Origin of the sequence: Kitasatospora sp. NPDC048545, assembly GCF_040651155.1 — a bacterium.
In the GTDB taxonomy this organism is placed as follows: domain Bacteria; phylum Actinomycetota; class Actinomycetes; order Streptomycetales; family Streptomycetaceae; genus Kitasatospora.
This window is the reverse complement of the sequence record NZ_JBEZIQ010000074.1, coordinates 1-43,793: the sequence shown is the minus strand read 5'-3', so window position 1 is coordinate 43,793 and position 43,793 is coordinate 1. Positions and strand designations below refer to the sequence as shown.

44 protein-coding genes and 2 pseudogenes are annotated in these 43,793 nt (G+C 72.3%); 20 read left to right on the top strand and 26 right to left on the bottom strand.

Annotation, left to right across the window (positions count from 1 at the left end; genetic code table 11):
* Both AB0D10_RS41040 and AB0D10_RS41035 read right to left on the bottom strand, forming a co-directional pair.
* Window positions 1-134, bottom strand: a pseudogene (locus AB0D10_RS41040) (ABC transporter ATP-binding protein); the annotation flags it as partial.
* Between the two features lie 214 nt (window positions 135-348).
* A complete protein-coding gene (locus AB0D10_RS41035) occupies window positions 349-2,517 on the bottom strand; it encodes a restriction endonuclease (RefSeq protein ID WP_360266473.1) in 2,169 nt (722 codons plus the stop codon).
* 527 nt (window positions 2,518-3,044) lie between these two features.
* Between AB0D10_RS41035 and AB0D10_RS41030 the strand changes: the two genes are divergently transcribed.
* Complete coding sequence (locus AB0D10_RS41030; protein ID WP_360266471.1) at window positions 3,045-3,992, top strand: DUF2797 domain-containing protein; 948 nt, start codon at window positions 3,045-3,047, stop codon at window positions 3,990-3,992.
* 178 nt (window positions 3,993-4,170) lie between these two features.
* Here the strand turns inward: AB0D10_RS41030 and AB0D10_RS41025 are convergent, their stop codons facing one another.
* From AB0D10_RS41025 to AB0D10_RS41000, 6 genes are all read right to left on the bottom strand, one after another.
* Complete coding sequence (locus AB0D10_RS41025; protein ID WP_360266469.1) at window positions 4,171-4,533, bottom strand: hypothetical protein; 363 nt, start codon at window positions 4,531-4,533, stop codon at window positions 4,171-4,173.
* Window positions 4,530-5,051, bottom strand: coding sequence for a DUF6232 family protein (locus AB0D10_RS41020; RefSeq protein WP_360266467.1), 522 nt, complete (start codon window positions 5,049-5,051; stop codon window positions 4,530-4,532). The genes AB0D10_RS41025 and AB0D10_RS41020 overlap by 4 nt, the downstream gene beginning before the upstream one ends.
* A 315-nt stretch (window positions 5,052-5,366) precedes the next feature.
* Window positions 5,367-5,672: a hypothetical protein gene (locus AB0D10_RS41015; protein WP_360266465.1), complete on the bottom strand. Its 306-nt coding sequence runs from the start codon at window positions 5,670-5,672 to the stop codon at window positions 5,367-5,369.
* A gap of 354 nt (window positions 5,673-6,026) precedes the next feature.
* Window positions 6,027-6,764 (bottom strand): succinate dehydrogenase/fumarate reductase iron-sulfur subunit, encoded by a 738-nt coding sequence (locus AB0D10_RS41010; RefSeq protein WP_360266462.1) that lies wholly within the window; start codon window positions 6,762-6,764, stop codon window positions 6,027-6,029.
* The gene (locus tag AB0D10_RS41005; RefSeq protein WP_360266460.1) at window positions 6,761-8,704 is read right to left on the bottom strand and encodes a fumarate reductase/succinate dehydrogenase flavoprotein subunit; all 1,944 of its coding nucleotides are present in this window, start codon (window positions 8,702-8,704) and stop codon (window positions 6,761-6,763) included. The genes AB0D10_RS41010 and AB0D10_RS41005 overlap by 4 nt, the downstream gene beginning before the upstream one ends.
* A complete protein-coding gene (locus AB0D10_RS41000) occupies window positions 8,701-9,405 on the bottom strand; it encodes a succinate dehydrogenase cytochrome b subunit (protein WP_360266457.1) in 705 nt (234 codons plus the stop codon). The genes AB0D10_RS41005 and AB0D10_RS41000 overlap by 4 nt, the downstream gene beginning before the upstream one ends.
* A gap of 96 nt (window positions 9,406-9,501) precedes the next feature.
* On the opposite strand from AB0D10_RS41000, the gene AB0D10_RS40995 reads away from it, so the two are divergent.
* Complete coding sequence (locus tag AB0D10_RS40995) at window positions 9,502-10,422, top strand: LysR substrate-binding domain-containing protein (protein ID WP_360266454.1); 921 nt, start codon at window positions 9,502-9,504, stop codon at window positions 10,420-10,422.
* 69 nt (window positions 10,423-10,491) lie between these two features.
* Here AB0D10_RS40995 and AB0D10_RS40990 read toward each other — a convergent pair whose 3' ends face one another.
* The 4 genes from AB0D10_RS40990 to gcl all read right to left on the bottom strand — a co-directional run bounded on the left by AB0D10_RS40990 (window position 10,492) and on the right by gcl (window position 14,902).
* On the bottom strand, window positions 10,492-11,103 hold the full coding sequence (locus tag AB0D10_RS40990) for a hypothetical protein (RefSeq protein WP_360266451.1): 612 nt from the start codon (window positions 11,101-11,103) through the stop codon (window positions 10,492-10,494).
* 30 nt (window positions 11,104-11,133) lie between these two features.
* Window positions 11,134-12,195, bottom strand: coding sequence for a DUF4157 domain-containing protein (locus tag AB0D10_RS40985; protein WP_360266478.1), 1,062 nt, complete (start codon window positions 12,193-12,195; stop codon window positions 11,134-11,136).
* Window positions 12,196-12,487: 292 nt separating this feature from the next.
* Entirely contained in the window at window positions 12,488-12,976 is a 489-nt protein-coding gene (locus AB0D10_RS40980; RefSeq protein WP_360266448.1) for a glutathione peroxidase, read from the bottom strand.
* A gap of 144 nt (window positions 12,977-13,120) precedes the next feature.
* Window positions 13,121-14,902, bottom strand: a complete 1,782-nt coding sequence (gene gcl, locus AB0D10_RS40975; protein WP_360266446.1) for a glyoxylate carboligase — start codon at window positions 14,900-14,902, stop codon at window positions 13,121-13,123.
* 871 nt (window positions 14,903-15,773) lie between these two features.
* Here gcl and AB0D10_RS40970 point away from each other — a divergent pair.
* Window positions 15,774-17,255, top strand: a complete 1,482-nt coding sequence (locus AB0D10_RS40970; RefSeq protein WP_360266475.1) for a SulP family inorganic anion transporter — start codon at window positions 15,774-15,776, stop codon at window positions 17,253-17,255.
* Between the two features lie 89 nt (window positions 17,256-17,344).
* Window positions 17,345-17,641: an MTH1187 family thiamine-binding protein gene (locus AB0D10_RS40965; RefSeq protein ID WP_360266443.1), complete on the top strand. Its 297-nt coding sequence runs from the start codon at window positions 17,345-17,347 to the stop codon at window positions 17,639-17,641.
* A gap of 57 nt (window positions 17,642-17,698) precedes the next feature.
* Here AB0D10_RS40965 and AB0D10_RS40960 read toward each other — a convergent pair whose 3' ends face one another.
* Entirely contained in the window at window positions 17,699-18,172 is a 474-nt protein-coding gene (locus AB0D10_RS40960) for a DoxX family protein (RefSeq protein WP_360266440.1), read from the bottom strand.
* Between the two features lie 152 nt (window positions 18,173-18,324).
* Between AB0D10_RS40960 and AB0D10_RS40955 the strand changes: the two genes are divergently transcribed.
* The 3 genes from AB0D10_RS40955 to AB0D10_RS40945 all read left to right on the top strand — a co-directional run bounded on the left by AB0D10_RS40955 (window position 18,325) and on the right by AB0D10_RS40945 (window position 21,346).
* On the top strand, window positions 18,325-18,912 hold the full coding sequence (locus AB0D10_RS40955) for a TetR family transcriptional regulator (protein ID WP_360266438.1): 588 nt from the start codon (window positions 18,325-18,327) through the stop codon (window positions 18,910-18,912).
* Between the two features lie 92 nt (window positions 18,913-19,004).
* The gene (locus tag AB0D10_RS40950) at window positions 19,005-20,588 is read left to right on the top strand and encodes an MFS transporter (protein ID WP_360266435.1); all 1,584 of its coding nucleotides are present in this window, start codon (window positions 19,005-19,007) and stop codon (window positions 20,586-20,588) included.
* Window positions 20,585-21,346 (top strand): glucose 1-dehydrogenase, encoded by a 762-nt coding sequence (locus AB0D10_RS40945; RefSeq protein ID WP_360266432.1) that lies wholly within the window; start codon window positions 20,585-20,587, stop codon window positions 21,344-21,346. Before AB0D10_RS40950 ends, AB0D10_RS40945 begins: the two co-directional genes overlap by 4 nt.
* A 72-nt stretch (window positions 21,347-21,418) precedes the next feature.
* Here the strand turns inward: AB0D10_RS40945 and AB0D10_RS40940 are convergent, their stop codons facing one another.
* Window positions 21,419-22,198, bottom strand: coding sequence for an SMI1/KNR4 family protein (locus AB0D10_RS40940; RefSeq protein ID WP_360266429.1), 780 nt, complete (start codon window positions 22,196-22,198; stop codon window positions 21,419-21,421).
* Window positions 22,199-22,403: 205 nt separating this feature from the next.
* Here AB0D10_RS40940 and AB0D10_RS40935 point away from each other — a divergent pair, with 205 nt between their 5' ends.
* Genes AB0D10_RS40935 through AB0D10_RS40925 form a run of 3 tightly spaced genes read left to right on the top strand, consistent with a single transcriptional unit; the run spans window position 22,404 to window position 25,666 of the window.
* Window positions 22,404-23,324 carry a sugar ABC transporter permease gene (locus AB0D10_RS40935; RefSeq protein WP_360266427.1) on the top strand — a complete coding sequence of 307 codons (921 nt, stop codon included), beginning with the start codon at window positions 22,404-22,406 and terminating at the stop codon, window positions 23,322-23,324.
* Window positions 23,321-24,217 (top strand): carbohydrate ABC transporter permease, encoded by an 897-nt coding sequence (locus tag AB0D10_RS40930; protein WP_360266425.1) that lies wholly within the window; start codon window positions 23,321-23,323, stop codon window positions 24,215-24,217. Before AB0D10_RS40935 ends, AB0D10_RS40930 begins: the two co-directional genes overlap by 4 nt.
* A 54-nt stretch (window positions 24,218-24,271) precedes the next feature.
* Window positions 24,272-25,666: an ABC transporter substrate-binding protein gene (locus AB0D10_RS40925; RefSeq protein WP_360266424.1), complete on the top strand. Its 1,395-nt coding sequence runs from the start codon at window positions 24,272-24,274 to the stop codon at window positions 25,664-25,666.
* 81 nt (window positions 25,667-25,747) lie between these two features.
* Here the strand turns inward: AB0D10_RS40925 and AB0D10_RS40920 are convergent, their stop codons facing one another.
* Window positions 25,748-26,026, bottom strand: coding sequence for a helix-turn-helix transcriptional regulator (locus AB0D10_RS40920; RefSeq protein ID WP_360266421.1), 279 nt, complete (start codon window positions 26,024-26,026; stop codon window positions 25,748-25,750).
* 71 nt (window positions 26,027-26,097) lie between these two features.
* The gene (locus tag AB0D10_RS40915) at window positions 26,098-26,577 is read right to left on the bottom strand and encodes a hypothetical protein (RefSeq protein ID WP_360266418.1); all 480 of its coding nucleotides are present in this window, start codon (window positions 26,575-26,577) and stop codon (window positions 26,098-26,100) included.
* A gap of 212 nt (window positions 26,578-26,789) precedes the next feature.
* On the opposite strand from AB0D10_RS40915, the gene map reads away from it, so the two are divergent.
* From map to AB0D10_RS40885, 6 genes are all read left to right on the top strand, one after another.
* Window positions 26,790-27,557: a type I methionyl aminopeptidase gene (gene map / locus AB0D10_RS40910; protein WP_360266415.1), complete on the top strand. Its 768-nt coding sequence runs from the start codon at window positions 26,790-26,792 to the stop codon at window positions 27,555-27,557.
* Between the two features lie 95 nt (window positions 27,558-27,652).
* The gene (locus AB0D10_RS40905; RefSeq protein WP_360266413.1) at window positions 27,653-28,348 is read left to right on the top strand and encodes an HAD-IA family hydrolase; all 696 of its coding nucleotides are present in this window, start codon (window positions 27,653-27,655) and stop codon (window positions 28,346-28,348) included.
* A gap of 62 nt (window positions 28,349-28,410) precedes the next feature.
* Window positions 28,411-28,836: an acyl-CoA thioesterase gene (locus AB0D10_RS40900; protein ID WP_360266410.1), complete on the top strand. Its 426-nt coding sequence runs from the start codon at window positions 28,411-28,413 to the stop codon at window positions 28,834-28,836.
* A gap of 159 nt (window positions 28,837-28,995) precedes the next feature.
* A complete protein-coding gene (locus AB0D10_RS40895) occupies window positions 28,996-30,600 on the top strand; it encodes an alpha/beta hydrolase (protein ID WP_360266407.1) in 1,605 nt (534 codons plus the stop codon).
* A 237-nt stretch (window positions 30,601-30,837) separates the two neighbouring features.
* Complete coding sequence (locus AB0D10_RS40890; protein WP_360266405.1) at window positions 30,838-33,201, top strand: transglycosylase domain-containing protein; 2,364 nt, start codon at window positions 30,838-30,840, stop codon at window positions 33,199-33,201.
* A 105-nt stretch (window positions 33,202-33,306) separates the two neighbouring features.
* Window positions 33,307-33,603, top strand: coding sequence for a hypothetical protein (locus tag AB0D10_RS40885; RefSeq protein ID WP_360266402.1), 297 nt, complete (start codon window positions 33,307-33,309; stop codon window positions 33,601-33,603).
* A 77-nt stretch (window positions 33,604-33,680) separates the two neighbouring features.
* Here the strand turns inward: AB0D10_RS40885 and AB0D10_RS40880 are convergent, their stop codons facing one another.
* A complete protein-coding gene (locus tag AB0D10_RS40880; RefSeq protein WP_360266399.1) occupies window positions 33,681-34,280 on the bottom strand; it encodes a hypothetical protein in 600 nt (199 codons plus the stop codon).
* 19 nt (window positions 34,281-34,299) lie between these two features.
* On the bottom strand, window positions 34,300-34,845 hold the full coding sequence (locus AB0D10_RS40875; RefSeq protein ID WP_360266396.1) for an alpha/beta fold hydrolase: 546 nt from the start codon (window positions 34,843-34,845) through the stop codon (window positions 34,300-34,302).
* A gap of 265 nt (window positions 34,846-35,110) precedes the next feature.
* Here AB0D10_RS40875 and AB0D10_RS40870 point away from each other — a divergent pair, with 265 nt between their 5' ends.
* Both AB0D10_RS40870 and AB0D10_RS40865 read left to right on the top strand, forming a co-directional pair.
* Complete coding sequence (locus tag AB0D10_RS40870; protein ID WP_360266394.1) at window positions 35,111-35,677, top strand: DJ-1/PfpI family protein; 567 nt, start codon at window positions 35,111-35,113, stop codon at window positions 35,675-35,677.
* Window positions 35,678-35,964: 287 nt separating this feature from the next.
* Complete coding sequence (locus tag AB0D10_RS40865; RefSeq protein WP_360266391.1) at window positions 35,965-36,372, top strand: hypothetical protein; 408 nt, start codon at window positions 35,965-35,967, stop codon at window positions 36,370-36,372.
* 346 nt (window positions 36,373-36,718) lie between these two features.
* Here AB0D10_RS40865 and AB0D10_RS40860 read toward each other — a convergent pair whose 3' ends face one another.
* The 5 genes from AB0D10_RS40860 to AB0D10_RS40840 all read right to left on the bottom strand — a co-directional run bounded on the left by AB0D10_RS40860 (window position 36,719) and on the right by AB0D10_RS40840 (window position 40,657).
* Window positions 36,719-37,702, bottom strand: a complete 984-nt coding sequence (locus tag AB0D10_RS40860) for a hypothetical protein (protein WP_360266388.1) — start codon at window positions 37,700-37,702, stop codon at window positions 36,719-36,721.
* Window positions 37,703-37,904: 202 nt separating this feature from the next.
* Complete coding sequence (locus AB0D10_RS40855; protein WP_360266386.1) at window positions 37,905-38,657, bottom strand: hypothetical protein; 753 nt, start codon at window positions 38,655-38,657, stop codon at window positions 37,905-37,907.
* A gap of 303 nt (window positions 38,658-38,960) precedes the next feature.
* The gene (locus tag AB0D10_RS40850) at window positions 38,961-39,224 is read right to left on the bottom strand and encodes a hypothetical protein (protein WP_360266383.1); all 264 of its coding nucleotides are present in this window, start codon (window positions 39,222-39,224) and stop codon (window positions 38,961-38,963) included.
* Between the two features lie 3 nt (window positions 39,225-39,227).
* A complete protein-coding gene (locus AB0D10_RS40845) occupies window positions 39,228-40,058 on the bottom strand; it encodes an IS701 family transposase (protein ID WP_360266380.1) in 831 nt (276 codons plus the stop codon).
* 77 nt (window positions 40,059-40,135) lie between these two features.
* Window positions 40,136-40,657: a resolvase gene (locus tag AB0D10_RS40840; RefSeq protein ID WP_360266377.1), complete on the bottom strand. Its 522-nt coding sequence runs from the start codon at window positions 40,655-40,657 to the stop codon at window positions 40,136-40,138.
* Window positions 40,658-41,123: 466 nt separating this feature from the next.
* On the opposite strand from AB0D10_RS40840, the gene AB0D10_RS40835 reads away from it, so the two are divergent.
* Window positions 41,124-42,374, top strand: coding sequence for an MFS transporter (locus AB0D10_RS40835; RefSeq protein ID WP_360266375.1), 1,251 nt, complete (start codon window positions 41,124-41,126; stop codon window positions 42,372-42,374).
* 14 nt (window positions 42,375-42,388) lie between these two features.
* On the opposite strand, the gene AB0D10_RS40830 is transcribed toward AB0D10_RS40835, so the two are convergent.
* Window positions 42,389-42,616 carry a DUF4158 domain-containing protein gene (locus AB0D10_RS40830; RefSeq protein ID WP_360266372.1) on the bottom strand — a complete coding sequence of 76 codons (228 nt, stop codon included), beginning with the start codon at window positions 42,614-42,616 and terminating at the stop codon, window positions 42,389-42,391.
* A 116-nt stretch (window positions 42,617-42,732) separates the two neighbouring features.
* Between AB0D10_RS40830 and AB0D10_RS40825 the strand changes: the two are divergent.
* Window positions 42,733-42,993, top strand: a pseudogene (locus AB0D10_RS40825) (IS630 family transposase); the annotation flags it as partial.
* A gap of 30 nt (window positions 42,994-43,023) precedes the next feature.
* On the opposite strand, the gene AB0D10_RS40820 reads toward AB0D10_RS40825, so the two are convergent.
* Both AB0D10_RS40820 and AB0D10_RS40815 read right to left on the bottom strand, forming a co-directional pair.
* A complete protein-coding gene (locus AB0D10_RS40820) occupies window positions 43,024-43,347 on the bottom strand; it encodes a hypothetical protein (protein ID WP_360266369.1) in 324 nt (107 codons plus the stop codon).
* Window positions 43,348-43,511: 164 nt separating this feature from the next.
* Window positions 43,512-43,793, bottom strand: a 282-nt coding sequence (locus tag AB0D10_RS40815) for a transposase (RefSeq protein WP_360266366.1), incomplete at its 5' end; no start/stop codon positions are given.

Sequence of the window (43,793 nt, the reverse complement as noted above, 5' to 3'; positions counted from 1 at the left end):
TCGCCCTGGGGGAACTCGACGCTGACGTTGTCGAGGGCGACGACGCGGGTCTCCCCCTCCCCGTAGACCTTGTTCAGGCCGGTGGCGCGGGCGGCTGCCACACCGGAGCGGACGGCGGTTGCGGGGAACGTCACGTGGACTCACTCCTGGGGAGGGAAAAGCGGAAAATCTGACTCCAGTCCATCCTCCCAAGACGTTCTTGTGAGGTACGTATGCCGAGCGGACGGTCGGCCCCCGCCGACCCGGCGGGGTGGCGGGGGCGCTCTCCTCCTCAGGTATGACGCGGACCCCTGGGGGGCGGGGCGGCCGACCGGACACGGTCCGGTCCCGGGACGACCACCCCGCCCGCTACTCCACCGCGACCCCGAAGGCCGCCGCCAACCCGGCCAGACCGTTGGTCACCGCCCTGCCCGACGGGCTGAACTCCCAGCCGCCGCCGCCCCGTCGGAACGCGCCGAGCAGCATCGCGCTGTCCGGCACCCCGCCGGTGGTGCCCGCCCAGTCCGCCGGACCGGCCGCGCCCGGCCCGTACGCGGCGGCGACGGCCAGCCCGTGCACGTACCCGAGCGGCAGGGCCGGATGCTCCTCCTCCTCGGTGGAGACCGCGACCACCACCTCGTCGACCGCGGCCGACAGCCGGTGCAGCTCCAGGGTCAGCCGGGCCGCCCGGGTCGGCTCGCCCGGCACCGAGCGGGTCGGGTGCAGCCGGACGGCCCCGTCCGGGTCCTGCGGGCAGTTGAAGAACACGAAGTGCTCGTCGCTCAGCACCCGGCCCCCGGCGCACAGGAAGGCGGTCACGTCCAGCTCCACCGGGTCCCCGGCGGCCGTCCGGCTCTGCCAGCTCACCGTGAGGGCGCTCTCCCGCCCGGCTTCCCCGGCCGCCCCGGTGCCCCCGGTCGCTCCCGTTCCCCCGGCCGCCCCGGGCGTGCTGCCGGCGGTGCCCGCGGCCGCCGGGGTGCCGCCGCCGAGCCGGCCGCGCAGCCCCTGCTCGGCCAGCAGCCCGACCAGCTCCGGGCCGCTCACCAGGGTCAGCGGCTTGCCCTCGATGTAGCTGTACGAGCCGCGGCCGAAGCCCGCCGTGGTGACCAGGATCCCCTTGATCGCGCCGTGGTGGCGGACGGTGGACTCCAGATCGCGCACCGCCGTCGGCGGGACGGTCTTCTTGTAGCGCTTCGCCTGGATCACGATCTTGCCGCCGGTCACCGGGTCCAGGTCCTCGGCCACCACGTCCACCCCGACGTCGCCGCTGCGGGCCGTGGTCATCACCCGGAACCCGCGCAGCCGGAACAGCTCGGCGATCAGGTCCTCGAACTCCAGTGGATCCATCTCGAACAGGTCCGGCTCGTCCTCGCCGCCGTGCCCGGCCAGACTCCCGCCGACCGTCTGCGGCCGGCGGTCCGGACGCACCTCGTCCAGCCGCTCCGGGCGCGCCGACAACCGGCCGCCCAGACCCTGGAAGCACTCCACCGCATCCACCCGGTCCAGCGCCAGCCCGGCGAACCCGGCCCGGGCCGCGGTCAGCGTCGACACGAAGCGCTCCGCCTCCCGGCCCGTCGCCGGGTCGATGCCGAGGACGAAACCGTTCAGCACCACCGAGTCCAACAGCCCGTCCCGGTCCGCCCGGAACACCTCCGCCACCACCCGCAGCGCCGACTGCGCCAGGACCTGCCGGTACAGCGCCTTGCGCTCCGTCGCCGGGCGGGCCACCTCTGCCTCGCGGTCGTCCGACTTCACGTACCGCACCCGGGCCGCCGCCGGCACCACGTCCGGCCCCGGCAGCTCCCAGTCCACCACCAGCTGCCGGCCCGCCGCGTCGAAGGCCGCCACCAGCCGGTGCGGGAAGCCCTCCGGCCACGCCGCCGAGGCGTACAGGCCCGCCGTGAAGTACTCCTGCACCGCCTCCGGCTCACCCGCCCGCAGCCGCCGCAGCAACTCCTCGGTCCGGGCGCCCCGTTCCTCGTCCTGGAGCCGGAACCGCTCCGCCCACGCCAGGTACTCCCGGTGGTACGCGGCCAGCCGCTGCTGCCGGTTCGCCTCCCGTGCCTGCGCGGCGTACCAGTCCTGCTCGAACCGCGCCCGGGCCTGCGCGAGGTACTGCTCGTACTGACGCCGCACCCCCGGATTGCGGGCCTGCACGGGATCCGGCGGCGGCACGACGTACACGGCGGACGTCTGGTCCGGCATCCCCACCGGCTCACCCAGCGGCCCGGGGTCGAACGGCGGCACCGCGCTCGGCGCCAGCAACGCCTGCGGACCGAACGCCGGCGCGGCCATCCCGGCCGCCAGCAGACCTCTCAACTCCTCCACCCGGGAGTCCAGTTCACCCGTCCGCCGGGCCGCCTCCGCCTCCCGCGACTGCTGGTACGCCCGCTGCGCCTCCCGCTCGTTGCGGGCCGTGGCCCGCTGCGCCTCGCGCTGCTCCCGCTCCCGCCGACGCTCCTCCGCCGCCTCGGCGCGCCACCGAGCCTCCTCCCGGCGCTGCTGCTGCCGCTGCGCCTCCGCCCAGATCGCCAGCACCCCGCCGCTCCGCCGCCCCGACACCGTTCGTCCACCCCATTCACCTCGTGCCGACCCGGCCGGCCCCACGCCGCCACCCGGCCGCGCCGCCAACCGCGCCCGCCACAATAGAACGTGGACACCCCACCCGGCCAAGCGTCGCTGACCTGGGGGCCTTCCGGGCGCGACCGGGGCCGTGGCCGGCGCCCCACCGGCCCGCGGAGGGCTGCCGGGCGGGGCCGTCCCCGAGGACGTCCCGGGACCGCGGAGTGCCGCGTGACCTGCGGCGCTTGCCGAGTGCCGCACGAGCGCCGGACGAGCGCCGCACGAGCGCCGGACGGCCCGGCCGCCGCACGAGCGCCGGCACGCCGCCCGGGGCCGCTCGGGGCCTCGACGGCGAGCCGGAGGGCGAGGGCGAGGTCGTCCGGGGTGGGGTGTCGATCATGACCGGGACGCCGGCAACGCTTCGGGCCGACGGTGGCCGAATGACCGTTGTCGGTCCCGGCGGGTAGCCTCGCCTGGTCGAGTACCCCCAGGGAGGGACGCCCGTGACCATCCCCGCACCGCAGCACCGGGACCACCCCGGCGGCTGGATCTCCACCGGTCTGAGCTGGCAGGACGGCCGTGCCGTGCTCGGGGCCGTGCGGGGCTCCCGGGTGCACGAGCGCGCGGTGGCGCCGGGTGCGGAGGTCGGCTGGCTGCTCGGCGGCCCGCGCCGCTGCACCGGGGCCTGGCTGGTCGGGGCGACGGAGCGCACCCCGTGCCCGCACCACGCGGTGATCGACCCGGCCGGCGGCGCCACGCAGTGCCCGGCCTGCCAGAGCGTGGACCGCGGCCTGGCCCTGGCGCGGGACCAGATCCTCGACGACGGCCGCACCTACCTGCTGTACCTCGCCTGGTTCGGCGAGGGCCTGCTGAAGGTCGGCCTGACCGCCGAGCAGCGCGGTGACGCCCGTCTGCTCGAACAGGGCGCGCTGGCCTACGCGTTCACCGCCCGGGGCGGCCTGCCCGCCGTACGGCGCGCCGAACTCACGGTCGCCGCCTCGGGCCTGGCCCGTGAGCGGTACAAGTCCCGGCTCAAGGCCGACCACTGGTGGTTGCACGGCGACGCCCCGCACCGCCGGACGGTGCTCACCGAGGCGCGCGCCCGGGCGCACCGGCTGCTGGACGGCCACGCGGTGGAGCTCCTCGCGGACCGTGCGGACCGTCCGGTGGTGGACCACGTGGAGCGCTTCGGCCTCGCCGGCGGAGCCCCCGAGACCTACCGGGAGATCGCCGGGCTCGCCGACGGCGCGGTGATCGCGGGGCGGCTCCGTCCGCCGATCGGCAAGCACCTCTTCCTCGACCAGGCCGACGGCTCCGGCCCGCTGCTGCTGGACACCCGCCGCCTCACCGGCTGGACGCTCACCCCGGTGGCCGACCGCCCCTCCGAGGGGCTGATCCTGCAGGAGCGGGTCCGTCCGCCGGAGCCGGACACCCAGGAGGCGTTGTTCTGACCCCGGTCGCCCCCTGAGCCCTGAGCCCTGACCGAGGGCCCGGGCCCGCGCGAACGCACCCCTCGCACCGGATGACGTCGGCGGCCCGGTCGTGGGGTCGGCGCGACACCGGACGGCGCCACCGGGACCAGCCACTTCGAGACGCGGCGGACCGGACAGGCACCGGCCGGTCGACCGGTCAGCCGCTGATCAGGGCGAGCAGCTGGTTTGCCAGGCCCAGCGCGGGCGCGGCCGCTTCGCCGATGCTCTGCGTCACGCCGGCCAGCAGCAGGAGGGCGTTGCGCCGGCCGCGCTGTTCCTCGGAGGCCGGGTGGCGGAGCACGGGGAGGGTCTCGGTGAGGCTCTGCCGGTCCTGCTCGTGCACCCGCGAGTCGCGCGCCAACTCGGCCACCTCGGCGGCGAGCCGGGCGAACATCGCGGCGACCTCGGGGGGCAGGGCCTCGCCGGCCCGGCCGTTGTTGTGCTGGACGCCGATGTTGTGGTGGCCGCCGTGGATGGTGACGTTGTCACCCAGGTGGAACTGCGGTGTGTTGCCGCTCACTTGCTGACTCCCGTGTTGCCGTTGCCGCCGTAGATGTTGACGCTGTCGCCGAACTGGTAGTGCCGCAGGTCGACGATGATGCTGCTGACGAACTGCTGGAACTCGATCTGCGGGTTCTCGATCGCCCGTGCGACGGCGGCCTGCAGTTCGTAGGCGGGCCCCGGCGATTCCCAGGCCAGCAGCGCGGTCGGCGGTCCCGCCGTGTCGACGGTCAGCGCGTAGAGGCGGTTCTGTCGCAGGACCGGAAGGGTGACGAACACGAAGTAGAGCACCACGGCGACCAGCGCCAGCACCACGGGCCACCCCGAGTCGGAGCTCTGCTGGCCACCGCCCAGTGCGCCGGCGGCGGCGCCGTTGACGGCACTGAGCAGGAACGCGGCCGTGATGACCGTCCCCGCGAACTTGAAGAGACGTCCGATCGCGCCGAACTTGTCCGGCACGATGATCGTGATGCTCGCCCGGGCGACGGTCGCCAGCGGGTACGCCGCTTCCCCGACCCAGAGGATCCGCTTGGTCACGGCCACCCGGATGGTGCGCCGGGTGGGTGTGAACACCGGGGGTGGGACCGGCACGGCAGCCGGTGGCGGCGGTGGCGGCGGTGGCGGCGGTGGCGGCGGTGGCGGGATGAACGGAGTGGGGCCGGTGTGTCCGGCCCAGGTCGAGCCAGCCGGTTCGGTCGGCTGCATGGCGCCCCCCAAGGCTCTCGAACGAGGTACGTCAATAAACCAGCAGGTTTGAGCCATGCACAAGTCTGCTGCCGTGAACGAACTTTGACGGCTCGTCAGAAGATCGCGCGATGCCTCGTCCGACCGCCCGGCCGGGCCGCCCCCGGTTCAGCCCAGCTTGCTGCGCACTCCGCCCGGGCCCGAGCGGGCCCGGCGGGACAGCGGGGGCCGGGACGGGCGGACGTCGTGGCGCGGGGCCGGGTCGGCCGTCTCGGCGGCCTGCCGGGCGAGTGCGGCGCGGGCGGCGGCCAGCGCGACGCGGGCGAGCAGCGGGTCCTCGTGTTCACCGGCCTCGTGTTTGGTGCGCTGGCAGCCGGTGCACCAGACCGGCGAGGCCGGCCCGTCCGGGTACACCATGTTCTCGGGGGGCAGGTAGTGCCCACCGCACTCGACGCACTCGAAGACCAACCTCATCCGACGATCACCGTCCCGGATCCGTGGCACCGACCGCAGGGTGACCAGAATTCGTGGATCCTGGGCACCATGCTCCCTTTCTCGTCCAGTTCGACCGTTGCCTCGGTCTTCTGGGTCCCCCCGGACCCGCCGCAACCGGAACAGGACTGAACCTCGGGCATATGCCGTCCCTCCGTAGCGGAGCACCACCGTAGCGCGATTTTCCGCACGGGAGCACCGCTCGGGGCGATCCACCACCCGTTCGGGGAGCGCGAACTGCCCTTGCACGCCCCGTCGGACGGACGGCGGCCCCTCGCGCGAGCACCAGCGCGAGGGGCCGACGGTCGGTGGGCCCGACCGCATGGGGGAGGGGGGTCAGCCGCGGGCGGCCCGCAGGAACTCCCGGTTCATCGCCGCGATGCTGGGCAGCGGGATGCCCTTGGGGCAGGCGGTGGCGCACTCGCCGGTGTTGGTGCAGCCGCCGAAGCCCTCGGCGTCCATGGCCGTGACCATGTTCCGCACCCGGGCGGACCGTTCCGGTGCGCCCTGCGGCAGCACGTTGAGGTGGACGACCTTGGCGGAGGTGAACAGCATTGCCGAGCCGTTCGGGCAGGCCGCCACGCAGGCGCCGCAGCCGATGCACTCGGCGTGCTCGAAGGCGGTGTCGGCGGTCTCCTTGGGGACGGGCGTGGCGTGCGCCTCGGGGGCGCTGCCGGTGGGCGCGGTGATGTAGCCGCCGGATCCGATGATCCGGTCGAAGGCCGAGCGGTCCACCACCAGGTCCTTGACCACGGGGAAGGCCGCGGCCCGCCAGGGCTCGACGTCGATGGTGTCGCCGTCCCGGAAGTGGCGCATGTGCAGCTGGCAGGTGGTGGTCCGCTCGGGGCCGTGCGCCCGGCCGTTGATGACCATGCCGCAGGCGCCGCAGATGCCCTCGCGGCAGTCGTGGTCGAAGGCGACGGGCTGGTCGCCGCGGGTGATCAGTTCCTCGTTGAGGGTGTCGAGCATCTCCAGGAAGGACATGTCGGGGCTGATCCCGCTGACCTGGTAGGTGGTCATCGACCCGGGTGCGTCCGGGCCCGCCTGGCGCCAGATGCGCAGGGTGAGGTTCATGCGTAGCTCCGCTGGGTGGGGTGGACGTGGTCGAATCCGAGGGCCTCGCGGTGGAGGACCGGGGCGGTGCCGGTGCCGGTGAACTCCCAGGCGGCGGCGTAGCTGAACTCCTCGTCGCGCCGGGCGGCCTCGCCGTCGGGGGTCTGGCTCTCGGTGCGGAAGTGGCCGCCGCAGGATTCGGCGCGGTGCAGGGCGTCCAGGCACATCAGTTCGGCCAGTTCGAAGTAGTCGACGAGCCGGTTGGCCTTCTCCAGTGACTGGTTGAGCTCCTGCCCGGTGCCGGGCACCTTGATCCGGCGCCAGAACTCCTCGCGCAGCTGCGGGATCCGTTCCAGTGCCCGCTTCAGCCCGGTCTCGTCGCGGGCCATGCCGCACTCGTCCCAGAGCAGTTCGCCGAGTTCGCGGTGGAAGGAGTCCGGGGTGCGGTCGCCGTCCACGGCGAGGATCAGGTTGAGCCGGTCCTCGACCTCGGCCTCGGTCTCGGTGAGGACCGGGTGGTCGGCGGGCACGGCGGGCAGTGGGTGGCGGGCCAGGTAGTCGTTGAGCGTGGGCGGCAGCACGAAGTAGCCGTCGGCGAGGCCCTGCATCAGGGCGCTGGCGCCCAGCCGGTTGGCGCCGTGGTCGGAGAAGTTGGCCTCCCCGATCGCGAACAGGCCGGGGACGGTGGTCTGCAGGTCGTAGTCGACCCAGAGCCCGCCCATCGTGTAGTGGATCGCCGGGTAGATCCGCATCGGCGTCCGGTACGGGTCCTCGGCGGTGATCCGCTCGTACATCTCGAAGAGGTTGCCGTACTTGGCCTCGACGGCGTCCCGGCCCAGCCGGCGGATCGCGTCGGCGAAGTCCAGGTAGACGCCCTGGCCGCCGGGGCCGACGCCGCGGCCCTCGTCGCAGACGTTCTTGGCGGCGCGGGAGGCGATGTCGCGGGGCACCAGGTTGCCGAAGGAGGGGTAGATCCGCTCCAGGTAGTAGTCCCGCTCCTCCTCGGGGATGTCGGCCGGCGGCCGGGTGTCGCCCTGGGCCCTGGGCACCCAGATCCGGCCGTCGTTGCGCAGCGACTCGCTCATCAGGGTGAGCTTGGACTGGTGGTCGCCGGAGCGCGGGATGCAGGTCGGGTGGATCTGGGTGAAGCACGGGTTGGCGAAGTAGGCGCCGCGCCGGTGGGCCCGCCAGATCGCGGTGGCGTTGGAGTTCTTGGCGTTGGTGGAGAGGTAGAAGACGTTGCCGTAGCCGCCGGTGGCGAGGACGACGGCGTCCGCGGTGTACGTGCTGATCGCGCCGGTGACGAGGTCGCGGGCGACGATGCCGCGGGCCCGGCCGTCGACGACCAGCAGGTCCAGCATCTCGGTGCGCGGGTGGAGTTCCACGTTCCCGGCGGCGATCTGCCGGGAGAGCGCCTGGTAGGCGCCCAGCAGGAGCTGCTGGCCGGTCTGGCCGCGGGCGTAGAAGGTGCGGGAGACCTGGACGCCGCCGAAGGAGCGGGTGTCGAGCAGTCCGCCGTACTCGCGGGCGAAGGGCACGCCCTGGGCCACGCACTGGTCGATGATCTCCACGGACACCTGGGCGAGCCGGTGCACGTTGGACTCGCGGGCGCGGAAGTCGCCGCCCTTGACGGTGTCGTAGAAGAGGCGGCGGACCGAGTCGCCGTCGTTGCGGTAGTTCTTGGCCGCGTTGATGCCGCCCTGGGCGGCGATCGAGTGGGCCCGGCGAGGGGAGTCCTGGAAGCAGAACTGGACGACGTGGTAGCCCTGTTCGGCGAGGGTGGCGCCGGCCGCGCCGCCGGCCAGGCCGGTGCCGACGACGATCACGGTGTGCTTGCGCCGGTTGGCCGGGTTGACCAGCTTGGCGTCGAACCGCCGCTGGTCCCAGCGCTGTTCGATCGGTCCGTCGGGGGCCTTGGTGTCGACGACGGGTTCGCCGGCGGTGTAGTCCAGGTAGGTCACTTCACGACTCCGGTCATCACGGCCACGGGGACGGACAGGAAGCCGGCCGTCAGCACGAGTGCCAGGCCGTTCGCGGTCAGCTTGAGCGCCCGGTCCCGGCGGGCGTTGTTGGCACCGAGGGTCTGCGCGGCGCTCCAGAAGCCGTGCCGGACGTGCAGGCCGACGGCCAGCATCGCGACGACGTAGAACACGTCGACGTACCAGCGGCCGAACGAGGCGACGACGTTCTGGTACGGGTGCCCCTCCTCGGCGGCCGGGTTCACGGTCAGCGTGGTCAGGTCGAGGATGTGCCAGACGATGAACAGCGCCAGGATGACCCCGCCCCAGCGCATGGTCCGGGTCGCGTAGCTCGCCCGGCGCCGCTTGTGGACGTACCTGCTCGGCCGGGCGGCGAGGTCGCGGCGGCTGAGCTGGTACGCGCTGACGCCGTGCAGGACGACGGAGGCCAGCAGGCCGAGCCGGGCGATCCACAGGAACCACGCGTGGCCGAGGAACGGCTGGCCGATGGTGCGCAGCCACGCCGCGTAGCCGTTGATGTCGTCGGGGCCGAAGAACACCTTGAGGTTGCCCAGCATGTGCGCGACCAGGTACAGCAGCATGACCAGTCCGGTGACGGCCATGACCGCCTTCTTGCCGACGGTCGACCGCCACAGTGTCGCCAGGGTGGACGGATGCCGGCCCGTCCGAGTCGCGGTTGTCATGGCTGCAACGGTAGGGAGGGCGGCCAGGGTGCGTCCAAGACATGCTGCGGCTCACGACGATAGGCACTGGCTATCGATGCGGCCTATCCTGGTCGGGTGCAGCTCCAGCAACTCCGCTACTTCCTGGCCGTGGCCGAGACCCGCCACTTCACCCGGGCGGCCGAGGCCGCCCATGTGGCGCAGCCGTCCCTCTCGCAACAGATCCGCTCGCTGGAGCGGGAGTTGGGCGCCGAGCTGTTCCACCGCACCCGGGGCAACATCGCACTGACCGACGCCGGGGACGCCCTGCTGCCGTTGGCCCGGCGCATCCTCGCGGACACCGAGAGCGCCCGGCTGGCCGTCCAGGAGACGGTGCAGCTGCGCCGCGGCCGGGTCCGGCTGGGCGCGCCGCCGAGCCTGTGCACCAGCCTGGTGCCGGACGTGCTGCGGGTGTTCCGCGACCGCCATCCGGGCGTCGCGCTGGTGGTCCGCGAGGGTGGCTCGCGCGACCTGGTGCGCTGGCTGGCGGCGGGGGAGCTGGACCTCGCACTGATCATCACCCCGCCGAGCGGGGAGCAGGCGCCCGCCCTCGCCGTCACCGAGCTGCTGCACGAGGAGCTGGTGCTGGTCTCCGCCGGGCGGCGGGCCCGGCCCAGGGCGCGCGTGGCGGAGCTGCGGGAGCGGCCGCTGGTGATGTTCCGGGAGGGCTACGACGTGCGGGAGGCGACCCTGGCGGCCTGCCGGGCGGCCGGGTTCGAGCCGGAGTTCGCGGTGGAGGGCGGCGAGATGGACGCGGTGCTGGGCTTCGTCCGGGCCGGCCTCGGGCCCGCCGTCGTCCCCGGCATGGTGGCGGCTCGGTCGGGCCTGGTGGTCACCCCGTTCGCCGGGCCCGGGCTGGGCCGCACCATCGCCGTCGCGCACGGCCACGAGGTGCCGCCGACCCGCGCCGCGGAGGCGCTGCGCACGACCCTGCTGGCGCACCTGCACGACGCCGCGCGGGCGGGCGAACTCCCGCCGGGCACCCGGCTGCTGCTGTGACCCGGGCCCGGTGGCGGGTGGCCCGGGCCCTGCGTGGGCGCCCCCGGCTCAGCGCCGGGCGCTGCCGGCTCAGTGCGGCGCCGGCTGGAACAGTGCGTCGTCGTAGTCCGCGAAGAGCACCGGCATCGCGCGGCGGAACGCGGTGACCTCCGTGCTCTCCTGCAACTCCCGGCAGAGCGTCTGCGGCCAGTACCAGTAGCCGCGGGAGGCGAGCAGCCGGTCCAGGTAGGCGTCGAACGAGTACCCGGTGTCGTACAGCTCCTCGCCGAAGTAGTGGTAGTGGACGGAGTCGAGCGGGGGGAGCAGCGCCGCGCAGGCCTCGGGGACGAACATGTCGAAGGGCCTGACGCGGCGGTACTCCTGGTCCTCCGGCGAGTGCCAGGTGACGCCCCGCCAGTCGCCGAAGACCTCGCCCAGCGGAAGGAGATGGACGAGGCCCTGGTCCGAGAGGTCGCCGTGGAGGAGCTCGGGGACGGTGTGGCGCCACCGCAGGCGCACCGCTCCGACCTCGCGGTAGAAGGCCTCGACGCCGGCCGGGAGGCGGCCGTCGGCCAGCCGGACGGCGTGCTCGATCTCGGAGGGCGGGGTCGGTGGTGCGACGGTCGCCTCCAGGAGTTCCACGCGGGGGTTGCGTTCCAGGTCGGCGATCATCGCGTCCAGCCGGGTGCGGGCGGTGGTCACGTGCGTCTCCTTCGAGGCCGTCGGCGGGTGTCAGAGCCGGTTGTTCTCGATCTCCCACGCGGCGCCGTGCAGTTCCTTGCCGGTGGTGTCGTAGACGGTGTACTCGGCCTCGATCTTGCCGGCGAGCTTGGCGGAGTAGTTGGTGTCGATGTCGGTCTCCACCGCGCTCGCGAGCGGCGCGAAGTCCTTCCCGGCCGGGTGGGTGCTGTAGTCGGCCCGCACGGCGTACTCGACCACGTTGCCGTTGGTGAGCACCTGGGCCTTGACGTCCTTCTCGACCTTCGCGTGGTGGGCCGAGTTCGCCGACTTGCAGAGCGGAGTCAGGTTGCTCATCGTGTTGCCGGGGCCGCCGACCTGCTCGTTGAGCAGGTGTCCCTGCACCATGTACCTGCTGAACCAGTCGGCCGTCGCGCCGCTCCCGGTCGGCCACCAGGACGGCTGGACACTCGGCCTGGAGCCCTTGCCGAGCTGCCCGGGCCAGAGTTCGGCGTGCATCGAGGTGCCGAGGCCGTCCCCGTTGATCGCGCCGTAGGTGACGTACGGGGCGCCGGTGAAGGCGCGCTGCACGGCCACCTCCGGCTCGGGGGAGGGGGAGTGGGCCTGAGTGGCGACCCGCTGGACGGCCTGGGGCAGTGAACGGCCCAGCGCCCGGGCGGCGTTCGCCTCGGCGGCGCGCTCGAAGCGGTCGCCGGGGTCGCTGACGGACAGCCCCTCGCCGTGGTCGGTGCCCGCCACGGGGCCGGAGCGCTGCTGGATGACGTGGGTGAGCTCGTGGGCCAGCGTGCGCTTGTCGGTACCGCCCCGGCCGAGCACGACGTGCTCGCCGGAGGTGTAGGCGCGGGCGCTGATCTCGGCCGCCGAGCGGGCCGCCGCGGAGTCGTCGTGGATCCGCACACCGCTGAAGTCGGCGCCCAGCCGGGCCTCCATCTCCGCCCGCACGTCGTCGGCCATGGGACGGCCCGGTGACCGCAGCACCCGGTGGACGGTCGAGCGCTGTACGGGGGCCCCCGACTGCCGTCGCTCCCCGACGAGCCGGGCGACGGCCGCGTTGCCGATGGTGCGCTGCAAGGCCGGGATCGAGCGGGGGTGCAACGGCCCGGACTGCTGCCGGACGGGCGGCCGACCGTGTTCACGGTGCTCCGACGTGTCCCGCGTCTGCTGGTCGTGCGCGTGCACATCCACCTCCTGGACGGGCGGTTCGAGCCGTGGTCGCGGCCTGTCAGAGCCGGTCTACGGCGATCCGACGGGCGAGGGCAAGGACCGGAGGGGCAGTGTCGGGGGCAGACCTCCGTGGCCCGGGCGCCCGGGCGGGCGGAACCAGGCCGGGGCCGCCGAAGGCCCGGAGCGCGGGGGGTGCGCTCCGGGCCTTCGCCGGACGGTGGGGTCAGGCCGGGAGGACGGCCTCCAGGGCGGTGATCAGCTCGTCCGCCTCCGGCTCGACGCGGGGGCGGATCCGGGCGGCCACGGCGCCGTCGGGGGAGATCAGGAACTTCTCGAAGTTCCAGGAGACGTCCCCGGCCTCGCCCTCGGCGTCGGCGACCTGGGTCAGCTGCCGGTACAGCGGGTGGCGGTCGTCGCCGTTGACGTCGAGCTTCTCCAGGAGCGGGAAGGTCACGCCGTAGGTGGTGGAGCAGAAGGTCCGGATCTCCTCGGCGCTGCCCGGCTCCTGCCCGGCGAACTGGTTGCAGGGGACGCCCAGCACGGTGAACCCGCGCGGGGCGTAGCGCTCCTGCAGGCGCTCCAGGCCGGCGTACTGCGGGGTCAGGCCGCACTTGGAGGCGACGTTGACGATCAGCAGGGCCTTGCCCTTGTACTCGGCCAGCGAGGTCGGCTCGCCGGCGAGGGTGCGCAGCGGGATGTCGTACAGGCTCACGGTGGTGGTCCTTTCGGCAGGTCGGCGGCGGGTCGCCGCCCGGGCACACGGTAGCGGCCCCGGACGGGTCAACCGTGCCGGCGCCGCCGGTGTTCCGTACCTGCGGGGGCGTACGGAGCGGCTCGTACGCCCCCGCAGGGGTGGTCAGAGCGCGAGCGGCCTGATGGCCGTCGGCGCGTGCTCGGGGAGGGTGGCGAGTTCCTCGAACTCGTTGACCTTGTCGATGTCGTTGCCGCTCATCGCGATGTTGGTGACCCGCTCCAGGATCGCCTCGACGACGACCGGGACACGGAACTCGGCGGCCAGCTTCTTGGCCTCCTCGAAGGCGGGCAGCAGGCCCTCCGGCTCGGTCACCCGGATCGCCTTGCAGCCGAGGCCCTCGGCGACCTTGACGTGGTCCACGCCGTAGACGCCCAGTTCCGGCGCGTTGATGTTCTCGAACTCCAGGTTGACCTGGAAGTCGATGTCGAAGGTGCGCTGCGCCTGGCGGATCAGACCCAGGTAGGAGTTGTTGACCAGCACGTGGACGTACGGGATCCGGTGCTGGGCGCCGACCGCCAGCTCCTCGATCATGAACTGGAAGTCGTAGTCGCCGGAGAGCGCGACGATCCGGCCCTCGGGGTCGGCGGTGGCGACACCCAGCGCGGCCGGGATGGTCCAGCCGAGCGGTCCGGCCTGGCCGCAGTTGATCCAGTGGCGCGGCCTGTAGACGTGCAGCATCTGCGCGCCGGCGATCTGGGAGAGGCCGATCGTGGTGACGTAGCGGGTCTCCGGCCCGAAGGCCCGGTTCATCTCCTCGTAGACGCGCTGCGGCTTGAGCGGCACGTTGTCGAAGTGGGTGCGGCGCTGCAGGGTGGCCTTGCGCTCCTGGGTGGCGGCGGCCCACGCACTGAAGTCCTTGAGCTTCCCGGCGGCCTTGAGCTCCGCGGCGACCAGGACGAGCAGCTCCAGCGCGGCCTTGGCGTCGGAGGCGATGCCGAGGGCGGGGGCGAAGATCTTGCCGATCTGGGTGGGCTCGACGTCGACATGGACGAACGTGCGGCCCGCCGTGTAGACGTCCAGTCCGCCGGTGTGGCGGTTGGCCCAGCGGTTGCCGATGCCGAGGACGAAGTCGGAGGCGAGGAAGTTCTCGTTGCCGTAGCGGTGCGAGGTCTGCAGGCCGACCATGCCGGCGTTCAGCTCGTGGTCGTCGGGGACGATGCCCCAGCCCATCAGGGTCGGGACGACCGGGACGCCGGTCAGCTCGGCGAACTCCAGCAGCAGCTCGGAGGCGTCGGCGTTGATGACGCCGCCACCGGCCACGATCAGCGGGCGCTCCGACGCCTGGAGCAGCGCGATGGCCTTCTCGATCTGGACGCGGTTGGCGACCGGCTTGTAGACCGGGAGCGGCTGGTAGGCCTCGGGGTCGAAGTCGATCTCGGTCAGCTGGACGTCGATCGGCAGGTCGATCAGGACCGGGCCGGGGCGGCCGGAGCGCATCAGGTGGAAGGCCTGCTGGAACACGCCGGGGACCTGCGCGGCCTCCAGGACCGTGGTCGCGGCCTTGGTGACCGGCTTGGCGATCGAGGCGATGTCGACGGCCTGGAAGTCCTCCTTGTGCAGCCGGGCGACGGGCGCCTGGCCGGTGATGCACAGGATCGGGACGGAGTCGGCGATCGCCGAGTACAGGCCGGTGATCATGTCGGTGCCGGCCGGACCGGAGGTGCCGATGCAGACCCCGATGTTGCCGGCCTTGGCGCGGGTGTAGCCCTCGGCCATGTGGGAGGCGCCCTCGACGTGCCGGGCCAGCGTGTGCCGGATCCCGCCGGAGGCCTTGAGGGCGGCGTAGAACGGGTTGATGGCTGCGCCCGGCACGCCGAACGCGACCTCAGCGCCTTCGAGCTTGAGGATCTCCACGGCCGCGCGGGCGGCTGTCATACGAGGCATCGGGTCTCTCCTGCGTCGGCCCGCAGTGGCTCGGAGGGCTCATCTCCTGAATTCCACCATACGGAAGAGCGGTTTCTGTATGTGGAAACAAGGTAGGGCGGGGCTCGTCGGGGCGTCAAGGGGGGTTCAACAGAATGTGGAAGCCCTGGCGGCGTGACCGGGCAGCCGGCCGACCAGGTGGCCGGGCGGTCGGGATTCGTACGTCCGGGCGGCATCCGTGCTGGTGTACGTGGGGAAGCAGGCCTTCCGGGCCGGGAAGCGCACCCCGTGTGCAGCGCCGGTGAAGGGACCGTGTCCGAGGTGGGCCCGCCCCGCCGCCCTGGGTACCGTCGGTGGCACGCCGGGCCCGTGACATCCGACGGGGCCGTGGCAGGGGAGTCCGGGAACGCCGGGAGCGGGGGGAACTCCGTCGGCCGCCCCGTCCGGGGCCGGCGCGCCCCGGCCTGCCGCACCCGTCCCGCAGCGCCCTCGTTCGTCCCCTCCTCCGCTTCCTGCCCCGCGCCGAACGGCCGGCGCCGAAGGACCGGCGCCGTACGGCCCGCGCCGTACGGTCCGCACCCTCCGGCCGGCGCTGTACCCGCGTGCTTCCGAACCCCCTGGCTCCCGTGCCGCAACGGCGTGCACCGCCTGGCTCCCGCACCGCAGCCGCCTGGCTCCCGCACCCCGACGGCGTGCACCGGCCTTGCCCTCGCACCGCAACGGCGTGCCCGCAGCCGCGGGCACGCGGAAGGAGCGTCCCCATGCGCCGCTGTCCCCTTGCCCGCCCCCCGGTGGTGACCGGGTGAACCGCCCGCCGCACCGGAGCGAGGGACCGCCGGGCCGCCCCCGGAAGGACTCCCCGCCGGGCCGGACCCGGACCCCGGTCGCCGCGCTGCGCGCCGTGCCCTGGCGCCGCGACCTGCCCGCCTCGCTGGTGGTCTTCCTGGTCGCCCTCCCGCTCTGCGTCGGCGTGGCCGTCGCCTCCGGCGTCCCGGCCGAATCGGGCCTGGTCACCGGCATCGTCGGCGGCCTGGTGGTCGGCGCCCTGCCCGGCAGCAGCCTCCAGGTCAGCGGACCGGCCGCCGGGCTCACCGTCCTGGTCGCCGACGCCGTCCGCGAGTTCGGCGCCGGCGCGCTCGGTCTGCTGGTGCTCGGCACCGGCCTGCTGCAGCTGGCGATGGGCGCCCTGCGGCTCGGCCGCTGGTTCCGGGCGATGTCCGCCTCGGTGGTGCACGGCATGCTGGCCGGCATCGGACTGACGCTGGTGTTCGGCCAGCTCTACGCGCTCGCCGACCGCAGGGCCCCCGCCACCGGACCGGAGAAGATCACCGAACTGCCCGCCCTGCTGGGGGACGTCCTCACCACCGCGGCCGACCCCGGGGCGGTCGCCCTAGGCCTCGGCACCCTGCTCGTCCTGGTCGGCTGGAAGTACCTGCCGGAGCGCGCCGCCCGCGCCGTGCCCGCGCCGCTGGCCGCCGTCGGCCTGGCCGCCGCCGTCACCGCCGCGGCCGACCTGCCCGTCGCCCGGATCCGGGTGTCCGGCCTGCTCGACGTCGTCCGGCTGCCCGACCGTGCCTCGCTCGACGGCCTGGCCGGCACCGCCGGGATCGGCACGGTGGTCGCCTTCACCCTGATCGCCTCCGCGGAGACGCTGTTCAGCGCCGCCGCCGTCGACCGGATGCACCACGGCCCGCGCACCGACTACGACCGCGAACTCACCGCCCAGGGCGTCGGCAACACCGTCTGCGGACTGCTCGGCGCGCTGCCGATGACCGCGGTGATAGTCCGCAGCGCCACCAACGTCCAGGCCGGCGCGCGGACCAAGGCCTCCCGCTTCCTGCACGGGTTCTGGCTGCTGCTGTTCACCGCGCTGCTGCCCGGCGCGCTCGGGCTCGTCCCGCTCACCGCGCTGGCCGCCGTGCTGGTCCACGCCGGCGCCAAGCTCGTCCCGCTGCGCCGGATCGTCGCGCTCTGCCGCGGCCACCGGGGCGAGGCGCTGGTGCTCGTGGTGACGGCGGCCGCGATCATCGCCACCGACCTGTTCGAGGGGGTGCTGATCGGGGTCGGCCTGGCGGTCGCCAAGTCCGCCTGGCAGACCTCGCACCTGCAGATCGCGGTCGAGGAGACGGTGCTCCCGTCCGGGCGGCCGTTGCACCGCGTGCGGCTGAGCGGCAACGCCACCTTCCTGCGGCTGCCCCGGCTGCTGGACACCCTGGAACGGCTGCCGGACGACCGGCCGGTCGAACTGGACTGGTCCGGGCTGCGCCACCTGGACCACGCCTGCACGGTCGCCCTCGCCTCCTGGGCCGCCCAGCACCGGGCCCGCTCCACCGCGACGCTGGCCGTCGAACCGCCACTGCCTTCGGTGGCCTGACAGGGCGCCCGGACAAGCCCTAGCCTGGTCGCCGGTTCGGGAGGGCCCGAACCGGTGACCGGTGCCGTCGACCCGAGGAGTGCAGAGCCGTGATCGCAGCCTTTTCCGTCACCCCGCTGGGGATCGGCGAGGACGTGGGCGAGGCGGTCGCCGCCGCCGTCCGGGTGGTCCGCGCGAGCGGTCTCCCGAACCGTACGGACGCGATGTTCACCAGCATCGAGGGGGAGTGGGACGAGGTGATGCCGGTGATCCGGGCGGCGATCGAGGCGGTGAAGGCCCACAGCAACCGGGTCAGCACGGTCATCAAGATCGACGACCGGGCCGGGGTCACCGACGGCCTCACCGCCAAGGTCGCCTCGGTGGAGCGGCACCTCGCGGAGGACTGAACCGGCCCGCCCCGGTCCGCCCGTCCTGCCCGGCCCGCCCCGGTGGGTGCGCCGGGCTCAGCCCGTCCTGCTCGGCTGCGCGGCGGGCTCGGCCGCCGCGGCCACCGGCCGGCGGCCGAGCAACCGGTCCACGGCGTACGGGCCGGAGCCGAGCACGGCGATGGCCAGGAACGCCCAGCAGAACATCACCGAGGCCTCGCCGCCGTTCTGCAGCGGCAGCAGCGCGTGCTCCTGGTGGACGGTGAAGTAGGCGTAGGCCATCGAGCCGGAGCAGAGCAGGGCAGCCGCCCTGGTGCCGGCGCCGAGCAGGACGAGGATGCCGCCGACCAGTTGGATCAGTGCGGCCCACCATCCGGGCCACTGGCCGATCGGGACGGTGCCGCCGCCCTTGGTGCCGCCGAGGACGCCGAACAGCGAGGCGGCGCCGTGGCAGGCGAAGAGCAGGCCGATGACGATCCGAAAGGCCGTCAGCACCAGTGGCCGGGCGGCCTCGGCGGCCTGGCGGGGGGAGGTGGGGACGTGTGCGGACATGCGGAGACGCCTCCTGTGGGGGGAAGGAGGGATGAGGCGGTAAGGGTAGCCTTGGTCTAGTCCACTTGGCAATGCTCCGTCAGATTGTTCGACCGGGATCGGCTGTCGATTTTTCTTGACCGATCATTCCGGAAAGGGCTAGCGTGTGGGACATGGCGCGAACTAAGGAATTCGACCCGGACGCAGCACTGCAGGCAGCCCTGGAGCTCTTCTGGCAGCGCGGCTACGAGGCCACCTCGATGGCCGACCTGGTCGAGCGGCTCGGCATCGGCCGGGCCAGCGTCTACGCCACCTTCGGCAGCAAGCACGAGCTGTACCTGCGCGCGCTGGAGCGGTACGCCGAGCAGACCGACCCGGTGCTGCTGGCGGAGCTGTCCCAGCCCGGTCCGGTGCTGCCGGCGGTGCGGGCGATGGTGCGCCGGTACGCGGCGGAGTCGGCCGGGGCCGGGCGGGAGCGGGGCTGCTTCGTCACCAACACCGCCGTCGAACTCGCCCCGCACGACTCCTCCGCCGCCCGCCGGGTCAGTGCCAGCCTCGCCCACCTGGAGGCGGTGCTGACCGCCGCCCTGGTCCGGGCGCAGGCGCAGGGGGAGCTGTCCGCCGGGCGGGAGCCCCGGGCGCTCGCCCGGATGCTGATGGTGCTGATGCAGGGGATGCGGGTGATGGGCAAGACCGTCGACGGCGCGGCCCGGGTGGGGGACGCCGCGGAGCAGGCGCTGGCGCTGCTGGACGTCGACTGACGCCGGGCCGCATCGGCCCGAGGCTTTGGCTGTCGTGATTCTGGACCGAACGGTCTCTATAGGGGGGGCTCATGAGTGGCACAGGGGGGCGCATGAACGACACAGCGGCGGGCCGTTCCGGCTTCGCGCTGCTCGGCGCGGTGCAGGCGGTGCTGATCTTCACGATCATGATCCTCACCGTGCCGCTTCCGCTGGTCGCCCGCGAGTTCGCACTCGGCCCGTCCGGAGTGCTGCTGCTGAGCGCCGCGTACGGGCTCTCGTTCAGCTCCCTGCTGTTGCTCGGCGGGCGGTTGACCGACCGTCACGGCGGCCGCCCGGTGCTCCGGTGGGGTCTGCTGCTGCTCGCCGTCGCCTCCGTCGCCTGCGCCCTCGCGCCCGGCTACCCCGTCCTGCTGGCGAGCCGATTCGTCCAGGGCGCCGGTGCGGCCCTCACCGCCCCGGCGGCGGTCGCCGTGGTCCGGGCGCTGCACCCCGAACCCGCCGCCTACCGGCGGGCGATGGCCACCTGGGGCGGCCTCTCGGTGCTCGGAGCGACGGCCGGCAGCGTGGTGTCGGGCGCGGTCGCCGCCGCGGTCTCCTGGCGCTGGCTCCTCGCGGTGCCCGTCCTGGCCGCCCTGACCGGCCTCGCCCGCTCCGGCGCGCTGCCCGCCGCCTTACCCTCCGCCGTACCCGGTGCCGCATCCTGCACCGCCCCCGCATCGCCCGGTGCCGCATCCGGCAGCGCCCCCGCCGTACCCGGCACTGCCCCCGCCGGACCGGTCGCTTCCGCCGGGCGCCGCCCCGCCCTCGACCTGCGCGGCGCGGCCCTCGCCACCGCCGGTGTCTGCGCGGCGAGTTACGCCCTGGTGGCGTCCACCGAACACGGCTGGACCGACCCGGGCGTGTACGGGCCGCTGGCCGCCGGCCTCGCCCTGCTGCTCGCCTTCGCCGCCGCCGAACGCCGCACCGCCGACCCGCTGCTGCCGCCCGGCTTCCTGGCCGACCGGCGCCGCGGCACCGCCCTGGTCGCCGTCATGGCGACCGCCGCCGGCACCGCGCTGACCTTCGTCCTGCTCTCGCTCTACCTCCAGCAGCAACGCGGCTGGAGCGCCGCCGCGACCTCCGCCGCCTTCCTGCCGTACGCCGCCGTCCTGCTGGTGTCCGGCCGCCTGGCCGGCCGACTGACCCTCCGGCACGGGCCGGTGCCCGTCACCGCCGCCGGCCTGGCCGTGGCGGGCGCCGGGCTCGGCCTGCTCGCCGGGATCACCCCCGGCAGCGGGTACGCCACCGGGCTGCTGCCCGCACTGATCCTGGTGCCCGCCGGAGCCGCCGCCGCCTTCGCCGGAGCGGCCGTCCTCGCCACCGGCGGGGTGGCGCCCGGGCGCACCGGCCTGGCCGCCGGGGTGTTCAACACGGCCATGGAGCTCGGCCCCACCGCCGCACTGGCCGCCCTGATGGCGCTCGCCGCCACCCGCCCGAGCGTCGTCGGCGGCTACGCCACGGCCTTCGCGGCGGCCGCCGCCGGGCTGGCGCTCACCGCCGTCGCGGTCGCCGCCCTGCCCCGCACCACCACCCCGCCGGACGGCGGCAGCGCCGCACCGGAGCGCACCCCCAGTCCACCGGACGGCGCCGCCGCACCGGACCGCACCACCACCGCATCAGAACGCACCACCCGGATCGAGGAGTTCACATCATGACCACGCGTTTCGCCGACAAGTCCGTCCTGGTCACCGGCGGCGGCAGCGGCATCGGCCGGGCCATCGCCCTGGCCTTCGCCGAGGAGGGCGCCCGGGTCGCGGTCGTCGGCCGGAGCGCCGCTCCGCTCGCCGGGACCGTCGAACTGATCGAGCGGGCCGGCGGCAAGGCGGTGGCCCTCACCGGCGACGTGACGAACGGCGACGACGCCGCCCGGCTGGTCCGCGAGACCGTCGAGCAGTTCGGCGGGCTGGACGTCGCCGTCAACAACGCCGGGGTGCTCGGCGCGGTCGGCCCGGTGGCCGACATCGACGAGGCCGAGTGGCGGCGGGTGATCGACGTCAACCTCACCGGCACCATGCTCGCGATGAAGCACCAGATCGCCCACCTGCGGGCGCACGGCGGCGGCGCGATTGTCAACGTCTCGTCCAACCTCGGCGCCCACCGGCGGATCCCGAACCTCGCGGCCTACGCCGCCAGCAAGGCCGCCGTCACCGTGCTGACCCGCGCCGCCGCCCTCGATCACATCGCCGACGGCGTGCGGATCAACTCGGTGAGCCCGGGCGCGGTGGACACCCCCATGTCGGGCCGGCCCGGCGAGAGCGCCGCGGAGAAGGCCGAGCGGATGCGGGCCGACGTCCCGGTCGGCCGGGCCGGCGCGGTCGAGGAGATAGCCGCCGCGGTGCTGTACCTCGCCTCGGACGAGGCCGGCTACACCGTCGGCAGCGACCTGGTGCTCGACGGCGGCTCCAGCGCCTGACCGTCCACGGGCCCGCCCGACCGTCGACCGGTCCCCGCCCGACCGCGCGCGGGGGTCGCGGGCGGGCGGGGCTCACTCGCCCAGCCAGTCCCCGGGCACCGCCTCGTACAGCGCCTCCAGCGCCTCCGGGGTGCGTGCCCGGGCCGCCATCCACGCCTCCTCGACCACCGAGACCAGGACGCCCGGCCCCTGGTACCAGCGGCAGCCCCGGCCGAGTGCGGGCAGCTCCCGGAATCCGTCCGGGAGGTCGTCCTCCGACTCGATGAAGTCGGTCAGCTCGTGGTCCTCCAGCAGCTTCTCCGTCATGGCCATCACCGCGGCCGCCGTCGAGAAGTGCTCCTCCCAGGGCTCCCACCGTTCCTGGGACTTGTCGGCCAGGTCCGTCCGGATCACCGTCGGCGGATCCTCCCGGTCGACGCCCCCGCCGTCGATGCCGCCGCCGCCGTCGACGTCCCCGCGCTCGATGCCGCCGCCCTCGGCAGCCGAGTGGTCGGGCCCGACCGGTACCAGGCAGGCCGTCGGCACCGCCCAGTGCGCGCCGCCCTGGTTCTCCGCCCGGTAGACCAACGCGCCGTCCAGCACGAACAGTTCGTCCGGCGTCAGCAGCACGTCGTGGTTGCTGGTGAGGTCGGCCCGCCGGCCGAACAGCCGGTACGCCTCGCGCAGCGCCGCCGGCAGCCGCAGGCCGAGCCGCCGCTCGGCGGCGTCGAGGTCGGCGTCCGGGAAGCCGTCGTCCGGCCCGAGCGGCTCGCCCCAGTACGCGGCGAAGCCGCTGACGAGTGCCCAGGAGCCCGCGCGGCCGCGCAGACTTTCGGCCATTGCGGCCCGTATGTCGAATTCCGTTTCGTCCACCCGCGCACCGTACGGCACCCCTCCGACAACGCCGTGAACCGCTCAACAGCGGTGCGGGAGCCCGTCCGGGCACGACCGGCCGAAACCTGACGCGAACGCGTAATCCCGGTGACACCCGTTGATCACCACGGGGTTTCCGCCGCGTCGTGTGGGCAGGACACGGTTTCGGCCGGAACCGACATCACGAAAGGCGGACGCGCACCGCATGCCGACCGCACCGCACACCGCGCCCCGAGCGGGCCGTCGAAGCCGCTGGGGCGAACACGGGCTCGCCTGGGCCTTCCTGCTGCCCTCCCTGGTGGTCTTCGTCCTCTTCATCGGCTACCCGCTGGGCCGGACGGTCTACCTGAGCGGGCACGCCAACGACCTCTTCGGCGCGCCCTCCCGCTTCGTCGGGGCGAAGCACTACACCGACCTGCTGACCTCGGCGGACTTCCGCCGCACCCTCGTCACCACGGCGCTGTTCACCCTGCTCACCGTGGTGCCCGGGGTGCTCGGCGCGCTGGCGCTGGTGCTGCTCCTGGAGAACCGGATCCGCGGCGTGCGGTTGCTGCGCTCCGCCTTCGCGCTGCCCTTCGCCTTCTCGGTGGCGAGCGCGTCGGTGGTCTTCGCGGTGTTCTTCAACCCGGCCAGCGGGGTGCTCAACGGCCTGCTCTCGCACGTCGGCCTCGGCCCGGTGGGCTGGCTGACCGACTCCCGGTACGCGCTGGTCTCGGTGGCCGTGACCACGGTCTGGATGAACCTCGGCTACAACGTGCTGGTGCTCTCCGCCGGGATCGGCTCGATCCCGCAGGAGGTGGTGGAGGCGGCCCGGATCGACGGGGCGTCGGGCCTGCGGCTGGCCCGCTCGATCACCGTCCCGATGCTCGGCCCGAACCTGTTCTTCCTGACCGTCGTCTCCACCGTGCACGCGCTGCAGAGCTTCGGCCAGATCCACATCCTCACCAAGGGCGGGCCGGACGGCTCCACCCGGACCCTCGTCTACTCCGTCTACGAGAAGGCCTTCGCCTACGGCTCCAGCGACTTCGGCACCGCGAGTGCCCAGGCCGTGGTGCTGCTCGTGGTCGTCCTCGCCTGCACGGCCGTCCAGTTCGGCGTCCTGGAGCGGAAGGTGCACTACGCATGACCTCGATCGCCACCACCGACGTCGAGGCGCCCGAGGCGCCCCGCCCCCGCGCCCGCACCCTCGCCGGGCGCTCCCCGCGCGACCTGCTCGGCCGCGCCGCCGTCTACCTGCTGCTCGGCGTGGCCGTCGTCACCGTGGCCTTCCCGGTGTACTACGCGGTCGCCGGCGCCTTCATGGGCCCGTCGGAGCTCTCCTCCTACCCGCCCGCGCTGGTGCCGCACTCGGTCACCGGGCGGAACTTCTCGGGCGCCGTGGACGCGATCCCGCTGGCCCGCCAGTACGCCAACTCGGCGGTCGTGGCCACCGCCATCACCCTCGCCCAGCTGTTCACCTCGATCCTGGCCGCGTACGCCTTCGTCTTCCTGCCGCTGAAGGCGCGGGCGGCGGTGTTCGGGGTGTTCCTGGCGACGCTGATGGTCCCGTGGGAAGCCATCATCATCCCCAACTACCTGACGCTGTCGGGCTGGGGGCTCGGCAACACCTACTTCGGCCTGGTGCTGCCCTTCCTGGCGTCCGGCTTCGGCACCTTCATGCTGCGCCAGGCCTTCCGCCAGCTGCCCGGCGAACTGCGCGACGCCGCCCGGATCGACGGCGCCGGCCACTGGCGCTTCCTGTGGCGGATCGTGGTCCCGCTCAACAAGCCCGCGCTCGCGGCGCTGTCGATCTACGTCTTCCTGTCCGCCTGGAACCAGTACTTCTGGCCGCTGATCATCACGCGCACGGCGGAGATGCAGACCCTGCAGATCGGTCTCACCTCGCTGCGCGACTCCGAGATGGCCGATCCCGGGCTGATCCTGGCCGGCGTCGTGCTCTCCCTGCTGCCCACGCTCGCCCTGGTGGTCTTCGGCCAGCGCTTCATCGTCCGCGGCCTCACCGCGGGCGCGGTGCGCTGACCCGTGCCACGTCCGTCCCTCGCCAGTCCATCGCGTTCGAGAGAGAGAACCCTCGTGAAGAAGAGTGCACGCGCGCTCGCGGCCCTGCTGGTGGCCGGCCTGTCCCTGACCGCCTGCAGCTCCTCCGGTTCCGGGTCCGGTTCCGGCTCCGCCAACGACGCCGCGGCGCCCGGTGCCCAGGCGCTCGACCAGGCCTCCGGCGTCACGAACGTCGAGTTCTGGCACTCGATGACCGGCAAGAACGCCGAGGTGCTCACCGGGCTGGTCGACCGGTTCAACGCCGCGCACCAGGGCAAGGTCGCGGTCAAGGCGCAGTTCCAGGGCAAGTACGACGAGCTGGTCACCAAGTACAAGGCCGCGGTGCAGCAGAAGGGCACGCCCGCCCTGGTGCAGGTCTACGACATCGGCACCCGGTTCATGATCGACTCCAGGCAGACCGTCCCCGCCCAGGCCTTCGCGGACAAGGACGGCTACCCGCTGGGCGACCTGGACGCCAACATCCGCAACTACTACTCGGTCGGCGGCAAGCTCCAGTCGATGCCGTTCAACTCCTCGATGCCGCTGCTCTACCTCAACGACGACGCCTTCAAGGAGGCCGGCCTCGACCCGGCGCAGCCGCCCAAGGACCTCAACGAGCTGGGCGAGCTGGCGAAGAAGCTGACCAAGAAGGACGCCGACGGCAAGACCGTCCGGTACGGCTTCGGCGCCGCCATCTACGGCTGGTTCGTGGAGCAGCTGCTGGCCGAGTCCGGCGCCATGTACTGCGACAGCGACAACGGCCGCAGCAACAAGGCCGGCAAGGTCGTGTTCGACTCCGCGCAGGGCGCGCAGATCGTCCAGTGGTGGGCCGACCTGGTCAAGGGTGGTTACGCGGCCAACACCGGCCGCACCACCGACGACGCGCAGGCCGCGTTCAAGGCCGGCACGGTCGCGATGCACCTGGAGTCCACCGGCGTACTGCGCGGCTACACGGAGGCGGCGAAGTTCGCCGTCGGCACTGCGGCCTTCCCGAAGGTCACCGCCGCGGACCAGGGCGGCCCGGTGATCGGCGGTGCCTCGCTGTGGATCAGCGGCCCCGGCCACTCGGACGCCGAGAAGCGCGCCGCCTGGGAGTTCGAGAAGTTCGTGACGGCCCCCGAGCAGCAGGCCGTCTGGCACACCGGCACCGGGTACTTCCCGGTGAACACGAAGTCCCTGGACGACCCCAAGGACAAGGAGTGGGTGGCCAAGTACCCGCAGTTCCAGACCGCGATCGACCAGCTGAAGTCCACCAAGCCCACCCCGGCCACCGCCGGCTGCCTGCTCGGCGTCATGCCGCAGGCCCGCAAGGGCGTGGAGACCGCGATCGAGCAGACCGTCTCGGGCAGCAAGTCGGCCCAGCAGGCGCTGTCCGACGCCGCCAAGGAGCTGCAGCCGGCGATCGAGAGCTACAACAGCTCGGTGGGCTGAACCGCTGCCACCCGAACCGCCGTCACGGTCAGGCCGACGGCCCGCCCCGCGCACCGCGCGCCGGGACGGGCCGTCGCCCGTTCACGCCGTGAGCGCCGCGCCGTGCTCGCCGTCCTCGGACGGTGCGCAGGCGGAGGCGAGTTCGTCGAGGGACAGGCCGAGCGCGAAGGCCAGCGCCGCGATGGTGAAGAAGGACGGCGTCGGGGCGCGGCCCGTCTCGATCTTGCGCAGCGTCTCGGCGGAGACGCCGGCCACCGCCGCCACCTCGACCATGCTGCGCCCGCCACGCGCCTCGCGCAGCAGCGCTCCGAAGCGCTCCCCGCGCTCGCGCTCCCACGGGGTCAGCGGAGTCCTCACCATGGCGTCGAGCATAGTCCCGCACGGGCCCGCCCCGCAGTGCGGGCCCGTGCCGGGGTCCGTCCCGGACGCGCCTAGAGCGCGGGCCAGCTCGGGAGGTCGGCCGGGCCGCCCGGCCGGGCGGGGTTCAGGGCGAGGCAGAGGATGACGATGCTGCTCCGGCGCTCCTCGCTGTAGGAGCCGAAGACGTCGTCCGGCTCCGTGTCACAGGCGTGCTTGGCCTCGCCGTCGTGGACGACCTTGGTGACCTTGTAGTCCGCGGTGGGCTTGGAGCAGTCGACGAGCTCCATCTTCGGCTTGGTCCCGTTGCCGAGGTCGTGCACGCAGCTGCCGACCTGTGCCGCCTCCGGCTCGGACTTGCTCATCTGGCCGGCGATGAGCAGACCGCCACTGATCAGCGCGACCAGAAGGAGCGGTCCGCCCACCCGGCGGAGGTTGCGGCGCAGCCGCGAGGGCTGGTCCGGGGCCGGGACTCCGGCGCCCCAGGGCTCCTGGGCGGCCGGCTGGGCGGGCTGGGGGGTCTCGTCGACGGGGGCGGTCGGCGGGGTCGTCACGTGGGTTCCTCATGGTCAGATCATCGGATTGCGCCGCCGAACACTAGCGGATCACGCGCCGTCCCGGCGCCAGGTATTCCCAGGCGGGCGGCCTGCGGCTGTCGCGGTGCCCCCGTCGTGGGCTCTCCCGCGGTGCGGCCGGGTGGTCGTCGCCCGTGATCGACCGTGATACAAATACCGGTATAAGAATTGGATCCAGGGGAGTGGTCAGCATGGTCGAACTCAAGTCGGACGCCGCCCTCGAAGCGATGCGCGAAGCAGGACGGGTGGTGGCGGACGCGCTCGCCGCCGTGCGGGAGGCGGCGGCGGTCGGCGTCAGCCTGACCGAGCTGGACGAGGTCGCCCGGGGCGTGCTGGACGCGGCCGGAGCGAGCTCGCCGTTCCTCGGCTACCGCCCGTCGTTCGCTCCGGTCCCGTTCCCCGCCGTCATCTGCGCCTCCGTGAACGACGCCGTCGTGCACGGCATCCCGAACGGCTACCGGCTGCGCGACGGCGACCTGGTCAGCATCGACTGCGGCGCGGTGCTGGACGGCTGGGCCGGTGACGCCGCCGTGAGCTTCACCGTCGGCACCGCCCGTCCCGAGGACACCGCACTGATCGACGCCAACCAGCGGGCCCTGGACGCCGGCATCGCCGCCGCCGTGGTCGGCAACCGGATCGGGGACATCTCCCACGCCATCGCCCGCGTCGTCCGCGCCGGACGGTACGGGACACCGGAGGGCTTCGGCGGGCACGGCATCGGCCGCCGGATGCACGAGGACCCGCACCTGCCCAACGTCGGCCGCCCGGGCCGGGGTTACCCGCTGCGCCCCGGCCTGGTGCTGGCCATCGAACCGATGCTCATCGCCGGAGGCCGGGACGACTACGACACCGACCCGGACGGCTGGACCCTGCGCACCACGGACGGCTCGCGCGCCACCCACATCGAACACACCGTCGCCGTCACCGAGGACGGCCCGCGCATCCTCACCCTCCGCTGAGCCCGCTGCACGGCCGGCCCCTCGCCCGCCGTGCGGCCGTCCCCCGTCGTACAGCCGTTCCTCCGCCGGGGGATCGCCCGGTTAGGCTCGACGCCATGACCAAAGGCGTGATGTTCGATTTCTCCGGAACGCTCTTCCGAGTCGTCTCCACCGCCGAGTGGCTCGCGGCCTTCACCGCGGCCGCCGGCCCCGGCCTGTCCGCCCCGGAACAGGCCGAACTGGTGGTCCGACTGGAGGAGTTCGGCGCACTGCCCGGGGGCGTCCCGCCGCGCCGGATCCCGCCGGAGGTCCAGGAGGCCTGGGACACCCGGGACCTGACCCCCGAGCTGCACCGCAGCGCGTACACCGCGCTGACCCGCGCCGCCGCTCCGCCCGCCGGCCTCGATGTGGACGCCCTGTACGAGAGCCATCTGGCGCCCGCGAGTTGGCGCCCGTACCCGGACACCGCCCCCGTGCTGCACGAGCTGCGCCGCCGGGGCGTCCCGGTCGCCGTGGTGAGCAACATCGGCTGGGACCTGCGTCCGGTCTTCCGCGCCCACGGGCTGGACGAGCTGGTCGACAGCTACGTCCTCTCCTACGAGGTGGGCGCCCAGAAGCCGGACCCGGCGATCTTCGAGACCGCCTGCGCCCGGCTCGGGCTGGCCCCGGCCGACGTGCTGATGGTCGGCGACGACCGGACCTGCGACGGCGGCGCGACGGTGCTCGGCTGCGCCTTCCACCCGGTCGAGCACCTGCCCGTCGACCGGCGCCCGGACGCCCTGCTGCCGCTGCTGGCGACGCTGACCGGGTGACCGGGGCCGGGGTGACGGAGGACACGAGGTGGCGCCCCGCCGCCCGGAGTAGCGTGCGGGACATGACCGATCAGGACTTCACCACCCGCATCACCGTCCGCGGGTACGAGACCGACACCCAGGGGCACCTCAACCAGGCGGTGTACCTCCAGTACGCCGAGCACGCCCGCTGGGAGTACCTGCAGGCGGCCGGGATCCGCCAGGCCGACCTGGTCGCCAAGGGCGTCGGCCCGGTCGTCCTGGAGACCACGATCAAGTATCTGCGGGAACTGCGCGCGGGTGACCCGGTGGACGTGAGCTGCTCGTTCGCCTGGCGGGACGGCAAGACCTTCCAGGTGGTGCAGCGGCTGGTCCGCGGGGACGGCGTGCTGGCCGCCGAGATCACCGGCGTCGGCGGCATCCTCGACCTGGCCGAGCGCAAGCTGGTCGCCGACCCGCGCGAACCGCTGCGCGCCCTCGCCTCCGACCCGGCCCTGCTCGGTCTCTGACGCCCCTTCCGGAGCGCACGGCACCCCCCGGCACCCCGACCGACCGCAGGAGGCCGCACCCGGTTGCGGCCTCCACCCGGCGGCCGGGGGATTTCCCCACCCCCGACCGGCCTGCTTGCCGGATGGGTCCGGGCGCCCGGTCGCAGCAGACTCTTGGGCATGCCGAAGAACACGCCGAACACGCCGAACATGCCGAACACGCCGAGCCCGAAGAACACGCCGAGCTCGAAGAACGCGAAGAACACCAGGAGTTCGAAGAGCTCGAAGGGCACGGTCACCGTCACGGCGGCCGCCGCCGCGGCCGCCGCCCTGGCCGTCACCGGGCTGACCGCCCTGCCCGCCGCCGCCGACGCCCGGAACACCGGCAAGGGCCGCCCCGCCTGGACCACCTGCCAGGGCCAGGTCGACCCGCGTCAGCAGTGCGCCACCGTCACCGTCCCCCTGGACTACCGTGATCCGCACGGCGAGCAGATCACCCTCGCGGTCTCCCGCATCCCCGCCGCCCGACCGGATCTGCGCCACGGCGTCCTGCTGACCGTCCCTGGAGGGCCGGGCGGCTCCGGCCTGAACGTCCCGACCAACGCGGCCAAGCGCCTCCCGCAGTCCGTACTGGACCGCTTCGACCTGGTCGGCTTCGACCCGCGCGGAGTCGGCCGCTCCACCCCGGTCAGCTGCGGCCTGGACCGTGCCGACCTCTCGATGGTCAAACTGCACTCCTGGCCCGCCGCCGACGGATCGATCGACGGGAACGTCGCCTACGCGCGCCGCGTCGCCGAGACCTGCGCCCGCGACGGCGGCCCGGTGCTGCGCAGCATCTCGACCGCGAACGAGGCCCGTGACATCGACAGCATCCGCGCGGCCCTCGGTGAGCGCCGGATCTCCGCCTGGGGCACCTCGTACGGCACCTACGCGGGCGCCGTCTACGCCACCATGTTCCCCCAGCGGACCGACCGGATCGTGCTGGACAGCAACGACGACCCGGACCCGACCCGGGTGGAGCGCGGCTGGCTCGCCGCCTACGGCCAGGGCGCCGAGGACCGCTTCCCGGACTTCGCGAAGTGGGCCGCCTCGCCCGACAACCCGGACCGGGTCGCGGACACCCCCGAGGAGGTCCGCCCGCTCTTCCTGGACCTCGCCGCCCGCCTGGACCGGGAGCCGCTGCCCTGGCCCGGCGCCGATCCGGCCGAGCTGAACGGCAACGTGCTGCGCGAGGCCATGCTGCAGAGCCTGTACGCGGACGCCAAGTTCCCGGGCCTGGCCCGGCTGATGCTGGCCGGCCTCGGCCGCCGTCCGCTGCCCGCGCCGGCTCCCCTGCCCGAGCAGGCGGTGCAGGCGGTGCAGAACTCGATCGCCGTCTCGGTCGGCACCCTGTGCAACGACGTCAGCTGGCCCACCGATCCGGCCGCGTACGCCAAGGACGTCGCGGCCGAGCGCGCCGCCCGTCCGCTCACCGCCGGCATGCCGACGAACGTGACGCCCTGCGCCTTCTGGCCGTTCGCGCCCGCCGAGTCGCCGGTGAAGGTGACCGACCGCGGCCCGGCGAACGTCCTGCTGGCCCAGAACCTGCGTGACCCGGCGACCCCGTACCGCGGCGCGCTCAAGCTGCGCGCCGCGCTGGGGGACCGGGCCCGGATGGTCACGGTGGACTCCGGCGGCCACGACGTGTACGTGGCGAACGGGAACGCCTGCGGTGACGCGGTGGTGACGGACTACCTGGTGAGCGGCCGCCGTCCGGCCGGGGACGTCTTCTGCCCGGCGGGGTGAGCGGGGGCCGGTCGAACACCCGGCACCGGAAGGCCGGGTGCGGGCCGGGGAGTTGCCGGGTGCGGGCCGAGCTGCGCGGACGGGGCGTGGGGCCAACGGGCCGTGGACGAACGGTCCTTGTCCCTGCGTGCACGTCCGTTCGACTCTCGCGAATGAGTCGAAGCTGTCGCGATTTTGTGACAATCCTTCGCCGACACCCCGCCCACAAGGCGTCTTCACGGCCTTAATGTTCGAACTATGTCACCGAAGAGCCGCCGTCGCATACCCACCCAGGACCCGGGCGACACCTGGGCCCCGCGCCCGAGGCGCCGTGAGACCCCGCTCGGATTCCTGGGCCACGCGGCCACCTTCCTCGGTGCCAGCGTCCTCGGCGGCGTGCTGCTGGCCGGCCTGATCCTCCCGGCGGCCGGCGCGGTGGGACTCGGGGCGAAGAACGGCGCCGAGGGCTTCCAGAACATCCCCGACGACTTCAAGACGCCGCCGCTCACCCAGGCCACCCAGATCTTCGACGCCAACGGGGGCCTGATCGCCAAGGTCTACGAGCGCGACCGGACCGTCCTCACCGCCGACCAGATGTCCCCGCTGATCCGCCAGGCGCAGGTGGACATCGAGGACGCCCGCTTCTACGAGCACGGCGCGGTCGACCTCAAGGGCGTTCTGCGGGCCGTCACCAAGAACGCCGAGAGCGGCGCCACCGTCCAGGGCGCCTCCACGCTGACCCAGCAGTACGTGAAGAACGTCAACGTGGAGAAGGCCGGGGACGATCCGGAGGCGGTGCGCGAGGCGCAGCGCAAGACGCTCGGTCGCAAGATCCAGGAACTCCGGTACGCCATCAAGCTGGAGGAGGACCTGACCAAGGACCAGATCCTCACCAACTACCTGAACATCACCTTCTACGGCCACCAGGCGTACGGCATCCAGGCCGCCGCGCAGCGCTACTTCAGCAAGGACGCGAAGGACCTGACCCTGCCCGAGGCGGCGATGCTCGCCGGGCTGGTGCAGAACCCGTCCCAGTACGACCCGAAGCTGCACCCGGTGGCTGCGCAGCGGCGCCGTGACACCGTCATCGACAAGATGGTGGAGAACAAGCACATCACGGCGGACCAGGCCAAGGAGGCCAAGGCCGCGCCGCTGGGCCTGAACTACAAGGACCCGCAGAACGGTTGCATCACCGCCCAGGCCGGGATGGGCTTCTTCTGCGACTACGTGCGCCACGTGGTCAAGCAGGACCCGGCGTACGGCAAGAGCGCGGCCGAGCGCAAGACGCTGTGGGACACCGGCGGTCTGAACATCTACACCACGCTGGACCCGCAGAAGCAGGCCGCCGCCCAGAACGCCGTCTCCACCAAGGTGTACGTCACCGACCCGGTCTCGGCCGCGATGACGATGGTCGAGCCCGGTACGGGCAAGATCCTGGCGATGGCGCAGACCCGCCCGTACGGCCTGGCCAAGGAGAAGAACGAGACCGTCGTCAACTACAACGTGGACGCGGCGATGGGCGGCGGCGTCGGCTTCCAGCCCGGCTCCAACTTCAAGCCGATCGTGGCCGCCGCGGCCCTGGAGGCCGGCCTGTCGTCGACCCAGCGGTACGACGCGCCGAACCGGATGGACTGGCCGACAATGAAGACCTGCGACGGCACCTGGAAGAACCTCAGCAAGGGCAAGAAGGAGGGGACGATCCCCAACGAGTCCGAGTCCGAGAAGGGCCCGTACGAGCTCAAGCAGGCCATGGCGCTGTCGGTGAACACCTACTTCGTGCAGATGGAGCAGGAGATCGGGCTCTGCGCGGTCAAGCAGATGGCCAACAAGCTGGGCGTGGCGGGCAAGGCGGACGGCTCGCCCCTGCAGGAGGTGCCCGCCCTCGGCCTCGGCACCCAGGAGGTCAGCCCGCTGACCATGGCCAACGTCTACGCGACCTTCGCTGCCCGGGGCAGCTACTGCGCGCCGATGGCGATCAACCGGATCACCACGGTCGACGGCAAGGACGTGCCGGTGCCGGGCGCGCAGTGCAGCCAGGCGATGTCCGAGGACACCGCCGACGTGATCAACAGCGTGCTGCTCGGGGTGACCGAGAAGGGCGGCACCGCGCGCGACCTCGGCCTGGACGACGGCCGCCAGATCGCCGGCAAGACGGGCACCACGGACGAGAAGAAGTCGGCCTGGTTCACCGGCTACACGGGCAACCTGGCGGGCTCGGTCTGGCTGGGCAGCCCGGGCACCAAGGTGCCGATGCGCAACATCCGGATCGGCGGCAAGTACCAGGCCGAGGTGTTCGGGGCGACCGGACCGGGGCCGATCTGGCAGAAGGCGATGAGCGACGCGGTCCGGAGCATGCCGGAGAAGGAGTTCACCACCGTCTACATCCCGGACCCGCCCAAGCGCGACCCCAACTGCCCCACCGCCGGCGGCTCGGCGGGTTCGGCCACCTGCACCGGCGCCCCCGCCACGGGCAGCCCGGGGAACAACGGCAACAACGGCAACAACGGCAACCAGGGCAACAACGGGAACAACGGGAACAACGGGAACCAGGGCAAGCCGCGCGGCACCAGCCCGACCGGCCGCTCCGCGCCGTCCACCCCGGCGGACCCCGAGGGCCAGTAGCCGAGACCCGGCCGCGCCGACCGGCGGCCGGGCCCGCTCCCGACCGGCCCCGCATGAGTACCCGTACTCATGCGGGGCCGCGCCGCGTCGGCGGACGATGGCGCCATGCCGCACAGCATCCTCGGCGTCCCCGCCGTCCTCTGCCCCTCGGCCGGCTACCTGGCCGGCTATCTGGTGGTCGGCCTGGCCGCCGCCCGTGAGTCGCGTGCCGGGACGGGCGCCACCACCGCCGTGGCGCAGTGGACGGCGGTGGTCTGGACGACGCCGGGCTTCCTGCTCGCGATGACCCTCAACCCGTACCCGGACGGCACCGCCGCCCGCTTCCTCTCCGCCACCGCGCTGGGCGCGGCCGGCAACGCCGCGCTGCTGGCGCTCGCCGCCCACGCCCTGGGGCTGGGGTGAGCCCAGCCGGTCGCCCCGGTCACCGCGGTCACCGCGGTCACCGCGTGCGCCGCGGCCGCCCCGGTCGTCCCGACCGGCTATCTCGCCTCGACCGGCTCGCCGCTGTCCTGGTCGAGGTTGAACACCCGCCGGTAGGAGTCGGTCACCACGGTGATCTGTTCCCGACCGGTCCAGCTCGCCTCCACCAGCCGGGCGTCGTCCGGGCCCCCGCCGATGTCGGCCAGCGCCCAGCGCCGCGCCTCCCAGCCGTCGCCGGACTCCAGGAGCACCTGCCAGTGCTCGCCCGGCGTCGGCCCGGCGGGGTACGAGCGGTGCACCACCACCAGCGCCCGCTCCGCTCCCGCAGGGGCGGCCTCCCGGCTGCGGGTCTCGGCCGCCGACACCTTGTGCGCGGCCAGCGCGCCGAGCAGGAACACCACCCCGGCGGTGACCGTGACCGACCGGGTGGCCGTCCGCAGGGCGGCGGCCCGCAGGTCGCCCAGCCAGGCGGCCGCGATCAGCGCGGTCAGCGCCGCGCCGAGCAGCAGTTCGGGCCGGTTGAGCAGGTCGGCGACCAGCATCCGGCCGCCCGAGCGGCTCTCCCACTGCCCCTCGGTGTACAGCAGTACGGCGGCCACCCCGCCGGCCGCCAGCAGCCGGACCAGGACGCGCCTGGTCCGGGACGTCCGCTTGTCCATCGTCCCCCCGTTCACGGTGTCAGAGTTCGGCGAGCAGCTTGCGGCCCTCCGGCCAGTCGCCCAGTCCGGAGTCGGAGTTGAGGTGCCCGTACGCGCCCGGCTCGACGTACCGGGCGCCCCAGGCCTCGGCGAACGCGCGGGCCCGCCCGGGGGACACCCACGGGTCGTCGGTGGAGGAGACCACCACGGCCGGGAAGGGGAAGGGCTCCAGCGCCACCGGCCGGAAGCCGATCAGTTCCGGCACCTCCGCGGTGTCGATGTCGGCGGGGGCGACCAGCAGCGCGCCCCGGACGGCCGCGGTCCGCCCGGCGGGCGCGGTGGCCACCCAGCGGGCCGCCGTCACGCAGCCGAGGCTGTGGGCGACCAGCACCACCGGGCCAGCGGCGGCGGCCTCCGCGACCGCCGCGTCCACCCGGGCCACCCAGTCCGCCTGCTCCGGGTGGTCCCAGTCCGCCTGCTCGACCCGGCGGAACGTCTCCGAGGCGGCCTCCCAGCGGGTCTGCCAGTGCTCGGGGCCCGAGTTCCCGTAACCGGGGAGGACGAGGTAGGTGGTGCGGTCCGGCATGGGTTCCTCCGGAGAAGGCGGTGGCGTGCGGGTCGTGGGCAGCAGGAGTCTAGGACCCGGGGCTCGGGGTGCCGAAGCCGGGCGGGTCACCCGGCGCGCACTCCCCGCAACCGGCGCGCGTGCCTCCGTATGCGCCGCCGTACCCCCGGTGCGCCCCGTTGCCAACGACGTGACGGGTGCGCAATTTTGGACCGGGCCCGGAAGGACGCCATCGCCGTTGCCCTGTAAGGAAACTGAGGTCAGATCACATGGAGGGATGTCGACGATGACACCGAAGATCCTGCTCGTCACCGGGGACGCCGCCGAATCGCTGGAGGTGTTCTACCCGTACCAGCGGCTGCGCGAGGAGGGCTACCAGGTCGACATCGCGGCCCCGACCAAGAAGCGCCTGCAGTTCGTGGTGCACGACTTCGTCGAGGGCTACGACACGTACACCGAGAAGCCCGGCTACACCTGGCCCGCCGACATCGCCCTCGCCGACGTCGACCCGGCCGACTACGCGGCCCTGGTCATCCCCGGCGGCCGCGCCCCCGAGTACCTGCGCAACGACCCGGACGTGCAGCGGATCGCGCGGCACTTCTTCACCGGGGACAAGCCCGTCGCGCAGATCTGCCACGGCCCGCTGATCACCGCCGCCGCCGGGGTCCTGGACGGCCGCCGCACCTCGGCCTACCCGGCGCTGGCCCCGGACATCAAGGCCGCGGGCGGCGAGTTCGTCGAGGGCGAGGCCGTCGTCGACGGCCTGGTCGTCTCGGCGCGCGCCTGGCCCGACCACCCGGCGTGGCTGCGGGCCTTCATCGAGGTCCTGCGCAAGCACGCCCCGGTCACCTGACCCGTCCCGCCCGCCTGACCCGTCCCACCTGGCTGACCGCTCCCGCGCGCCCGACCGGCGCCGCCCGTCCCGGAGCCGCACCCCGAGCCGTCTCGGGGTACGGTTCCGGGGCCGTACCGGGTCGGACACCGTCCTGCGAGCGACGGCGGCCGCCCGAACGCCTGACGCAGTGTCAGGAACACCTTCCCGAAGCCCGGTTGACCGATCCCGCGCCCCAGGCAGGGAGGCCGGCATGACCGCCGCCCCGACCGCCGTCAAGACCGCTCCGACACCCGGGCGCCACCGCCATGCCCTGCGCACCGCCGTCGTCGCCGCCGTGGGTGCGGGTCTGCTCGCCGCGCTCGCCCCGACCGCCGCCGCCCGGCCCGGTCGTCGCCGGCTGCGGCGACGCCCACGGCCGGATCGCCGACCGCACCGCCGCCGCCGACGCCCCGGGGCAGCGCACCGACTGGCAGGCCGCCGACGCCGCCCTCGCCGGGATGACAGACACCGGCTACGCCACCTCCGCCCTCGCCGCCGTCCGCGAGAACGGCCGGCTGGTCTGGCGCAACGCCACCGGCGTCGCCGGACTCCGGCCTCGGCACTGGTGGGCTCGCGTATTCAACCGTCGCGAGTTGACTCACCTCGTCCCGGCATTGCTACTGAGCGTGACAGCCGTGGGGGATTCTGGGTGTCAGGGGCATCCGGTTGGATGAGCACGTGACTGTCTATGACATAGCTCGCCGGCTCCCTTCCATCGCTGACCTGCGGAACCTGTGCCGCTCACTGGCGATGCTCGATGCGATCTTGAGCCCGGACTGGGAGGGCCGGTACTACTCCTTCAACGCCGGCTGGGCTGAATTACCGCCGAGGAACACATCGAAGAATTGCTGCCGGGAAGCGCGCGGGTTCCAGGATTCCTGTTCATGTGGTGACGGGACCGGTGTGCCAGCCCGGGATAGAATGGGCAAGGCTGCGCGGTTTCGGGCTCCGTTATCTGTGTGAGCCCCCGCAAATGCACGCCGTGTCATGAGCCGGAGTCGAATACCAGGAGGCCGGGGCTCACGGGGCGAGGCCGACGCGACCACCTGTTGCAGCGAAGTTGTCCATCTGTCCCTGGATATCGTAGCTGTAGCCGTAGCTGTACGTCACAGGACTGACAGGGGAAATGATATGGTCGGGATCTCCCCCAAAGTTCAGTGCGACGACGAAGTCGTCATCTTGCCGTATGGCGACCGAGCCGGAATCGCCCTCGGCAATCCATACGTCGTCGGTGCCCCGGATGAGGATCACATGCGTGCGCGTGCCCTCCGGTGACGTGTAATCGATGCAGTCCACCACACCCTTGGTGAATTTTGTCGTCGCGCCGTACTTGTAGACTGCGTCACCGGGGACGGCCATACCCACGCCCTTGATGGATCGAAATCCCGGCCACCACGGATAGTTGGGTACTTTATTTTCGAAGGAGCGCCAGACAACCCTGACGAGGGCGCAGTCGTTGGCCGCGTTCTGATAGCCTGCCACATAGTTGCCACAGAAATACTTTTCAGGGGGTTCATTGCCGTCATAGTTCGGCTGTATCACTCGGTGGTCATTATGCACTGCACCGACGAGAACATGTCGGCAGGTGAGGAGGTAATCACCCGCGTCTATGCCCTCATTGGGGCGGCCCGTCGTGCGGATGAAACATCCGAGCGACCCGTAGTCCTTCGGCAGCTCCCACGCGGCAATTGCTATGCCGCCGAACAGGGGATCGTGCTGGGCGAACGGGTCGGTTCCCAGTAGTTCGAACCTCCGCTCGTCCTCCTCGACCACGTCCGTGGGGAAGCCGCCGATCATTGGCGGGATCAGCTCTTCGACTGATAGGTCAGCACGCTTGTTCCGCACGTACACGGTGATCGAAAGCGTATCCGTCGTTCTTCCCCCCACCTCCTTCCTGGCGACGGCCACCCCCGTGCATCCTCTCCTGCCGAGTAGCTCTGCCTGGTGGCGGTCGAGTGTCTGCACCATGTGCCGGACGCGTTCCTCGTCTCGCGCGATTGCCATGCCTGGCTCCTTGGGGGCGCCTCTCGATTCGGGGCGTCGGCGGAAGGTCAGCACGTATCCGATGCCGTCCGCCGCCGACCGGCCTTCAGATCTCCGGATCGGCGATGAAGGAGGCTGCTTTGTCACTGTGGCCCGGGCGCTCGGGTGGCGTACCTTCGTGCCCGGGCATGTGTGAACAGCGGTCTGTTCCTGCGCAGGAGTCTTAGATCTCGATGCCGGCGACCAACTCTTTGGCCTTGTCGCCGAGCTTCTTAATGATTTCCTCGCGGACCGCAGAATACACCTGCTCATTCAGGACGACATTCTGTCCGCCCTTGTACATGTCCGTTTGGCTGGAATTGAATTCCGTCCAAAAGATCTTGGTCACCTTGGTCGTCGTGGAAAAGCTGAACGCACCAAGCGCCATGGACACGTTTTCGCCGTCACCGGAGGCGCAACTAATCTGGAACGAGCCGTCTGACGCTGTGTGGCTCTGCTGGTCGAACAGCTTACCGGCGCGGCTTTCGCTGTTCTGCTTCAGGGCCTCCATCACGGCAATGGCCAGCGCTATTTCATTCCCGGTCGCGATGGCCGTGAGAATCTGCAGGACCACCGTGTCCACCTGAAAAGCTGCTGCCGCCGCCTGGTAGCGCGTGAAGTGCCACTCCGATACGACCCATCCGACCTGCTCCAGAACGGACCTGTAGTAGGCGTACCATTCTTTGGTCTGCTTCTCCCTGTCGTACTTCTTATTCGCGGCGAGCTGGGCCAGCAGAGTGGAGTTGAGCACATCCTGCTTGTGCTGGACACTCAGCCCGTCGGTGAAGCAGACGAAACTTCCGTCGGCGACTGATGCCGACTTTTCCGTCGTCAACGCGATCGGAACGTAGGGCAGTTCCGCGACGGCGGGAGGCGTTTCGGCGAGTTCCAGCTCCGCGATGAAGCGCTTTGTTGTCGCGATATCGATCGTCGTCATGATGGTCTTCCTCTCCCGTCGCGTTGGTGAGGGCGGGGCAGTGTGGGGTCGAAGCCGTCGGCCGGCATCCCTGGGCACGGTCGATGACCTGGCGGACCGGATGAAGAGCCCGTTTTGTCCACCGTCGTCACTCCATCACCCCACGTTTCCGCACGGTGTGCAAATCGACCAATCGACGTAATATGCACACAGAGCAACTGTCTTTGTGTGCATTGTTTATTGAGTGACGGTCGTGGCAGCCAACCGGGGGCCAAGCTGAGACACGGCAGCTGTAGATCGTGATGTTGGTAGTGTTCTTGCTGGTCAGGGCGTCGTGTCCGCGTAGGCGTGCCATCGTCTGTGGGCTTGGCGGGCTCGGTGCTGGTGGCGTCTGCGCCAGGCGGACTCCTCCTCGATCCGCCACCTGCGGCACACCACCCACACGAGTCTCGCCAGCGGGGCCGGGGTCGGTGACCAGCAGCGGAAGAACGAGACGGTGCCGGTGTAGCGGTGGCGGCGGGCCGGCAGGACCGAGACCCCGGCGTCGTCCTGGCCGTCGGGCGTGTCGTCGGCGACCACCTCCAGCATGGCTCAGTCGTAGTCGCGGGCGCCCTTGGTCCCGGTGCCGGTCCGCATCCGCTGCCAGGCCCGCTCCGGGATCAGCCGTAACGCGTCCTTGCAGGTCATGGCCCCACCGGGGGTGGTGACCTTGTGGTTGGAGCGGACCGCGATCGCGTACCCGAGCCCGAGGGCGCGGCAGGTGCGCCGCACGTGGCGGCTGCCGTAGACCTCGTCGGCGGCGAAGAACCCGGCCTTGACCTGGTTCTCGGTCACGGCGCGGGTGAGCATCGCGGCGGCGAGTTCGGGCTTGGTCGCGAAGACCAGCTCCTCGGGGACGCCGGTCAGTTCGCGGCGTTCCTCGTCCGCGACCCAGCCCTGGGGCAGGTACAGGGCGCGGTCGATGACCGTGTGCCCGAGAGTGCTGGCGAAGGAGAGATGGACCGCGACCTGGCACACCCCGACGCCGCCGAGGGAGCCGGAGTACTGGTTGCCGGCGCCGACCGCGTCGGTGGAGGACTTCGCGTCCCCGGTCTCGTCCGCGATCAGTATCGCTTCACCGTCGTCCAGCGACGCCGCCGCCCAGGCGGCAGCCTGGTCCAGGACCTGCCGGTCGTCCCAGCTCGCGCGGGACAGCAGATGCTGGAGCCGGTGCGGCCCGCTGTGCCCGATCGCCTCCGCGAGGGTCCAGCAGTTCACGTCCTCCAACTCCATGAGCAGGCCTTCGGTCAGCTCGCGGAACGTCGAGCGGGTCTCCCGCCGCGGAACGCACCCGGCCACCCGACCCATCAACTCCTCCAGCCGGTCCCGGAACCGCTCGGGCGCGATCGTGGCCGAAGCCGCCGTGTCATGATCGCGTCTCACAACCCGTCATGATCACGGCGGCCACCGACACCCCGGCGGACTCCGCTCCCCAGCCGACCAGCACAGACCCGCCAAGGTCACGTACTCGCGGCGGGCCTTGCGCTGTGCCGGGACCGCGGGATGCCCTGGCCGCCGTCGAGCGGCTGGCAGCGGGCGAGGAGCTGACGGTGCACGGCGGGAACGGCGCTGATGCGCAGGGTGTAGCCCTGGCCGCGCCGTACGGCCACCCCCTGGTCGAGCGCGGCCCGCTCGGCGGGCTCCAGCTCGGTGGTGCGGAGGTAGTCGGCGACCTTGCCCGGCATTTCCAGGGTGGCCGGCTTCTCCGAGGCCGGTGCGTCCTCCTTTGTGGCTGTGTGGTTGGGCAGGAGGTCGGCGACGGCGGTGCGGATCGCGCCGCGGCTGACCCGGTGGTCGCGGGCGAGTGCAGCGATCGAGCGGCCTCCCAGGTGCGCAGCGCGCACGTCATCGGCCTTCGAGGCCGCCACTGCCGGGCGGCGTCCGCCTTTGTTGCCCTTGGCCTCGGCCGCCCGCAGTCCGTCGAGCACGTCGAGGATCTGCCCGGTGCCGCGCACGAGGCGGAACATCTCGGAGATGTGCACGGTGTCGCCTGGCCGCGCGTAGGTGAGCAGTTCGCGGAACTTCGGGCGCTGGAGGGTGGAGGCGGCTGGAGGCGGCTGGAGGTGCCCGGGGGCTCCTCGAAGACGACGGGGTCCTCGATCCCGGCCTCGTGAAGGACGAGGTCTTGGCGGGCGGCGGACTGCTGGTCGGTCGAGACGCGCTTGTGGACCAGGTTCGCCACTCGTGGGCCCATTCCGGACGGAGGATCGGACCCCATCTGTCGTCAAACCCGGTCAGCAATCACCATCGGATCTGATTGGATTCACGCCGCCGCGACCCCCGGATTGCACGGGTTCATTGGACGTGCCGCCTGCCTGTCGTCAAACGATCGTTTGACGACAGATTCCTCGGGGGTGGCGCGGTCCTGGTTCGAGCCCCGGCGGAACCAGAGCACGTGATCTCGGCGCTACTTCCGCTGGATCAGCGACCGCTGTTAGCGTGCCATCCATGATCAAGGGCAACTTAGCGGGTCGAATAGGCCGGATGGCGGGGGACAGTAGGCCGGAGCGCGTGCTGGTCGCTGCCAGTTTCGTCAACCGAGTCGGCAATGGTCTGTTCAACGCGGCGTCAGCGCTCTATTTCACCTTGGTCGTGGGCCTGCCTGCGGTGGAGGTCGGTGCCGCGCTCACCATCGCCGGAGTGATCGGTCTGTGCGCGGGGATACCAGGCGGGCATCTCGCAGATCGGCGAGGGGCTCGCACGATCATGATGTCGGCCCTCGCGGTCCAGGCCGTGTCGATGGCGGCCCTCGTCCTCGTCAAGAGCTGGGCCGCGCTCACGATCATCGCGACGGTCGACCAGATCGCCGCAGCGGCTGGTGGGGCGGCGTGGGGCGCGCTGGTGGTCCGGGTCGGGGGTGAGCGCCCGGCCCGGTTCCGTGCCAAGCTGCGCACGTTCGTCAACCTGGGCGTCGTCCTGGGAACGGTGGGTGCGGGGCTGGCGCTGGCCGCGAACACCCGCGGCGCCTATGTCACGCTGATCCTCGGCAACGCGGCGAGCTTCGCCCTGTGCGCGGTGCTTCTGCTCCTGCTGCCCCGCTATCCGGTACTGGCAGCACCACCGCAACAGCGGCGCTGGCCCGTCCTCGCGGATCGTCCCTTCCTCGCGTTCACCGCCCTCTACGGGGCCATGGGACTGCAGTACCCGGTGGTCTCACTACTCCTGCCGATCTGGATCTCCGAGCACACCGAGGCGCCGCGCTGGACGGTGGCCGCGCTGTTCGCCGTCAACTCCCTGTTCTGTGTGCTGATGCAGACCAGGATCGGATCGCGTATCGAGACCCCGCACGATGGCGGCCTGGCGTTTCGCACGGCGGGGCTGCTCTTCCTCGTCAGCTGCCCGATGATGGCACTGGCGGCGTACACCCCTGTCTGGGCGGCGGCGGGACTGGTCCTGGCCGCGATCTTCGTCCACAGTCTGGGAGAGGTTTGGGAGTCATCGGCGGCCTTCGCCCTGGGCTTCGGTCTTGCCCCCGACCACGCACAGGGCCAGTACCAAGGTGTCTTCGGTCTCGGCTTCAGCGCGGGCCAGGCTCTCGCCCCCGCGATCCTCACTACGGTGGTACTCGGCCTCGGCACGACAGGCTGGCTGCTGCTGGCGGTGTTCTTCGCGGCACTGGGCGCTGTCGGTCCATCTCTTGCCCGCTGGGGCATGCGGACCCGGCCGCAACGAGGTGTTGCCGCGGAAGTGACGGGATGACCGCGAGTCAGGTGTCAGAAGCCTTCTGCCTCGTCGTCCTCGTCCAGCTCCTGCGCGTCCGGGCCGCGCAGCGGGTGCGGGGCGCCGGCGGACGGGACGCCGGCGGCGAAGCTGTGGTCGTACAGCGTCTGGCGCCGTTCCGTGTACCTCTTGACCACCGACGGGTCCTCGATGCCGAGCTGCGCGGCTGAGTGCTCGACCACCGGCCACGGCACCGCGAGCGGGTCCTCCAGGCGAGCCATACGTGGATGCTGTGCATGAGCGTCGGCGGCGTCCGCTGCTGGACTGCGTGACAGCTCGGTTCGAGGATGTGGCCGCGGTGCGGCCGTTTCGCTGGTCACGCGGTGAGCGTCATTTGATCCGCCGCTGGGCCCACAACAACAACGTCCACCTGTGCTTCACGCCGACCAACGCGTCCTGGGCGAACCCGATCGAGGCGCACTTCGGACCGCTGCGACAGTTCACCCTGGCGAACTCCAACCACCCCAACCACACGGTCCAGACCCGCGCGCTGCACGCCTACCTGCGCTGGCGCAACGCCAACGCCCGCCACCCCGACGTCCTGGCCGCCCAACGCCGTGAACGCGCCCGCATCCGCAGCGAGAAGGGCGTCCGCTGAGGCGGCAGACCGGTGGCCGCTGCGGCCTGACTACTGCGACGCCAACCAGGCTGCCCCCGCGGAGTGGACATGCAGGTCGATGACGACCTCCTCGCCCTCCCAGCGGCCGTCCTCCGAGATCTCAAGGCCGATCAGTGCCAGATCACCAGCCTGGCCCCGCAGCTCGTACTGCTCATGGGTCTCCTCGCCGACGTCACCCAACTCGTCACGCTCCCAGGCGGCTACTGCGGCCTCGGCCACAGCCCTGGGCAGTCGCACCGTGACACGGCCGACCTGGGCGTCGACATGCTCCCCGATCGCTGCCAGCACCTTCGAGTCTTCCCGATACCGAACGTACTGCTCTTGATCCACCACAGGGCGAGGCTACTCGGACTGCTGGACCTGTCTCGACTGAATTAACCCGGCGAACCTATGCGGTCAGAGCACTAGGGATCAACGTCGGAGCTCTACTCCTGCTGACAATGAACTCAGTCGTCGCAGGTCAGAGTGTCGTCGTCGACTAGGTTCTGTCCGCGCGATCATGGGCGGAGCCAGATGACCAGGGCCGCGACTGTGACGGTGCCGAGAAAGATGTACACGCGCTTGTCGTACCTGCTCGCGACGGCGCGGAAGTTCTTCAACTTGTTGATCGCGCGCTCGATGACGTTGCGCTTCTTGTAGCGCTCCTTGTCGAATCCGGGTGGCCGGCCGCCGGCGCCTCCGCGTTTGCGGCGGTTCGCCGCCTGGTCCGCCTTCTCGGGGATGACGTGTCGGATCGCCCGCCGTCGCAGGTAGCGGCGGGTCCGGCGATTGCTGTACGC

Bases quoted from the DNA above. Each gene is read 5' to 3' on its own strand.
- AB0D10_RS41015 (WP_360266465.1), bottom strand. From the start codon at position 5,672: ATGAGGTTGGTCTTCGAGTGCGTCGAGTGCGGTGGGCACTACCTGCCC.
- AB0D10_RS41010 (WP_360266462.1), bottom strand. From the start codon at position 6,764: ATGAACCTCACCCTGCGCATCTGGCGCCAGGCGGGCCCGGACGCACCC.
- AB0D10_RS41000 (WP_360266457.1), bottom strand. From the start codon at position 9,405: ATGACAACCGCGACTCGGACGGGCCGGCATCCGTCCACCCTGGCGACA.
- gcl (WP_360266446.1), bottom strand. From the start codon at position 14,902: ATGCCTCGTATGACAGCCGCCCGCGCGGCCGTGGAGATCCTCAAGCTC.
- AB0D10_RS40960 (WP_360266440.1), bottom strand. From the start codon at position 18,172: ATGTCCGCACACGTCCCCACCTCCCCCCGCCAGGCCGCCGAGGCCGCC.
- AB0D10_RS40955 (WP_360266438.1), top strand. From the start codon at position 18,325: ATGGCGCGAACTAAGGAATTCGACCCGGACGCAGCACTGCAGGCAGCC.
- AB0D10_RS40950 (WP_360266435.1), top strand. From the start codon at position 19,005: ATGAACGACACAGCGGCGGGCCGTTCCGGCTTCGCGCTGCTCGGCGCG.
- AB0D10_RS40945 (WP_360266432.1), top strand. From the start codon at position 20,585: ATGACCACGCGTTTCGCCGACAAGTCCGTCCTGGTCACCGGCGGCGGC.
- AB0D10_RS40935 (WP_360266427.1), top strand. From the start codon at position 22,404: ATGCCGACCGCACCGCACACCGCGCCCCGAGCGGGCCGTCGAAGCCGC.
- AB0D10_RS40930 (WP_360266425.1), top strand. From the start codon at position 23,321: ATGACCTCGATCGCCACCACCGACGTCGAGGCGCCCGAGGCGCCCCGC.
- AB0D10_RS40920 (WP_360266421.1), bottom strand. From the start codon at position 26,026: ATGGTGAGGACTCCGCTGACCCCGTGGGAGCGCGAGCGCGGGGAGCGC.
- map (WP_360266415.1), top strand. From the start codon at position 26,790: ATGGTCGAACTCAAGTCGGACGCCGCCCTCGAAGCGATGCGCGAAGCA.
- AB0D10_RS40905 (WP_360266413.1), top strand. From the start codon at position 27,653: ATGACCAAAGGCGTGATGTTCGATTTCTCCGGAACGCTCTTCCGAGTC.
- AB0D10_RS40900 (WP_360266410.1), top strand. From the start codon at position 28,411: ATGACCGATCAGGACTTCACCACCCGCATCACCGTCCGCGGGTACGAG.
- AB0D10_RS40895 (WP_360266407.1), top strand. From the start codon at position 28,996: ATGCCGAAGAACACGCCGAACACGCCGAACATGCCGAACACGCCGAGC.
- AB0D10_RS40890 (WP_360266405.1), top strand. From the start codon at position 30,838: ATGTCACCGAAGAGCCGCCGTCGCATACCCACCCAGGACCCGGGCGAC.
- AB0D10_RS40885 (WP_360266402.1), top strand. From the start codon at position 33,307: ATGCCGCACAGCATCCTCGGCGTCCCCGCCGTCCTCTGCCCCTCGGCC.
- AB0D10_RS40880 (WP_360266399.1), bottom strand. From the start codon at position 34,280: ATGGACAAGCGGACGTCCCGGACCAGGCGCGTCCTGGTCCGGCTGCTG.
- AB0D10_RS40875 (WP_360266396.1), bottom strand. From the start codon at position 34,845: ATGCCGGACCGCACCACCTACCTCGTCCTCCCCGGTTACGGGAACTCG.
- AB0D10_RS40870 (WP_360266394.1), top strand. From the start codon at position 35,111: ATGACACCGAAGATCCTGCTCGTCACCGGGGACGCCGCCGAATCGCTG.
- AB0D10_RS40865 (WP_360266391.1), top strand. From the start codon at position 35,965: ATGCCCTGCGCACCGCCGTCGTCGCCGCCGTGGGTGCGGGTCTGCTCG.
- AB0D10_RS40860 (WP_360266388.1), bottom strand. From the start codon at position 37,702: ATGGCAATCGCGCGAGACGAGGAACGCGTCCGGCACATGGTGCAGACA.
- AB0D10_RS40855 (WP_360266386.1), bottom strand. From the start codon at position 38,657: ATGACGACGATCGATATCGCGACAACAAAGCGCTTCATCGCGGAGCTG.
- AB0D10_RS40850 (WP_360266383.1), bottom strand. From the start codon at position 39,224: ATGCTGGAGGTGGTCGCCGACGACACGCCCGACGGCCAGGACGACGCC.
- AB0D10_RS40835 (WP_360266375.1), top strand. From the start codon at position 41,124: ATGATCAAGGGCAACTTAGCGGGTCGAATAGGCCGGATGGCGGGGGAC.
- AB0D10_RS40830 (WP_360266372.1), bottom strand. From the start codon at position 42,616: ATGGCTCGCCTGGAGGACCCGCTCGCGGTGCCGTGGCCGGTGGTCGAG.